Source organism: Allobosea sp. AK1 (assembly GCF_006714945.1).
Lineage (GTDB): Bacteria > Pseudomonadota > Alphaproteobacteria > Rhizobiales > Beijerinckiaceae > Allobosea > Allobosea robiniae.
This window is the reverse complement of the sequence record NZ_VFMG01000001.1, coordinates 4,698,361-4,756,031: the sequence shown is the minus strand read 5'-3', so window position 1 is coordinate 4,756,031 and position 57,671 is coordinate 4,698,361. Positions and strand designations below refer to the sequence as shown.

Sequence of the window (57,671 nt, the reverse complement as noted above, 5' to 3'; positions counted from 1 at the left end):
ACGGTGGTATCCTCCTGCGCGACGACGGCCGGCCCGGCGAAACGGCTGCCGGGTTTCAAGTCGGCCCTGCGATAGAGACCGACCGCCCTTCGCGCACCGCCGGTATGGATCGTCAGCTCGCGCTCCGGCACGGCGACCGCATCGACCGCCTCAGCCTCCGGGAAAGAGAGAACCGGGCCGGCGCCGATGGCCGAAAGGCGCAGGTTCACGATCTCGACGCGCCCATCCGGATCATCGAAATCGTAGATACGCGCATGCGTGCGATGGAACTCGGCGGCAATCGCCGCCGGGTCGCCGGCTTCCAGCCAGGCCGGCAGCAGGGGAACCTCGATCTCGTAGCTCTGGCCGACATAGCGCATATCCGCCGAAAACCTGAGATCGGCGGGGCCGACATGCCCCTGCGCAGCCAGCCAGTTGCGCCCATCCTGGACCATCGCAGCCGCCGCCGCCTTCAGTTGCGGCAAAACCGCAGCCGAGAGTTCGGCGAAAAGCGTGCGGACGAAATCGCCGCGCAGATCGGCGACGAGGCCGCCCAGCGCGGAGACGACGCCCGGCCGGCGCGGCGCCAGCAACCTGTTCATGCCGAGCTCGCGTGCGAGGAAGGCACCGAGCATCGGGCCGCCGCCGCCGAAGGGCATCAGGGTGAAATCCTTCAGGTCGACGCCGGCCCGCGAGGACAGCTTCTCGACCTCGACGAACATCTCGGAAACGGCGATGTCGAGGATCGCCTGCGCCGTGTCCTCCAGCGGCCGCCCGAGCTTTTCGGCCAGCCGCCCGACGGCAGCGCGGGCAAGGCCCGCATCCATCTTCAACTGGCCATAGGCCATCTCGCTATGGCCGAGCCAGCCGCAGACCACCATCGCGTCGGTGACGGTCGCCTGCTCGCCGCCGCGGCCATAGCAGGCCGGCCCCGGCGTCGAACCGGCCGATTCCGGCCCGACGCGCAGCACGCCCTGTCCGTCGACCGAGGCGATCGAGCCGCCACCGATGCCGATCGAGCTCACCGAGACCGAGGGGATATAGAGCGGGAACTCGCCGATCATCTCGCCGGTGCCGTATTGGGGTTCACCGTGGATGATCAGGGCGAAATCGGCCGAGGTCCCGCCGATATCGAGCGTCAGCACGCGCTTCTCGCCGGCCTGTCGCGCGAACCAGGTCGCCCCGATGACGCCCGAGGCGGTGCCGGAAAGAAGCATCGAGACGCAGGCGCGCTTGCCCTCGGCAGCGTTCATGACGCCGCCGTTCGACTTGGTCAGGAGCGCGCGGGCCGGCACGCCGCGATCCGCGAGCCGCTGTTCCAGCGCCGTCAGGTAGCCGGCGATGCGGGGATGCACATAGGCGTTGAGGATCGCCGTCGTCGTCCGCTCGTATTCACGGATGACCGGCCAGACCTCGGCCGACGTGAAGACGAAGAGCTCCGGAGCCAGCCGGGCGATCGCGGCCTTGACCGCCTCCTCCTGCGCGCCGTCGCGCCAGGCGTGCAGGAAGGCGATGACGATGCCGACGGCGCCCCGCGCCTTCGCCGAAGCGACAGCGGCTGCGACCTCGTCGAGATCGGGCCTGACCGTCTCGCGCCCGTCAGAGCGCATCCGGGCCGGGATGCCGAACACCCTGTCGCGGGTGATGAGCTGCTCCGGGCGGCAGCAGAACAGCGAATAGGTCTCGGGCATGCGCAGCCGGGCCAGCTCGATCACATCCTCGAAGCCGGCATTGGTGAAGAGCGCAAGCGGCGCCCCCTTGCGCTGGATGATGGTGTTGACGCCCACCGTCGTGCCGTGGACGAAGCGGGTGACGGCGCGGGGATCGAGACCCTCGCGCTCGGCCAGCAGCGAGAGGCCGGTCATCAGCTCGGCGCCGGGATCGTCCGGCGTCGTCAGCACCTTCAGCGACGCAACCTGGCCCGAATGCGTTTCGAGCGCGCAGAAATCGATGAAGGTGCCGCCGATATCGACACCGACCTTCCAGTCCGCACTCGGCACAGTTCCGCCGTCCATGTCCGCTCCTCTTGCTGGCGGCCGGAAGCTGGCACGGAAGCCGCGGCGTGGTCCAAGAGACATGCGGGGCAGGACCATAGGCTGGACTTATGGCCTGCCGGCCATCGCGTCTTTGACGGTTCCGTGCGCCCGCGTCAGGTTCGGTGGCGTGGACATTGCCGCCTTTGCGGCAAGAGGCTGGACATGGATGTGATCGTGCTCGGCGGCGGCCTGATGGGGACTGCCGCAACCTTCTTCCTGAGACGGCGCGGCCTGAAGGTCACGCTGATCGAACGCAACCGTGTCGGAACGGGCGCCACCGTCGCCTCCTTCGGCAATATCCGCCGGACCGGCCGGCATCTCACGCAACTGCCGCTGGCGCATCGCTCCCGCACACTCTGGGGCGAGGCGGAGCGCCTGCTCGGCCGCGACGTCGAATTCCGCTCCACCGGCCATCTCCGGCTAGTCTTCGAGGAGGACGCGCTGGTGGACATGCGCGCCTATGCCGATGCCGCACGGCCCTGGGGGCTCGAGCTGGAGGAACTCGGCGCCAACGAGATCCGCGCGCGCTTTCCCGGTCTCGGCCCCGGAGCGATCGCGGCTTCCTTTTCCCCGCATGACGGCTCCGGCAATCCGCGCCTGATCGCGCCGGCCTTCGCCGATGCGGCGCGGCGGCTCGGTGCGGAGATCGTCGAGGACTGCGAGGTCGGCCGCATCGAGAAGACGGAAACCGGTTTCCGCGTTTCCACGTCGAAGGGCGTGTTCGAGGCCGGCAAGCTGCTCAACACCGCCGGCGCCTGGGGCATGCAGATCGCCGCGCAATTCGGCGAGCCGGTTCCCCTCACCCCGCGCGGGCCGCAGATGGGCGTCACCGAGCCCCTGCCCCATCGCATCCTGCCGGTCGTCGGCATCTGGACCCGTCGCCACGGAACCGACGCCTATTTCCGGCAGGTCGAGCGCGGCAACATCATCTTCGGCGGTGCAGCCGAGCGGGTCGCTGTCAATCTCGATCCCGGCCACGCCAGGGCCGATCCGGCGCGGCTGCCGGCGCAGCTTCGCGCCCTGCGGCAATTGCTGCCGGCCCTGGACAAGGTCTCGGTGATCCGCACCTGGTCGGGTTGCGAAGGCTATCTCGCCGACATGCTGCCGGTCATGGGCCCGTCCAGCACCACGCCGGGGCTATTCCATGCCTTCGGATTCAGCGGGCACGGCTTCCAGCTCGGTCCGGGCGTCGGCGACACGATGGCCGAATTGATCGCGACGGGCACCACGGAGATCCCGCTCCAGGACTTCCGGATCGAGCGCTTCGCCAAGGCGGAAACCGGCCGCAGCCCTGCCGCGGCTTGATCCTGACGACCGCTCAGAGCTTCGAGCAGAGCCGGTAGGCTTCGTAGATCGCGGAATAGAGGTCCCGGCTCGAGACCGCGTCGCCGATGCGATGCAGGAGGAAGCCTCCCGGCGCAGGAGCGGCCGCCTCCGCGCTGCCAAGCATGAAGGCGATATCGGTCACTCCGTCATTGGCCGAGAGATGCCGCAGGTCGTGGTAGATCTCGGCGGCCGGCAGCGTACCGTATTCGACGACGACCTGGCTGGCCTCGACCTGGGTTTCCGCGCCGGTCAACTCGTTGCGGAACGTGGCCTGCAGCGCGTTGCCGCGGCGCTCGACCTTCTCCAGCCTGACATCGACGAGCGAGCGGATGCCGAGCTCGGCGAAGCGCTTCCGGAAGCTCGATTTGTCGATATAGGACATCTCGACGGCAAGCGCGTCGTCGGGCGTCGCGATGCAGACGGCCTTGCCCTGCCGGGCGAGCTGCAGCGCACAGGACGCCGCGGCCTGCCGGCCGGTCCCGTCATAGACGAGCACGTCGGCCTTGCCCGGCACCGTGCCGGTCAGCACGTCCCAGGCGCTGTCGCAGAGGTCCGAACCTTCGAACCAGTCGGTATCGGGAATGCCGCCGGTGGCGACGACCACGAGGTCCGGCATCTCGGCACGGACGGTGTCAGCCTCGGCATAGCAATTCGTCCGGACATCGACGCCAAGCCGTTCGAGTTCGGCGATGCGCCAATCGACGATGCTGATCAGGTCGCGGCGTTCCTCGGCAGCCGTGGCGACGAGCAACTGGCCACCGAGCTTCGCCGCAGCCTCGAACAGCACGACCGAATGCCCCCGCTCGGCGCAGACGCGGGCGGCTTCGAGCCCGGCCGGTCCGCCGCCGACCACCACGGCCTTCAGCCGGCGCGAGGCCGGCGCGACCTCATGGCCGAGCACGGTTTCGCGCCCGCTGGCGGCGTTATGGATACAGTTGACCTTCTTGTAGAGGCAGTAGGAGGCGCCAACGCAGGGCCTGATGCGCTCCTCCTCTCCGCGCCTGATCTTCTCGACCAGATGCGGGTCGGCGATATGAGCGCGCGTCATGCCGACGAGGTCGACGACCCCCTCGCGGATCGTATGGCGCGCGGTCGCCACGTCGCGGATGCCGCCGGCATGGATCAAGGGCAGCTTCGTCTCGCGGCGGAACTGCTCCACCGAAGCGAGATAGGGCGCGTTGCGCTGGAACATCCCGGGCATGTTGTCCTCGGCCAGCGCGAGGTCGGTATCCATGCGGCCATAGATGCAGTTGAAATAGTCGATATGGCCTTCGCGTTCGAATATCCGGGCAAGCTCGAGGCAATCGTCGAAATCCGAACCATCTGCGACACCTTCGTCGATCACGAAGCGGATGCCGACGATCGCCTCGTCGCCGACGCGCTTGCGGATCGCCTCGTGGACCATGAGCCCGAAGCGCGCCCGGTTTTCCGCCGAGCCGCCGAAACCATCCGTGCGCTTGTTGGTGCGCGGCGAGAGGAACTGGCCGATGAGATGGCCGCCGGTCACGGTCTCGACGCCGTCGAGCCCGCCCTGCAGGCAGCGCAGCGCCGCATCGGCATAGTCCCGGATGATCCGCGCGATATCCGCATCGTCCATCTCCTTGGGGAAATTGCGGTTGCGCGTTTCCCTGACGCGCGACGGCGCCAGCACCGGAAGCCAGTTCCAGCCATAGGAGGTGGCGCGGCGACCGAGATGCGACACCTGGCACATCACGGCGGCGCCATGGCCGTGAATGCGCTCGGACAGCGCTTGCAGATGCGGAATGATGCGGTCGCTGGAGAGATCGAGCTGGCCGCCACCCCAGCTGGAATCCGGCGAGGTCATGGCGGAGCCGCCGATCATCGTCATGGCGAGGCCGCCGCGGGCCTTTTCCTCGTGATAGCGCTGATAGCGTTCGAGCGGCAGGCCGCCTTCATCCAGCATCGAGGCATGGCTGGTGCTGACGATGCGGTTGCGCAGCCGGAGGTTCTTGATCGCGAAGGGTTGAAGCAGGGGGTCGCCGGCGGCAGCCGAACGACGATCTGCTGTGACGATGGCCTCGCTCACCGAATGCCCCCCTTGTGACCGGACCAGGATTGAAGCCACGCCACCCCGCGGCCGCGACGATGCAGGAGGCGCCGGCCCGATCCCGGGCCCGTCGACGCCGATGATGACGATGTTCTTGGAACAGGAACAGATTGAAAAAGCCTGGGAGAAGCATACGCTCAGCGTATGGCTCAACTGTCCCGTCTCGTCCCGTCCGCTCGCGGGCTTCTGGTCTTCGAAGCCGCGGCCCGGACCGGCAGCTTCACCGCCGCGGCAGCGGAATTCAACGTCAGCCAGCCTTCCGCCAGCCGCAGCGTCGCGGAACTGGAAGCCGCCATCGGAGCGAGGCTATTCGAGCGGCGCGCCCGTGGTCTCGCATTGACCGTGGACGGCAGCGACCTCTACGCCGTCGTCGGCGATGCCGTCGGACGCATCGCGGAAACCATCGAGGCGATCCAGCGACGACAGCACGGGACAAAGCCCATCGTCACACTGTCTATGTCGAGCTCTTTCGTGGCCCATTGGCTGCTGCCACGCCTCGGCGAATTCCATGCCGCCTTTCCGCAGATCGATATCCGGTTCGATCTGATCCCGGGCGTCCTGCGCGGCGTGCCCGACAATGTCGACCTCGCGACACGCATCATCGCGGACGATGACCCGAACTACCATCGCTGGTCCTTTGCACCCGAGATCGTCTTCCCGGTCTGCAGCCCCGCCTATCTCGACGCGCGCGGCAAACTGGATCACCGGGGCGACGGCGCCGGGCATGTGTTTCTCTGGCTGAGCGACCACGCCACGCATGAATGGGCCAGGGAATGGGGCAATGTCGCCCATCGCAACGCCTCCAAAGGGGTCTGGCACGAGTTCACGGACTATTCCGTCATCCTCCAGGCAGCGCTGAACGGGGACGGCATCGCCCTGGGCTGGCTGAGCGTCGTGTCGAGCAGCCTAGTGAAGGGCACATTGGTGCCGGCTTCGGACCTCGTCATCCGGACCGGCCGACACCACAGCCTGATCGCACCCCGGTCGAGGCCCCTGAACCCGATCGTCGCCGAGGTCGCGCTCTGGCTTCGCAGCAATCTCGCCCGGGAACTCGAGGCGTTGGACGAGACCTTTCGCCCGCGCTGAGTTTGCCGGAATGCCGGGAGAACAACCTGCCTGTCGCCAGGGCGTGCGGCATCACGCCGATGGCCCAGCGCGGATGCAGGGCAACCTTGAGCCCGGCACGCCACGATGCCTTCAGGGGATGCCGAAACCGTTGCGGGCGTTGTATTCGCGGCTGATCGAGGCGTAGCTAGAGGGCCTGCCATACGAGCTGATGGACAACGCCCCGATCTTCCGCACGAAGGGCTAGGCGCCGGCGCAGGAGGGCGGCAGGCCTCGCGCTCCTGCGGCATGCACGAAGAGTCAGCTGGGCAAGAATTTCCGCGAGTTCCGTCCCATGGCGTTCGGCGAGGACGAAAGCTGCTCCTGACCGACCGAACGATGTGCGATCGCCGTCTTCCATCCCGGAAAGCGCAATGGAATCAGCAACAAGAGCACCGTCTGCAGTCATGCATGTCGGAAATCGTCGTCCTAAGAATCCAAACCAACCTGAAAGTGATGGTTGTTGCCGTTCATCCGACGTGGTTCTGCGGAGATGATTTGGTCCACCTCCTGCTTGAACTCTCCCCAGCGACCGTAATCGCGACCGCAGCCGCTGCACCGTACAAGAGCCGAGTCGATGAGCTCCGTAGGAAGAATGACGGAGATGCTGCCACAATCATCGCACGCGAACTTCGATAGGGTTGTCACACCTAGCATGTGCGTCTCCCAGTATGTCCCGAGGAAATTTCAGCGCCCCTTGCGACCACGTCCGTAGTCGAGCCGATCTCAAGAAAAAATTCTTGATCGTTGGCAAGAACACGGATGACCCGTGCGATCGCGAACCGGCCTGCCTTCGGCGCCGGGTCGATGGCTGATGTGGGGTCGAGGACCCGGTAGGGGACGTTGGGCGGAGTCTGCGAAGCAACTGCCCGCCGATCAGAACTGCGCGTTCGCCTCTGAGGGCTCGGCGCCTATCTCTCCCGGAATGCTCGCGCGATCTGGTCCGCAAGCGGCTTGGCGAAATACGAGAAAACCGTCCTCTGCTGCGTGCGCACAAAAACCTCGACGGGCATGCCCGGCCCGACCTTGGCCCCCTGGAGCCGTGCGAGTTCGCCGTCCAGGATGGCGACGCGAAGGGTGTAGAAGTCTTGCCCAGTCCGCTGATCGACGGTGAGATCGGGAGATACGCGGGACACTTCGCCCTCGATCTCGGGCGTGGTCCGCTGGTTGAGGGCCGAGAAACGCAACCCGGCGCGCTGCCCGGAGTATACCTGCTCGATATCCTGAGGTCGCACCCTCGCCTGCACCGTCAGGCGATCAGAGGCGGGCACGATCAGCATCAAGGTTTCGCCCGGAGAGGCGACGCCGCCAATTGTGTGAACCGCCATCTGGTGCACAGTGCCGGATTGGGGAGCCCGGATATCCACGCGCTTGAGCTGGTCCTCCGCTGTGACTTTCCGTTCAACCAGCTCGGAAATCTTGCCACGAAGATCGGCGAGCGTCTTGCCGACTTCGGTACGAAGATCCTCATCGATCTGAAGGATCTGTAGCTCGGTCTCAGTGATCCTGCCTTTGGCCTGAGCCACTGATGAGACCAGGGTGCCTTTCTCGCCGGTGATACGTGCAGCATCCCGCTCCAGGGCGTTCAATCGGGTGATCGAAACGAGCTTCTTGCTATGAAGGTCGCGCACACCTTCGAGCTCCTGCGCGATGAGGCTGGCTTCGCGGTCCTTCGCGACGATCTGCTCCGAAAAGGCCCGGATCTGATCCCGCATCTGGCCGATGCGTTCGAGGTGCTGGGCCTTCAAGCCCGATCGCGCTGTCCCTCGCAGCTCGAAGAGCCTGCGCTCTCCGCTTAAGAGCGCTGCGACATCCGGCGATCTTTCTGCTGCTGTCGACAGCTCGCGGGGAAAGGCGACTTCGGTAGCTCCGTCGCGCTCGGCTTCCAGTCGCGCTTGTTGCGCGAGGGCCTCGTTGAGAGCCTTGCTCACGACGGCGAGGTTGGCCTGCGTCACGGTTTCGTCGAGGCGGATAATGACGTCGCCTGCTTTGACGCGGTCACCGTCCCGGACGCGCAACTCGCTGATGACCCCGCCAGTGGGGTGCTGCACCTTCTTCACTTCCGACTCGACAACGAGCGAACCATGCGCAACCACCGCGCCTGAAAACTCGGTTGTCGCAGCCCATCCGCCCACGCCGATCAGCAGGGTTCCAAGGCTGATTCCGACCGCCAGAACATGGCGCTGGATCGAAAGCCGCGTGGGGTGAGAGACGTCGTCCAATATTCTAAGCTCCATCAGGTTCTGCTCGCTGCGCGATCGAAAATGCCAGCGGATGTCGGCACCGCCTTCAAGCTGGTGGAAAGCACCTCGTCCTTGGGACCGAAGGCCTGGACTCGTCCTTCCGCCATCACGAGGACCTGATCCAACGCTGTCAGGGCGCTCGGCCGGTGGGCGATGACCACCACGACGCCGCCCCTTCGGCGAACTTGGAAGATGGCGTCGGTCAGGGCCTGCTCGCCTTCGGCATCAAGGTTCGAGTTCGGCTCGTCGAGCACAACCAGAAAGGGATTCCCGTAGAGAGCTCGCGCAAGGGCGATGCGTTGCCGCTGCCCCGCCGAAAGAGCCGTTCCGCGCTCGCCGATCTGGGTCTGATAGCCTTCCGGCAGGCGCTGGATAAGCTCATGGACGCCCGACGCCTTGGCGGCTTCAATGATGCGCTCGGCCGTCGCGTCGCTGCGGAAACGTGCGATGTTGGCGGCAACGGTACCTGAAAAGAGCTCGACCTCTTGAGGGAGATAACCGACATGATGCCCAAGCTCCTCCGGCCGCCAATGACGCAGAGAAGAGCCATCCATGCGGACGGTGCCGGTCAGGGGCTGCCAAACGCCAACAAGCATGCGGGCAAGCGAGGACTTCCCGGACGCGCTCTGCCCGATGACGCCGAGCCCCTGCCCCGCCCGAAGCGCGAAGCTGACATTGGACGCCGTCAGGCGCTGCCCGCCGGGCGGAGAGACGGACGCCGCCTCGACGGTGATCAGTTCCGTCGGAGCAGGCAACGCGAGCGCAGGCGCCTGAGACGGCTGGGCTTCGAACATCTCCTTCAGCCGGCCCCACCCTTGGCGCGCCCTGACAAATCCCTTCCAGTTGCCGATGGCAAGATCGACGGGAGCGAGCGCGCGCGAGGTCAGGATCGAGCTCGCGACGATGATGCCTGCCGTCGCTTCCTGCTGAATGACGAGGTAGGCGCCCACGCCCAGCACGATCGATTGCAACAGCATGCGCAGCACTCGGGACGTTGAGGCAAAGCCCCCTGCAACTTCGGCGGCGCGCTGATGTTGAAGCCGATGCTCGTCGCTGACCACCTTCCAGAGCGCGCCCATCTCGCCGCCCATGCCCATCGCATGGACGGCCTCGGCGTTGCGCCGCCCGACTTCTGCGATGGAAATCCGGTGGGCGGCAGCCCCGCTCGCCGCCGTCGACGGCTTTTGTGTGAGCCGCTCCGTAAGGACCGTTAGGGCGACCAGAACGATGGTGCCGATGAGCGCCGTAGCGCCAATCCAGAAGTGGAATAGAAAGCACAGGCCCAGGTACAGAGGAATCCAGGGAAGATCGAACAGCGCTCCCGGCCCGCTGCCTGACAGGAAGCCGCGAACCTGGTCAAGGTCGCGCATCGGCTGCAGGCCCTCGCCAGCATTCTTGGCCTGGAGCGGCCCCGAGAGGATCGCCTGGAAGACCTTCCCATTCAGCCCTTCGTCAAGAGCGCAGCCGATCCGCAACAGAAGGCGACCGCGCAGGATGTCGAAGAGCGCGTAGAACACGTACAGCATGACGATCAGCAGCGTGAGGCCCACGAGCGTCGGAATGCTGCGGCTCGGCAGGACCCGGTCGTAAATCTCCAGCATGTAAAGCGAGCTGGCGAGCGTCAGCAGGTTCAGGGCCCCACTCAGGACCGCGATCGCCACAAATGCTCCGCGCCATTGGGAGATAGCCGCGGTAAGCGGAGACCGCGCGAGCGTCTCTCCTAGACGGATGCCGAAAGCAACCATCTTCTCTCGTCCTGCGTGCGCACGCGTCACGCCCTGGGCGGAATGCGAAAGGCTGGCAAGGCGCCTGAAAAGCGCACGTCCGTGTGCCCTCAGCGTGACGGCGCCCTGAACGAGAAAAGTTGAAGCGGTCTGCTGGAGATTGCGGGCCGGGAGGAGATGAAGCAATGGAGCCTCGTCGGTTCAAAGGAAAAGGTGCGCCGCTCAAGACCCGCGACTCCACCGAGAAAGATTCTTGGCGGTGGCACTCCGCACCAGCCATTCAGGCGCTTGGACGCTCCGGCTCGAGGCGGCGCGTCATCCTGGTCGTTTTCGCTATCCCGAGCCTGGAAGCCACGGGAGGCCGTTTTTGACCGGCTCGCGCGGGCGCGAGCCGGAATAATGGTGATGGTCAATCCCGTCAGAGAATGAAGTGATCTCGGCTGAGGTTGATTGCCTGGTTGAGTTCGATCTGGAAGTCGGCGTGGCCGTCCCCATTCACATCGCCCTGGATGATGGTGTGGTGGCCGCTATGGAAGTAGGACACCGAGTTTGCCTCAACCACGCTCGTCTTGCCGGCAAAGTGGAAGACTTGATCTCCCCTGACAGCAGTGTTGGCGTCGATCAGGCTGAGGTCGAGCTTGTCCGCGCCGCGCTGGAACCACTCGATCACGTCCCGGTTGCCGGCTCCCGGAAGGCTCTCTGACGGCGACCGGAAAATGAACGTGTCGGGCCCGGCGCCTCCCGACATCGTATCGGCTCCCAGGCCGCCGATCAGCTTGTCGGCTCCGCTGCCGCCGAGAAGTGTATCGTTTCCTGCACCGCCGTCGATGACGTCCGCACCGGCATTCCCGTGGATCCAGTCATTCCCGCTCGTGCCGACCATCTTGTCGGCCTTGTCGGTTCCGAAAACCTTGGCTGTCTCGACAGGATTGTCCGGCTTGGTTGCAGGATTGTCCGGCTGGGTTACGGGGGTGTCAGGCTTGGTCACCGGATTGTCCGGCTGGGTCGCCGGATTGTCCGGCTGGGTTCCCGTACCAGGATTATCGGGTAGGGGCTTGGAACCCGTCGCCATGCCGCTCTCGAAGCTCCCGAGATCCGGAGCCTTCCCGGCATAGGAGAGCCCGACATCCTTGCCCTTGTCGACCAGCGCGCTGCCGGATGAGAGGTGAAGGAAGTCCGTCGTGGGAAGCGAGCCGTCGGCAGCACGCGCGCCACGCGCACCCGCATCGTTGAGGGAGACGAAGTCGTTGCTCGTCGGGGCGGTAAAGTTCCAGGAGTTGTTCGACGCGCTTCCGGCACCTGAGACCGCGGCCTTGCCGCTGCCCGCCGAGAGGTTGTTGACGAAGCTGTTGTGGCCAGACCAGTAGGCGTAGTTATACGCCCCGTTATTGTAGGCCGAATTATTCTGGAGAACGCTGTCGATGGTGGCATCGTTCTGGTCGAAGCCGTTCGACAGATTGCCCCAGGAGACGTTGTTGATCACGGTGTGGCCGCCGGATTCGGCGCCGCCCCCCGGCCGCTGGCCACCGAGCTTGAAGCCGTTGCCATCGCCCTCGGCCTTGCCCGACGCGTCGTAGCCGTTGTTGAAAGCCCAGTTGCCCTCGATGAGCACTCCCGCGCCCTTCGTGCCATCCTGGATATTGAAGAAATCGAAGCCGTCGTCGGAATTGTTCCAGGCGCGGTTGCCGCGCAAGACGTTGCCGGCGCCGCTCGTGCTGATCTGGAAACCGTCAGCGTTGTCGCCACTCAGGTCGTGATTGTCGTGGGAATCGATATTCTGGAAGAGATTGTTCGAGCCCGGCCCGAAGAGCGAGACGCCCTTGCCTTCCCACTGGGACAGCCGGCCGTTGTCGTGCACGTCGAGCCGCTCGATGATGTTGTTGTGGGACTCGTCACGGATCACGATGCCGCCCATCGGCCCGCCGCGAACCTCCAGCCCGGAAATGTTGTTCCAGGAAATGCTCGACCCATCGAGCACCCAGCCGCCGGCGCCGGAGCGCCCGTAGTACTCGCTCGACGTCATGTGCGAGCCGTCCAGGATCGGCTTCTCGCCGGGGTAGTTCGTGACCGTGATCGGCCGGCCGCTTTCCCCGTCATTCGTGAGCTGGATGCCTTCTTTCAGGCTATAGACGCCACCCCGCAGATAGATGGTGTCCCCCGGCTTTGCCAGATCGTGGGCATATTGCAGGGAGGCAAAAGGCCGGTCGAGAGTGCCGGCCTGGCTATCGGAGCCAGTGGGTGAAACGTAGAAGATAGTCATAGCGCCCTTTCTCAACAGGGGAACATCCGGCGCCACGTCGCTTCGACGTGCCTCCGGCCCCTGATCAGTAAAAAGCTCGCCGTCCCCGCAGATGCAGGGCCAGTGAGCCGCGTTATGGGATTGACTCCCGCTTAAGCGGACGAGGAGGCATCGGGTGATCAACGCTGCCCGACACCGAACATCAGCAAACTCACAAGCCATGCTTGCTGATTGTTGAATGCTGACGAGTCAGGCATGCGCCACGACGTCAAGCATCCCTCGCATGGCGAAATAGCAGCCGCATCGTCGCGACTACGATTCCATTTATTGGGTAGCCATCGGCATGGGTTGCCCTGGATGTTTTCCAGGGAGCGGAGTTATGGCTGCCTCGATCTCCGGCAGCCGAATCAAACATAGGATATGAATGCGCGGCCGTCTTGGCCTGACCCGCCATATCCGTTGAGTTTCAAGCCAAGCGCGATTTGGGACAATGCGCCGCATCGCCATTCATCGGCCGGCGCCGCGCTTCAACTCCCGTCGAAACGCCGTCGGCGTCTTGCCTGTCCATCGTTTGAAGGCCCGCACGGAAGCACTCGGCTCGCGGTATCCGAGCAGCCAGGTCACCTGCGAAACCGTCGACGTTCCGTCCCGGAGATATTGCACCGCGAGCTGGTAGCGCAGTTCGTCGAGGACCTCACTGAAGCTGATGCCCAAATCAGCCAGTCGACGCGTCAGGGTGCGGGCGCTCGTACCGAGGTCTCGCGCGATGGCCTCGACCTTTGGCGTCCCATGTCGTAGCCGCGGCATGATCGCATTCTCGACCCGGGTGCGCAGGGAGCCGGCTTCCCCAGCAGAATACGGAAACGCCTTCCGATGCAGCCCTGCCAGGAGCTCCTTCAGAAAGTGATCACCGGTCGTCAGAGGCAGTTCTTTGGTGTCCCGAGCGAAGGCCAGAAGGTCCAGCTCCGCGCCGAAGTCGATCTGAAGGCCAAAGTAGCGTTCCATCTCGGCGACCCGGCCCGGGCGTGAATGAACCATCGACGCTGAGGTCGGCACGAGTTCGCGGCCACTGAACAAGCGGCATTGTCGCAACGTGGTTGTCAGCCAGAATTCGGCCTGGTGGCGATCGAGGTGCCGCTCAACCCCGACATAGCTAAGCTCAAGGGACACCCCTTCCCCGCTGCCTTCGCGGATCTTCAAGGCCTCGTTCGCGAACACCCCATACAGTTCCTGATAAGCCAGAGCCTCCGCGAGGGTTTCGGCCGAGGCCATGATGTAGTGAACGAAGCCGAGCGCCCGCAGATCAAAGCTCTGCGCGAGGTGAAAGCCGAGGAGATCATCGCCCAGCTCGTCGGCCGCGATATTGAGGAACGCGATTTGCCGACGCACGGGGACGCGCTCGTCGGGATTGTCCAAGAGCGAAGGAGATAGCCCGGCCTCGATCATCCGCGGCTCGGGATCGATGCCCTGAGCGGAAAGCTGAGCCGCCGCCAGTCTGGTGAGCACCGCGACGGCGGTCGGCGCCTGCTCACGCCCGCGCTCTGTCGAAGATCCGGGCGACGGAAACATGACTTTCTCGGTACAGGCGAATGACCGACATCTGGTTCTGCGGGTCTCGGTCCCGAGGTCGAGTTAACTAGAACGCCCCAGTGGAGCACTTGACCGGTATCAAGTCGCGTGAGGCTCGGGGATGAAACGTTCGTCAAACAAAATGACGAAACGGGATTCTTGCCGCGTCCGGTTCACGCGGCGCAATTCTCCCTTCGGTCGCGATTTTGCGCCAAATGGGAGGCAGGATCTGGTTCTCGTCCGGATGTTCTCGCGCCGAGCAATGGCTGGCTGTTGATGAGACACGCCTCATCAATTCGCTATCGCGAGTTTCGCTTCGCTGGGCTTCGGTTCGGTCCCAGGACCCGGGAACAAGGCGCCGGTTCGACCACTCAGACGATATCCGATCAGACCTAACCATTCCCTCGCGGCGAGATCCAGACGCTCAAGGCCCTGACTGACGACGGTGAACGGCTGCTCAAGATCCCGAGTTCCATTTGTCTGAAAGTCGACGGGATAAGGGATCACGCGGAAACCTACCTGCTCGAAGCTGCCCATCGCTCGCGGCATATGCCAGGCGGACGTCACGAGCAGCCAACGTTCGCCTGGGCTGGGCCGCACGAGATTCCGTGTTTCGCGAGCATTCTCCCAAGTGTTATGGGACCGGGTCTCGATGGTGAGACGGTCCCCCGGCAGTCCGAGAGTCTTCAGGTATTCGGTTGCCGTCCATGCTTCCGGCGGCAACCTCGATCCGATCTTGGAGTTGCCACCGGAGTAGACCAGCCGCGCACCTGGATAACGCCGCGCGAGATCCATGAAGGCAAAAATGCGCTCCGCAGCTCCGTTGAGCGCGAACTCGCGTCGCGCCGCGGATCTCGTCACTTCCAGCGCGCCCGACAGCACGATAATGCCGGTGATGGGGCGACCGTCGTCGACGAAAGCAGGAAAACGTTGCTCCAGTGGAAAGATCGCCCAGTTGCCGACAGGCAGGAGGCCGGCTGCCAGAATCCCGCAAATACCGCCCCCCGCAAGCGCCAACCCCACCCGTCGCCAAGGGGTCGCCACCATGACGATCAGGCCCAGAAGCCCCATCATCGCAATTCCGTTTGAGGGTGCCAGCAGCCCGCCAATCTGGGACATGACATGAAACATGCGTTCACCGAGGCCGGCACATCACGAAGACCTCACTTATGAGACGTGCAGGCCGGAGCCGCCGGAGCGCTGCGGGCGTTTCCCGAGGAACTCTCCTGTGTCGCCCCGACGGTAGCCGGCATGAGCCTTCAGGTTCACACGCGTGAGTACAGCGAAGATTTTAGGTCGTGGCCCACCGCTCAGCAGTGCGGGCTTCATCAGCAGTTCGATTGCGTTTGCAGCAACATCGCGGCGGGTGCTACCCCAACGTACGGCAAAGAGCACGCCGTCCACCCTTGCCGCGAGAATGCGGATACCAGCGGATTCAAAAACGCCCGGCGCGGCGATGATCATGTAGTCGTAGCGGTCACGCAGTTTGTCGAGGCTGTTTGCGAGCTGACTGCCGACAAGGGAAGCCGTGTTGGCATCTCCGATCTCATCGAGGGCGAGGCAGTCGAACCCGAGAGCGGAGTCGCGACGGATTTCCAACGAAGCGCGTTGGGCCGAGACGTCGCTATCCAGGTTCGTTTCGCTGCTCAGGCCGGTCAGTTTCACGTCCTGGCGCGGAGCGTCGGCACATATCAACAGCACCCGTCGTTGAAAGCGGGCAGCGTACGCCGCAATGCCGACCGCCAACGCCGTTTTTCCCTCGCCCGGTCCGCTGGATGTGACTGCCAGGATCTTTCCATCGCCCCGATGCTGAATGACCTCGAGCGCCACCGCGGCGACAGCCTCGATCGCCTGGTCATAGGGCGGAGACGGACATTCGGGCAGCCGCCAGCGGCCATTGTACCGCCCCTCTTCGGCCTCCGGGACCAGGCCGATGCACCCGATTCCCAGGGTGGTCGCGAGCTCACGCTCGCTTCGTAGGCTGCGATCCATGCGCTCCAGAACGGAAGCAGCCCCCCCTCCGAGCGCCGCGAACGCGATCATCGCGGCCGAGATGTAGAGGTAAGGACTGAGCGAACTCGGGCGCTGCGGTACCGAAGCTTGAGCCAGGATCTGAACTCCCGTCGAGCTCGGATCTTTCAGCTGCTGTTGCTGACGTAGGAGATCCCGGACGACATCGGCAGCCGTCGTAGCACGCCTTTCGAGAGTCTGCCGCTCGCGACGCTGAGCGAGGTCGGCGCCGGATGCGGCCTGCAGCGAAGCAATGCGCTCAGCGAGGGAGTGCTCCTGCAAGCGGAAGACGTCGACATCGTGCTCCAGACGTTGCAGGCGCTGCTCGGAGTCCGCGCCAGACACTGTGGGCTTGGCTGCTATCGTTCCGGAGTTCACATCGGCTTGGCTTTCGGGCGCCGTGATCGGCGCGACGGCGCGCGCGAATTGAGTGCCAACCAGCGGTTCACGCAGAAGCGCATCGATCTTTTCCGGCGGTGCCCCCGAAAGCTGCAGCTTTCGAACCTGCTCGAGTCGCTCCTGCCGGCGCAACAGCTCGGATCGCACCAGCTCCAGCTGACGGGACGTCTCAGCGGTCAGCTCACCCGCCGCTGCGTCCGCGCTTGGCGTTCCGTGCGCCGAGACGTGCGCCCGGAGCGCCTCGTCCGCGGCTTCGAGCTCGGCCTGCGATTGGATCAGGCGATTGTCCAGCCCTGTTCGAAGCGCGTCCGCCTGCTGCTGCATCCTATCCGTCAAGCGATCGACATGCGTCTGTACGACCTGATTGACGATGATCGCTGCTCTTTCGGGGTCGACGTCCCTGTAGCTGATCGAGATCACGTTGGAGCGCCGTTCCTGCCGGACAAGAAGGGAGTTCTTCATGGCGTCCAGGCTTGGCAGCCCGTTGGCAGCCTGCAAGGCCTCCGGAGGATTTGGACTCGGAAGAACGACGTTCTTGAGGCCTTTCCCGATTGCGACCAGCGAGCCCCGCAGCCGATCCCCCAGCGTCGGGTTCGCCATCTGGGACACGGCACGCGCCGACACCGCCTTGTACTGCGGCAGGTCCGGCAATGCCTTCAGCACGTCGCGCAGGCGGGCGTCCGACGTGAGCGTCGCGATGTGCGTATCCACGACGGTCTCAAGCAGGCCGGCCGCCATCTGAGCTTGGGTGGGCTCAAACATGAACTGCGCGGTGGCCGTATAAGCGGGGGGAACAACGAAGGCAGCGACGCCGGTCAGAAGCGTGCCGGCCAAAACAACCTTCGCGATGAAAATCCTGCGTCGACGAACGAGATTGATGATCTCGTGGAACATCTGCTCTGGCGGCAGGGAAGGCTGCGTGTCGGCCCCGAGGGCTGCGCGACTGGACAACCTCCCGATCGGGATGAACTCGCCTGGGTTCTGACTCATGCTGATCGACTCTGCTTTCGTTCATCGAACTGGCGTCGCAAAGCGGGCTAGCTGTCGAGCGAATGCTATTGCGGCGCAGTCAGCTGCAAGTTGACCGAAATCAAGACGAGTTGTGGCAGCGCGCCTAGCTTTCATGCTCCATTGAAGGAGGCTGGCATGAAGGCAGTCATTCAAGCAGGCGGCAAGGGCACGCGCTTGATGCCCTACACATCCGTTCTTCCGAAGCCGCTCATGCCGATAGGGGCGCGGCCAGTTCTCGAGCTCCTGCTTCGATGGCTTCGCCGCAACAACATCGAGGACGTCTACATCACGACGGGCTACCTCGGTCACCTGATCCGCAGCTTCTGTGGCGACGGTCAGCAGTGGGGCCTCAAGATCACCTACTCACAAGAGGTCGAGCCGCTGGGCACCGTTGGGTCGCTGACGCTGCTGCGGGAGCATCTGGACGGCACCTTTCTGATGTTGAACGGTGACGTGCTGACCGACCTCAACCTTCCAGCCTTCGGGTTGGCGCACCGCAAGCATGGCGGCCCGCTGACGATCGCCACGACGGTCCGATCCACTCGTATGGATTTCGGTATCATCGAAGATCTGGAAAACCGCATCACGAGTTTCACGGAGAAGCCGACGCTGTCCAACAGCGTGAGCATGGGCGTCTATTGCATGGAGCCCGATGTCATCAAGTACATCCCCGCGGGCATCCCCTTCGGCCTCGATGACCTGGCGCTTTGCTTGCTCGAGAAAGACGTTCCCATCCACGTCTTCAAGCACCAAGGGCTTTGGCTCGACATCGGGCGCGTCGAGGACTTCCACAACGCGCAGGACATCAAGTGGGAAGAGCGGGCGCCTTCGCTGCTCGCAGTGGCCAGCTAACGCCACAACTCCGCACGACGTCCGAAACACTCGTCAGGAAAGCAGCGTACATGAAAGCAGAGCCCATGCTTCTCGTCTCGGAGCCCATCCTCGGATCGCAAGAAAAGGCCGCTCTCGCCGATGTCATCGACAGCGGCTGGATCACAATGGGCGAGCGGGTGAGCAGTTTCGAGCGCGCTTTCGCCGAGGCGCATGCAGCCGACGACGCTGTTTCGGTGAGTTCCTGCACAGCCGGGCTGCATCTCATCCTGCATGCTCTTGGGATCGGCCCGGGCGACGAGGTTCTCGTGCCGGCCCTCACCTTCGTGGCGACGGCGAATTGCGTGCTCTATGTCGGCGGCACGCCGATTTTCGTGGACATCGAGTCTTCGGCGCAGCCGCTGATGTCCATCCAGGACGCTGCCGCCAAATGCACGCCCCGGACGAAAGCCGTGATCCTCGTTCATTTCGCAGGATACATGGTCGATCCCGAGCCATGGCAGGCCTTCGCGCGTGAGCGGGGCCTGATGCTGATCGAGGACGCCGCTCATGCCTCCGGGCTTCCGGGCGCAGGCGCAATCGGCGACGCCGCGGCGTTCAGCTTCTACGGAAACAAGAACATGACGACGGCGGAAGGCGGGGTGGTCCTCGCCCGCGATGCCTCCCTGCTCGACACCATCCGGCGTGCGCGAGGGCATGGGCTGACGAGCGGCACCTTCCAGCGGCGCTCCAGCCGGACGCCGATCTACGATGTGACGATGCTCGGCTTCAACTATCGGCTCGACGAGTTGAGGGCCGCCATCGGCCTCGTCCAGCTCGGCCACCTTAAAGAGTGGAATGCGAAACGGAAGATCCTGGCGGAGTCCTATCGGCGGCGCATTGGTGAGAATTGCCCCAGCGTCGCCATCCCTTTCGAAGCGCGGCGACCTTCCGTCCATCACATCATGCCGGTGGTGCTGCCGGCTTCTTCCGACCGTCAGGACGTGATCGATCACTTACGTGCGAAGGGCATCCAGACCACGATCCACTATCCGGCAATCCATCGTCTTTCCTTCTATCGCGGCCTCTATCCAGACGTAAATCTTCCCCGGACCGAGGCCTTCACCGATCATGAGCTTACGCTGCCGTTGCACCCGCGCATGGGGCTCGATGATGTCGAAAGAGTTACATCGGCACTTGCGGACGCGCTTGGCGAGCGCGTTCCGCCGGCTGCGTTCGTAATGCGAGACAAAAGCAAGCACGCCAACCTCGCAAGTGGCTGAGGAGTTCTTTCACATGAACGGACAAGGCTTCTTGGGACTGCCGGTCGCCGAAACGGCGCAAACATGGCTCAGGCGAGCCGCCGATATTCTACTAGCCGGCGCTGCGTTGTTTTTGCTGGCGCCGCTCATGCTGCTCATAACGATCGCCATATGGCTGGAATCCGGGCAGCCAACGCTGTTCTGTCAAACTCGACTTGGACAGGGCGGCCGGCGTTTTCGTATGTACAAGTTCAGGAAGTTCCATGCAGACGCCGGCCAGGCAGGCTGCCCGTTGACGCTCGAGCAGGACCCCCGGATGACCCAGGTCGGGCGCCTGCTTATGAAGACGAAGCTCGACGAGTTGCCGCAGTTCTGGAACGTGATCAAGGGCGACATGGCGATCGTCGGACCACGGCCGGAGAGCCTTGCTTTCGCGGATTGCTTCCATAACGGCTGGGAAGAGTTGCTCAGATACAAGCCCGGCCTCGTCGGCCCGTGCCAGATCATATTCCGGAACGAGGCCGCCGCCTTCCCGAAAGGTGCCGACGTCAACGAGTTCTATCGCACCGTCGTGTTTCCGCTGAAGGCGCGCATCGACCTCGACTACTTCCGCAGCAGAAGCCTGGCATCGGATGTCGTGATCATGATCAGGAGCTTCCTGGCGATCTGCGGCTGGGCCTCGGTCGCGAGCGCAGGCCTCAGGCAAGTCGAACGCCGCGCCTGAGCCGGTGCGAACCTAGAATGTCCAGTCCAGGAGGTCATGCCATGTCCTATGATGGTGCAAAGGTGCTTGTGACGGGCGCCGACGGCTTCATCGGCTCGCATCTCACCGAGGCGCTCGTGAATTGCGGCGCCAGGGTCACGGCTTTAACCCTCTACAACTCCTTCGACAGCCATGGCTGGCTGGACGAAATCCCGGAGGCGACCAAAGGCCGGCTCGATCTCGTCCGCGGCGATGTCCGCGACGCGGCCTTCATCTCGCGCGTCGTGCCGGGTCAAGACATCATCTTCCACCTCGCAGCGCTGATCGCCATCCCGCACTCCTACGCCGCCGCGCAGACTTATGTCGAAACGAACATCCTCGGAACCCTGAACATCCTCGAAGCTGCCCGCCAGAGTGGGACGGAGCGGATCGTCCATACCTCGACAAGCGAGGTGTATGGAACGGCGTTGAAGATGCCGATCTCGGAAGAGCACCCGTTGCAGGGCCAATCTCCCTATTCGGCATCCAAGATCGGTGCCGACATGATGTCGGAAGCTTTTGCCCGGTCATTCGGTTTGCCTGTCGTGACGCTGCGTCCTTTCAATACATTTGGTCCACGGCAGAGCGAGCGGGCGATCATTCCGACGCTCATCCGACAGGCTCTGGATCCGAACTGCGCCGCCATACGGGTCGGCGACACGACGCCGGTGCGCGACCTCACCTTCGTGGAAGACACCGTAGCTGCCTTTTTGATGGCGGGATCATCCCCGGATCTGGAGTTCGGCCGAGCCTACAATGCTGGAAGCCAGCACGGCGTGACAGTGGCCAACCTGATCGACCTGGTGCTCGAACTCTCCGGCACTTCCAAACCGGTGGTCCAAGAGGGCGTCCGGATGCGACCTGCCAACTCGGAAGTGCGTGCGCTTCTGGCCGACTGCAGCCGCTTCGCGGCGGTTACGGGCTGGCAGCCACGGACCGGCCTGCGCGAGGGCATCGGGCGTACCACCGAATGGTGGCGGACCCGTCTCGCGATGGGCCGGGTGCGCTCGCAGAGCAATTTCATGACCTGATCTCACCGCCCTGCCTGGACCGCCGCGCGGCGCCGGCTCCAGAACCGATACGAGGCTCTCGATGGGACATCCATCTGCGCGCAAGGGCTGGGCAGCGACACTGCTCATGGCCGGCATAGCTTTGCTCTGGACGCATGGAGCTTGCCGCGCTGAATATCTGCTCTCTCCCGGCGACGTGGTGGAAATCGCCGTCGCGCCAATGCCGGAGCTGCGGCAGCGTATGCCGGTGCAGCCCGACGGAACCATCATCATCCCAATGCTAGGGGCAGTGATGGCGGCAGGATCGGCCCCGCAGGTGCTGCAGGACCGGGTCGAGACAGCCTTCGCAGCGAAAATCCTCCGCCAGCGAATGCCCGACGGGCGCGAGCGGATCGTGTTGCTTCAGCCTGGCGATGTCACCACGGCAGTCGTCGAGTACCGGCCCATCTATGTGAGCGGCGACGTGCTCAACCCGGGGCAGTACGCCTACCGGCCACAGATGACGGCGCGCCATGCCATTGCTCTCTCAGGCGGCCCGAGCACAGTACGGGGCCGTCCCGGGCAGTCAGGCGTCGAGATCGCGGAGGCGGAGCGCGAATACCGAACTGCGACAAGCGCGCTTGCCAAGGAGCATGTTGTCTCCTGGCGGCTTGCCGCGGAACTCGATGGATCCGAAACGATCAAGGAACAGCCCCTCGGGTACCTGTCCATATCGGCCGCTTCGCTTGCCGACTTTCTGCGCGTCGAGACCCGTTACCTGCAGGTTCGCCTCAAGGAAACCAAGAGCGAGCGGGCCTATCTGGAGAGTATGGTGCGACAGGCCGGCGAGCAGATCGAGACTCTCACCACGCAAGTGCAGGGGGAGCAGAGCGGCCTCCAAGCCGACATGGCAGAGCTTGATCGCGTGAACAAACTCTTCGGCACCGGCAGCTTGCCGAGCCCGCGCGTCACGGATAGTCGCCGGGCCGTCCTGCTGTCGTCGACCCGGCGCCTTCAGACGATTGCGAACCTGACCCAGGTCAAGCAACAGCGGGATGAACTGCTTTGGCGCCTGGACAAGGTCGACACCCAAAGGCGCATCGACGTGCTACGCGAAAGCAGGGAATCGCAGCTGCGTATGACCGAGCTGAGAGCGCGGCTCGATGGCGCGACAGAGAAGCTGCGTGTGCTTGGGCAGATGGTCGTCCTCGAAACGGGCGCCAACGTCGCGCGGCCGGGCGTCACGATCATCCGTAAAGCTCGAACGAACTGGGATCGCATTCCCGCGTCCGAGGACACCGAGCTGATGCCGGGCGACACCGTCGAAGTCGTGTTCCGGCGTGAGGATGCTTCGACGGCAGCGGTGCAGTGAACCCGCTCCGGAGACCTTTTCTTCACGCGAACCGGTGTCCGCTGCGCTCGAAAATGCTCTCGCGATGACATGGCTTCGGTCGCACTGATCCACCGGTGCGACAAAGCAAAGCCGGCGTCAGTCGCTGTGAACCGCCTCCGGGAAACCCGGCGCGGTTCAGATCTCCTCTCAGAGCATGCTTGGCTGCCGGCCGCACGCACATGGGCGCCTGCCTTTACTGGATCGGGCGCTCCCTGGTGCGAGCCTCGTTCGCTATGTCAAGCATTGCCTCAAGCTGGGCGAGCGTCGCTGGCGAGAAGATCAAATTCATGATCTGGCCGCCGGACATCTCAAGGCTGATCATCGTTTCGCCTCGAGGGGTGGCCGTTATCGCGACCGCCTGGACATCGACGACATCAAGGTCGATCTCCGGCAACAAGATCTGCTTCTGCCCCATTAGTCCCCTACCGTCGTGGGGGCCCCACTGCGTCAGAGATGCGCTTTCCGATCTCGTGCTTTTCGGCCGTGCCGTCGGCTTCGAGTTGTGCTTCCCGACTTCCGGACACTATTGGCAGAACCTTTCAGCGAATTGATCCTCATCAAGACTGCGAAGCCCGGCCGACGTAGGGTTTCGATCGCAGCGAGAGGAGGCCGGCGATGAAAGCTGTCATCCAAGCAGGTGCCCGGCGCAAGCGGCTGATGCCCATCAGCGCCAAGCCTGTGCTGGAGTTCCTGCTGCGCTGGCTACGACGATACAACGTCGACGCCATGAACCGGGAAGCGGGCAAGAGCGCGCGCGTCTTTGTGGCCCGCCACCATGACTTGGCGGCTCACCTCGGCTACCTGCCCGTCGCCGTGGACATGCCCCGCCGCCGTGCATCGCGCGGAACCAGCGGGCCGCCTCGGGAGGTTACGCGGTGACGGCCCGAACGGCGCGGCAATCGCTCGTGCATGTCGCGTCCTGGGTCGGCGGTGCCGGTCTCCTGTCGCTCGTTGCCCTCGCGCTCCTGATCTTGAGGAACCCATCCGTCCCCGTAATGCTCATCGGCTTGGCCGTCGTGGCGACGATCGGCCTGCTGCTGCTGCGAAACCCGCTTGCCGCGCTCCTGCTCGCCGCGTTCGTGCTCCTGCTGCCGCCAGGGGACCTTCGGGTGGAGGGGATCTACATGCTCGCCAGCAACGGCACGGTCGTCGCAGCTCTTGGGATCTGGCTCGTCCGGGCGCTGAGCGGGAACGAGACGGTCAAATGGAACCCCACTTGCCTTCTCCTCGCGCTGTACATCGCATGGGGGCTCGTGACGCTGCTCTGGGCGCCGGATCTCGTCGAAGGTCGCCGCAAGCTGATCGCCTGGACGTTCAGCTTTATCCTGCTGTTTTTGATCTGCAACGAGGTGAGATCGCTGCCGGCAGTAGACCGCTTCATGCGGATGTTGAGCTTGATGGGCTGGCTCATGATCCTTTGCGGGATTTATACGGCCCTGTTCACCGATTTCGTGTTTGGAACCAGACTGAAAAGTTTCAACATGAATGAGAATACCTTGGGCGTCATGCTGATCATGGCACTTCCCGGGGTCATCTGGCCGGTGATGCGAAGTGACGGGCCTCGCCGGAGGTCCATGCTCATCCTGGCAATAACCTACATGCTTTGCGCCGTGGCGTTGATCGCACTCAGCGGATCGCGAGGAGGCGCGATTTCGGTCGGCCTCCTGTTGCTGATGCTGCTGTTCTTCAGACCCGCGCGGAAATGGGCCGTCGGCGGCGTCGCGCTCATTCTTTGCCTGTTCCTCTTCGCCCCGTTCCTCTTCGACACCCTCATTCAAAGGGCTGTCGAAGGAGATGGCGGCGAGCTCGGCGGACGGTCTGTCTTGTGGGAAGCAAGCCTTCTGTTCATGCGCGACCATCTGCTGACCGGAGCCGGCATCGGCAACGGCCCCTTCAGGCTGCACCCCTACATCGCGTCGCTGACCAGCGAGGTCAATCACCGCACGGATCTGCCCAGCCACCAGCCGTTTCTCGAGGTCGGTGTGGACACGGGTCTGGTCGGGCTGATCATCTACGTCTGCATGATCGGATCCGCGATACGGAGTTTCGTGCGCTCCCGCTCCCGCTGGTTGCTCTCTCCTTCCTGTCCGGACGGATACTACTTGACCGTGATCGGAGCCACGGCGGCGTACGGGTCCACATGGCTCAAGGCGGGAGGGTTGGAAAACCACGCCAGCCTCATCGTCATACTCGCCCTGCTCCTGATCCCGTCCTTAGTGCAGGAGGCCGACGATCGAAGCGCACAGGAGGGCGGCCCCTGGCTGTCGAAGCGTCGTCATGACCGCGGCTAGCGAGGGGGCGATGAACGCGCGCGCAGCCGCCCCGCCGCGTGACGAGGCCAGCGGGCGGTTCGTCGTCAACGTCGGCAGCAGCCTCGTTTACGTCGTGCTGAACACCGGCATCATGTTCTGGTACATCCCTTTCCTGCTGAAGCATCTCGGGGTTGCCGCCTACGGGATGGTTCCCCTGTCGTCCTCCTTGGTCATGTTCGCGATGATCGTATGCGAGGGGGTGAACGGTGCGATCTACCGCAACCTGGCGATCGATCTGAACCGTGGAAACCTGCCCGCCGCGCAAAGAACGTTCAACAGTGCCGTGATGCTGACCATCGCAGTCAGTTGCTTCCTGCTGGTTCCGATGGCCCCGGCGGTTTGGCTCTTTCCCCAACTCTTCGAGGTGCCGCCGGGCCTCGAGGGCGCGGCGCGGTTCCTGCTTGCGGGCTCCTTCTTCACCGCCCTGACATTCCTCGTCGGAAGCCCTTTCGACGCATCGAGCCTGATCACTCACCGGTTCGACGTCCGCAACGCCATTCGGTCCGCGGTTGCCTTGAGCAGGGTCGGGATCGTGGCCCTGTGCTTCCTTGTCTGGCCGGCGAGCCTCCTGCATGTCGGCCTCGGCCTGATCGCCTCCGCCCTCCTCGGCCTGGGCAGTTGCGTGATCGCGTGGCGACGGCTGACCCCGCAGTTGCGCCTGCATCGCGCAGATGTGGATCCCCACCACTTCCGGCCGCTGTTGAATTTCGGCGCCTGGTCGGCGGTGAACACGGCCGGAATGCTGCTGCTCATGCAGGTCGACCTCCTCATCGTGAACGCATTGTTCGGTTCAACCATGACCGGTCGTTACGGCGCATTGCTTGCTTTCGCGGTGCTCATGCACACGCTGGCCGAGGTGGTCATACCGATTTTCAGCCCGATGATCATGGCCCGCTACGCCATCGGCGATGTCACGGGTGTGCGCAGACTGCTGGAATCCGCCGTCGGCTTTCTCGCCTTCGGGCTGGCCCTGCCGGTCGGGCTTCTCTGCGGACTCGGCCGCCCACTCCTGTCGCTGTGGCTCGGGCCGGATTTCGCCGAGTTCGACATGCTCCTGGCAGTCCTCGTGGCTCATCTGGCGGTGAATCTGGCGGGCCGGCCGATCGGGTACCTCCTCACCGCGCACAACAAGGTGAAGCAGCAGGGTTTGGTGACGCTGGTGCTCGGCGTCGTGAACATTGGGCTGGCGGTCGCGCTCGCCCTCTGGGCCAATTGGGGCGTGCTCGGCATCGCGGCGGCGGCCGCGATCGTTTGGACCTTGAAGAACACGCTCATCCTTCCGGTATACGCCGCACGCGTGCTCGGCTTGGACTGGTGGGCGTTCCTGCCCCGGCTCGCGGGTGGAGCTGCGGCGGTGCTCGGGATAGCGCTGGCTTGCAGGGCACTTGCCGCCGAATGGCCACCGCTCGATTGGATCAGTCTCGCGGCGATGGCTGGCGCGATATCGGCACTATACTTGATCATACTCATAGGTTTCATCATCCGCCCCGACGATCGCAAGCTGATCTCGCGGCTCATACTTCGGAGGGCACATGATTAACTGGCGCCGCCCCATGCTGAAGTTCTACGACGAGCGCGTCATGAACCGCCCGATCCCGCGATGCCGCACCTTGATCTCGGACTTTTATGCCCTGCCCCGCGAAGCGCGGCGAAACCTGCGGGATCAGCGTCTGACGCAGTTGCTCAGGCACGCAGCGCGACACGTGCCGCACTACCGAAAGCTGCTGGTCGATCGGGAGATCGCGCGTGGTGACGTCATTGATCTCGCCAGCTTCGGGAAGGTGCCACCGCTAACGAGGAGCTTCCTGCAGAACTCCCCTGAGAGTTTGAAGAGCGACGACTTGAGCTCGAGACATTCGTACAAGAACAGTTCCGGGGGAAGTTCGGGAGAGCCCGTCGCCGTGATCCAGGACCAGGATTACAACGCGATGGGTATCGCCATGACCGAGACGTATCACGGCTGGGTCGGAAGGGACGCCGGCGAGTCCCTGGTCAAGCTTTGGGGGTCCGATCGGGACGTGGTGTCCGGTACTCTGGGGTGGCGCAACAAGCTCAGCGGCTTCGTTCGCAACCAGAAATGGGCGAACTCGTTCAAGATGAGCGAGACGGCGATGTTGCGCTATCTGGATTGGATTCGGCAATATCGTCCCGTTCTCATCGAGGCCTACGCGGACAGCGCCTTCGAACTTGCTCGCTTCGCAAATGCCCGCGAGACCAGGGTCTCCGGCGTGAGACACGTCATTACCAGCGCGGGCACGCTGCACCCGTTCATGAGGGAGGAGATTTCGCGCGCGTTCGGCTGTCCGACGCTGAACAGATACGGGTGTCGCGAAGTTGGCGACATTGCCGGTGAGCGGACAGAGAACAGTGGCCTGGAGGTGTTTGACTACTGCAACCTCGTCGAGGTCGTGAAGCCTGACGGTCAGCCCTGCCAGGAAGGGGAAGAGGGCGAGGTCCTCGTCACCAATCTCACGAATTTCGCGATGCCGCTCATCAGGTACAGACTCGGGGATCGCGCCGTGGTCGGCAAATTCTCCGACGGTCCCTTGCCGTTCGTCGAACAATTGCAGACGGTGTCGGGACGCCAGACGGACGCGTTTATCTTGAGGGATGGAACGGCCGTATCGGGAATCTTCTTCGTTTATTTTCTCACAGTCTTTCACGAGGCCGGTTGGCTTCTCAAGACGCAGATCGTCCAGCGCGACTACGACGACGTCGTCGTCAAGATGGTCGTGAAGACGGCTCCGGCGCAATCCGCTTTGGACGAGATCGCCACCTCGCTTCGGATTTTGCTGGGCCAGTCGTGCAACATCAGTTTCGAGACGCTGCAGGAAATTCCCCCTCTGAAATCCGGAAAGCACAGCTACGTCGTTTCACTCGTAAAGCGACCATAGAAGGTGATCGCCCGGACAACCCAGGTCATGCAGATCTGTATCTGGAGCCATTGAAAAAGGCTGTCTTCGTGCGGTTCTCTTGATCCTGGTCGCGATTGGGGATCGGCTAGCTGGACACCGGTAAGAACCGACCGCTGTTTCACTCGCCCCGCAGCGCACCGGGCAGGCGGGCTCATGGAACAGCGGTCGGTGTTTGGGATGCCACAGCACAGGTGACGCCCTGACGCACTTACGCGACAGCGCCCTGTAAACGGGACTGCGCTCGCCGATGCTGAGCTGGTCCTGCCGCATAATGGCGGCACCAGGCTTCCAGCATCAGCAGGCGCCACAGCAGCAGGCCGAAATCCCGGCTCCGCCCCGAGCTGTGCAGACCAAGGATCCGCTCCACCCCATTCAGGCTCCAGAACCCCCGCTCTCTGCCGCCGCGGTCGAGAAGCCTTTCCCTGACCATGGCGCGGCCGGCCGGTTCGCGAAACCAGTCGCCCAGGGGAACGCCGAAGCCCCGCTTCGGGCTTCGGCCGGTAACCTCCGGGAGAAATCGGGCGGCGAGAGCCCTTAGAGGCAGCTTCCCCTGGGAGTGATCCAGCAGGCATGCACGGGGCAGGCGCGCGGCCCATTCGACGATGCGGACATCGAGCAGCGGCGACCGAACCTCGATCGAATGGGCCATCGATGCCCGATCGACCTTCACCAACACATCGTCGGGGAGATAGAGGCTATAGTCGAGCTTCTGCTGGCGCGCCGTCAGCGGCGCGCCGCGGCTCATCCGCCATCTCTCCCATACCGGGCTGCTGGCGTTCCGCAGAAACGGCCGCAGATCCGGGTGAATGCAATCGTCCATCACCGGATCATCAGGCAGCTCGTCGAAAACCGCCGCCGCTCCCCAATCCGGCAAGCTGAGCTTGGAAAGCTGGTAGCGGGCGAGCGACGCCTGCGGCAAAAGCCGGCTCGCCGCACCCAGCGCGAGGCCGAAACGGCCGGCTGCCCGGATCAAACCTTCCCGGCGGGCGCTTTCGACATATCGACGATAGCCGCCGAACGCCTCGTCGCCGCCGTCTCCGGAGAGAAACACCGTCGCATGGCTCGCCGCCGCCTCGCAGAGCGTGAAGCTCGGCAAGGCGGACGGGTCGCCGAAGGGTTCGTCGAAGAGCCAGGCCAGCCGGTCGATATCGCTGAGCTCGCCGGCGCGTTGCGGGATCACGCGGTGCTCAAGCCCGGCATGGGCCGCGGTTGTGCGAGCGAGCGCGCTTTCGTCCCATTGCTCTTCCGCGAAGCCGACGGTCAGCGCGAGCGGGGCTTTTCCCGTCTTCGCCGCCATGGCTGCGACCAGGCCGCTATCGATTCCGCCCGACAGGAAAACACCAACAGGAACGTCGCTCCGGAGCCGGATGCGGACCGCGTCGAAGAGCAAACTCTCGAGTTCATCCAGTTCGGCGGGGCTGGCGCTTCGCCGAGCAGGATCGTCGTTGAGGGTCAGGTCCCAATAGGGTGCCAGCGATGCCGCATGGGGCCGGTCGAGCGAGCCTGCGAGGACATGGCCCGGCGGCAGCTTCCGGTATCCCTCGAAAATGCAGGTTTCGCCCGGCAGGTAGCCGAGCGCCAGGTACTGCGCCACCGCGGAACGGTCGATCTCCCGGGGGGCGTCAGGACAAGCCAGCAAGCCCTTCAGTTCCGAGGCGAACCGCAGGTGGCCTTTCTGATCCCAGTAATAGAGGGGCTTTACGCCCAGCCGGTCACGGGCAAGCATGAAGCTCCGCTGCTTCGTGTCCACAAAGGCCAGTGCGAACATGCCGTTCAGAAGCGGCAACGCGCCCGCCCCGAGGCGCATGAGCAGCCGCAGCAGCACCTCGGTGTCGGATCCGCTCTGGAACGCCTCGCCTGCACGTTCGAGCTCGCGGCGCAGCTCGAGATAGTTGTAGATCTCGCCGTTGAACGCCAGCCAGCAGCTCCCGTCAGGGCTTCGCATCGGCTGATGCCCAAGGGGGCTGAGATCCAGGATGCTGAGGCGGCGGAAGCCGAGGCTCCAGCCGTCTCCCCCCTCGATTCCAAGATCGTCAGGACCGCGATGTTGCAGGGGCACAGTCATTGCGGCGGTCAGCTCGGGGCCTGCCGCTTGTGCCGGTCCGAACCAGCCGCAAATGCCGCACATCGTTTCTGTTTCGCCTTGCTCGCCTGCACGCCGCCGGGATGGAAGCGTATCGACGCCAGCCATGGACCTGAGCCGGTCAAGCCTGTCTGGCGTCAACCGAGTAGGCGCTATCGGCAGCAAACTGAATATGACGCGCGTCAACTCGGCTCGGAGGTCATTCGTTTATCAACTGACCCGCGCAGATAGCCGCCTCGCAATCACGGAGCCGAGTGTTCCGATGCAGAGGACAGCAGGAGCGCATGAAGACGCAGGCTTAGGCCAGAGGGCGACTTCCCGCATGGCGCCGGGGGAAGCGGGCCCGGGTCCGGGACGTGGTCGGGAGACGTGCTCGATGCAACCTTCGTTAAAGGGGCAGAGCCTGCGGTGGTGCTTCTTCTCGCCTGGCCGCCGTTCGATCGACGTGCTCGGTGGCGATTCACGGACCTCTGGCGGGGCCGAGGCCCAGGTGGCCCATCTCGCGGCTGCGATGGCAGAGCTCGGCCATAAGGTGAGCCTGATCTACGGTGACGAAAGCCAACGTTGTCCACCAACGGAACTCGCCTCCGTCACCTGCATCGACGCCGCGCCGCGATGGCTGAACCCTTCGAGCATCGCAGCGTTCTGGCGCGCGTTGAGGGGCGCTTCGCCAGATGTGATCTATGCGCGGCTGCCGAGCGACTTTCTGGCGCTGCAAGGGCTGCTTGGCCGTTTCGACGGGCGAGCGCGCTTCATTTACGCGCTGGCTCACGACGACCATTGCCGACCTTGGCACGCCTATTCCTACAGACGTTGGCTGCACGCGCCGCTTTACGCCTTGGGCCTTCACAGTGCTGAGGCGATCCTGGCGCAGCATGAGGGGCAGCGAGCTCGACTTGCCCACCGTTTGCAGGGCCGGACGATTTGCGTGCCGAATCTGGTGCGGTCCTTCGCCTCTGTCCCGAGAGATTTCGAGGGCACGTCGATCGACGCCATCTGGGTCGCTCAGATCCGCCCGGAGAAACGTCTCGAGAGATTCCTCGACCTCGCGGCATCGGCGCCGGATCTCTCATGCAGCGTCGTCGGCGGGTTCGATCCGACGTTGCCCGCAGCCTCCCGTGTCGAGCTCGAGCAACGGATTCAGTCGTTGAGCAACGTCACCTATTGGGGGCCGCAGCCGGCGGATGTCGTGATGTCGCTGCTCGCTCGCAGCAAGGTCCTCGTGAACACCTCGAGCGGAGAAGGCTTTCCGAATTCGATGCTGGAGGCGTGGAGTCTGGGAGTGCCGGTCGTTTCGCTTGCAGTGGATCCTGGCGGCATCATTGAGCAGCAAGATATCGGCCTTCTCAGCGGAGGCGATGTCGAACTGCGCAACGACGTGCGGTTGCTGACACGGCGCGGGTCGCTGAATGATCGGATCGGCGTCCGCGCATTGGCCTATGTAAGGGGCCGGCACAGCCTCGAAGCTGTCTGCGCCGCTCTCTCGCCGGCGATCTTCGGGTCTCCCGTCACAGCCGGCGCCCATCGCGCTGAACATTCCAGAGAAGCCCTGTCATGATGCTGGGAAGCCTTCTCAGTGCGGCAGGCCGTCCCGGCACCGCTGCCGCCGCACGCCCCGGTGCCCCGAGGGCGGTCGCAGTCCTTATCGGGCAGCTTTCGCAAGGCGGCAGCGAAAGGCAGCTCTACATGTTCCTGGCCCACTGCGACCGCACGCGCTGGACGCCTACCGTCTACGTCTCCGGAGAACTGGGTTTCTGGGAAGCTCCCATCCGGGCCCTGGGCATTCCCGTCGTACTGCTGGCCGGGGGTCGAATAGCCAAAATGGCGCAATTGCGCACCGCCTGCGTGGCGCAGGGCGCGACATGCTTTTTCTCCTGGTCTTCGTACACCAACGCCTTCGGTCTGGCCCTCACTGGGACGGGCATTCAGCGCGTCGGATCCTTCCGCAATGCGCTATTCGCCGATCTGCCCACGCGTCTCCGATCGGTCTGGGCTTGGGCCAGCCTCGCTGGCGTCTCCACGGCCATATGCAATTCCCGCGACACCTTCGAGCAGCTTTCGAGCCACAGAACCGTGTGTCCCAAAGCAGCTTACGTGCCGAACGGGGTCGAGACCCCAAGCCCGAGCGAGGTTGCTGCGTTACGCGCGCAGTGGCGGGGCCGGCTTGGCCTTCAAGAGGACACTGTCCTCATCGTTGGGGTCGGTCGGCTCGTGAGCCAGAAGCGCTTCGACCGCTTTCTCGACATCATCGACAAAGTTAAAACGGATGGTCCGGTGCAGGCAGTCATCGCCGGCGAGAACCTCGGCTGCCGTGGCGATCTCGAACGCCAGATCGAAGATCTGGGCCTTCAGAACATCGTACGCCTCGTCGGCGCGGTGCCGGATGCCCGCGAACTGATCTGCGCCGCCGACATCTTTCTTCTCACGTCCGATTACGAGGGCACGCCGAATGTCGTCCTGGAGGCGATGGCAGCCGGAAAGCCCTGCGTGGCGACCCGCGTCAATGGAGTCGGCGAGTTGATCGAGGACGGCGCAACCGGGTTCACAGCGACACAGGATACGACGGAGCTGGCGCAGCACGTTTCCCGTCTTATCGCAGATCCGGAGCTGCGCCGACGCGTGGGTCAGGCAGCCTGCGCAGCCGTCGAGAAGGCGCGAAGTCCAGTCGAAATCGCACGCGAGCTTTGGTCATTCTGTGAGCAACCCACCTGAGACCTTGAAGCCAATGCATGTCGCCTTCTTTGTCGACCAAGTATTCTGGCGCGAGGGGCCTGTCCTCTCGACCGAGGAGTCGTTCATCCTCTTCCCGGCGAGCTTCGCCGGCTTCGTCGACCAGATCACTTTCATTGGACGCGAGGCGCCGACCCCCGGGCGGGCTCCTTACGTCCTGGACGGCTCCACCTTCTCTCTATGCGCGCTGCCGTTCTATCCCAGCCTGTACCGGCTCTGGCGGGCCGACCCCCGCATGTATCGTCGGATTCGCGAATCCGTGCATGAGCAGTCCAAGAACTGGGATGTGCTCGTCATCTGCGGGCCCCACCCTATTGGCCAGCTCGTCGCCCGAATGTGCAGCGCTCAAGGCATCCCGGTTGTCCTGATGGTGCGCCAGAACCTCATCGAGCAAATGAGCGCCCACCGCGGATTGGAGCGTCACGCCGCGATGCTCGCCGCCCGCCTTCTCGAATGGGATTTCAAGCGGTTGGCCCGCGACCGGACGGTCTTTGCGGTCGGCGAGGAGATGACGAAGGTCTACAGCCGCTTCTGCGGCCGCGCGCACAATCACTTTCCCTGCCTTGTCGACCGTGCACAGTTCGAGATGTTCTCGCAGATGTCCGCGGGATCCGATCCCAGGCGCCTCATCAAGGTCTGCCGGTTGGCTCCGGAGAAGGGACATCGTTTCCTGTTCGAGGCCATGGCGCAGCTCAACCAGCGCGGCCTGCACTGTCATGTCGATCTCGTCGGCACAGGTGCGATGGATCAGGAACTCCGGGAATTGGCTTCAAAGCTCGGCGTTGCGTCGCAGGTGACGTTTCATGGCTATGTTCCCTACGGTCGGCCGCTCTTCGACCTCTACGAGAAGGCGGGAGCCATGGTCCTGTCCTCCACAACCGAGGGTTTTCCGCAGGTCATCAACGAGGCCTTGTCCATCGGCCTTCCAACGGTCGCGACGACAGTGGGGGGAATTCCCTCGTTTCTCACGGACGAAGAAACCGCTCTGCTGGTGCCTCCGCGGGACGTCCCTGCGTTGGCCGGGGCGATCGAGAAGATGGTGCGCGCGCCAGAGCTTCGTGAGCGCCTGCGACGAAACGGGCGTGCGCTGATGCAAGATAACATCCTTGAAGTGAATCGGGCCCGTGTTCTCGGGGGTGTTCATGACGAGATCGCTCGCCGCCGAGCATAACTATCGCTGCGCCATCGGTGACCACCCGAGCACAGCTCCACCGTGTCGCCCGACGGTCAGCGTCATCGTGCCCGTCTACAACGAGATCGATTGCCTTGACCGGCTCGTGACGGATTTGCTCGCCCAGGATTACGAGCGGATTGTCGAATTCTGGTTCGCGGATGGTTGCTCGCAGGACGGGACTTACGAGGCTCTGCTGCGGCTCAGCGACGTGGATGACAGGGTCCGTGTGATCCGGAACCCGAAACGCGGACCGGCGGCCGGCATAAACCTGGCGCTGGAGCGGGCGACGGGGGACATCGTAAACCGGCTGGACGCGCATGCGCGCTATGACCCCGATGTCGTGACAAACAGCGTCGAGGCGCTGCTGGCAACGGGCGCCGGAGGCGTGGGCGCCATCGCACGCCCCTCTGCCGGCAGGACACTGATCGGCCGTGCCATCGTCGCCGCGCATAAGAGCCCTTTCGGAGTAGGCGTCGCGAAATTCCGCCGGGACGGCGCGGAAGGCTGGGCCGACGCGATCTGGAACGGCTGCTATTGGAAGCACATCGTGGATCGCGTGGGGCTGCTGCGGGAAGATCTGCATCGCGCCGAGGATAACGACTTCAACGCGCGCATTCAGGGTTTGGGGTATGGCCTCTACCTGTCGCCCGCAATACGGGCCTGGTACCTGCCGCGGCAAACTCTGAGGTCGCTCTGGAGGCAGTATTTCGCCAACGGCATCGGGGTGGTCAGAGCTGCCCGGGAGAGGCCAGATGCCGTTAGCTGGCGGCATTTCGCTCCGCTTGCGCTGGTCCTCACATTGAGCTGTGCCGCCCTGATCACAATTGCGTGGTCGGGGGGGCTTCCTGGTCTGATTGCTTTGCTGGCTTACCTGGGCGTTCTGGCTTTCGCCACCCTTCTCGCGGCGGCACGAGAACGCGGCGCGCATCTGCTGCTCCTCCCTGTGGCGCTGGCTACGCTTCACTTCAGCTATGGGTTTGGATCCCTCTGGGCCCTTGTGGCGAGCCCCTTGGCCGCGCTCTTTAAGCGATCTCGCCTCGTTTAACACTGTGTTAAGATCTCACATGCATGATTCGCGGTAGCGATCGGGCAGAGACCCCTTCATCGTCGCGCACTGACGAACTACGACGTTCGCCTTAGTCCGAGGGCTTACGCCTCGAGCGTAAGGTCTAATCCTTCTGCGTGATTGGCAGGGTTGAGAGAACGAATACCTTGGTTGCGATCAAGGGATCGCAACATGCTTCAGATCGCTACAGCTTCTCATTCGCTGCTGGAGGAACGCTCGCCAAGCGCGAGGGATATCCGCCACAGAGTGCTTGCTCGCAACGCCGTCCTCTTCTGGCAGGACGAACGACAGCCGCAAGCCATCGAGATTGTCGAGGGCACCGTTCGGGCCGCGCGTCTCTGGAGCGATGGTTCGCGCCAAATCCTGGCATTCTTTTGGCCCGGCGACATTATCCAGGCCGCGGCTCTGCAACGCTATACTGCGGAGGCCGTCACGCGCTGCGTGCTGAGGCCGCGCAGTCATGAGGACGTCGGCACGTTCGAGTCGTCCGGCACGGACCAGGCGCTTCAGGCGTCCATCTGCCTCCTGGCAGCCACGGGCAAGAAGAGCGCCACGAGCCGAATGGCGTGGTTCCTGCTTCAGATCTACGAACACCTTCCGCAGGATCCGAGGCGCGCGCAGGCGCTCCGTTTCACAATTCCCCGCAATGACGTCGCTGATTACTTGGGGATGTCGATGGAAACCGCGTGCCGTACATTGGCGGCATTCCGGGCGCGCGGTTTGATCGACCTCCCGACCCGGAAAACCATTTGCTACCGAGACATGGCGCAGCTCGCTCGGGTCGCTCAGTCACCCAAATGGGAAGATGCCGAAGCCTGAAGGCAATGGCCGTCCGCTTGCGACAGTTCCCAGAATTTGTGGTATATGGGCGTCATAATAAGTCGAGGGGCATGTGCTGATCCGACGGCGCGGCAGACGCCAGGGAGCCAGGCACGACAATGTGGCGCATCCTGTTAGCCGACGACCATGGGATTTATCGCAAGGGCCTTCACCTGGTCCTTCAGCGCGCATTCCCCGATGCCGATCTCCTGACAGCGGACTCGCTTCCCACAATCCTGTCAACGGTCGAGAAAAATCCAGATCTCGATCTTCTTATCATTGACCTGCATATGCCGCGCCGCATTCCGATCGAGGGTCTCAGCGACCTGAGCGCAAACTGCCGGAACATCCATCTGGTCGCGCTGTCCGCGTCCGAAGCAGCTACTGACATTCTGGAATGCCTTGCTTGCGGATTTCACGGCTATATTTCGAAACTTCAGACTGACGAAGAAATTGTTGCCGGCATAGAGGACGTTCTTGCCGGGAAAATCTATGTCACGCCGCGCCTGGCCCTCACGAAGGGACTCGCTTCCTGGCGCGAGATGGTAAAAGTAACCGAGTCCAGCCGCTCGCAACTCATCCGCCTGACGAACCGCCAACGGGACGTCCTTGCCCTACTGGCGCAGGGCAAGTCCAACAAGGAGATTGCACGCGAGCTCGCCATTGCGGAGGCGACTGTCAAGATTCATGCGGCGGCGGTCATCCGTGTGCTTGGAGCCACGAACAGGGCCTCCGCGGCGCTGTTTGCTCAACAATGGCTTGAAAGGAAGGAGTGAGGACCGTGATCGGGAGCCTCCGATTCCGGCGGAGTGCCGAGCCTACAAGTCCAGAGCTGTGGTGAGGACATATTCCAGGCCCTCCGGCGAGAGTCCCAGCGTCGAGGTTCCGCCGGTGATCGCTTTGCCGTCATCACACAAAATTGAAGTCCCGAACCCGCGTTTGCAGCTCCCCGTCGCTTGAGGCCCGTCCCGTTCAAGCCACTGCAGGCACAGGCTCGCGCGGGTGCTGTCGATGGGTTGAATGCTCCAACGGACCAGCACCTTCCCTGTCGGGCAGCTCAATGCCCCATGTTTGACTGCATTTGTCGTGAGTTCGTGAATGATGATCGAGAACGACTGCGCAAGCCCACTACGGAGCCCAACCGTCGGCCCGATCACGTCGAACTGATTGGAGCGGCAATACGGAGAAAGCTCGAGGCGGACGAGCTCCTCCAGCGAGCAATGATCCACGCCCTTTCGCGTGGATACATCAGCGTTTGCGATAGCGCGAAGGCGCCCTTCCAACGCATCACATAATTCCGTCACCGTAGTACTACTCTCGGCCGTCAACTTAATGACGGACAAAACTAGCGGTACGAAATTGTCGAGCCTATGCCGAAGCTCTTTGTTATCGAGACTAAGAAAATAGAATTTATCAAATAAATCTTCTGCAGAACCAGGCATGCTAGGATTAATTAATTCTCCATTACAATTAGAGATTAGCTGATATAGAACAGAAAAATAATTATATAGCCCCTTTGACCGCATTAAACTTGTATTCAAGCTCGATAATTTCAAAGCATTTCTAGCAGGTATCTGCCTTTTTCTTATTATAAACTTCGACTTATCTCTATATGGACTGGAGCCCATGCGAGATCCTCGATTGATCGATACCCCCAACATCAATAATAGCTGATTTCTGTCAATAAAACAATTCTAGGGTGCAGTTAGGTTAACTCGCCGCTGCGCCGTTGGTTTCACTCATGACCTGACGCGCCGACGCCGGTGGATCCCGGCCTTGGACCCTGGAGGATTTCCAATGGAGTCTCGCCGCAGTTTTCTCCTCAACGCTGGCAGCCTCGCGGCCGCAGGGCTTCATGGATTAGAGGCATTCGGCCAAGCTTCGGCAGTGAGCCATGAGGCTGCAAGTGCGTCGCCCCCGAGCCGGGCGAACGGAACCGGCCGGACGTTCTACGTCGCGCCCATGGGCGAGGACGGCGACTATCCGGAGCGGGGCACGGTCGAGCGCCCGTTCGCCACGCTTCCTCATGCCTTCGCCCACGCCTATGGCGGCGATACGATCCTGCTGCGAGGGGGAGAATACGGCTTCGACGGTGCCGCCGAAGGATGGCTTCTCGCTGGCCACGACGGAGCGCCGGGCCGTCCGATCGTCATCGAGAACTATCCCGGCGAGTCTCCCGTGATCGACGGAGCCGCAATGAGGCCCCCGACGCAACGGTATCAGGCGTGGCCTTCGCGCACATCAGCCGGCGGGTTTGCGCTCGTTATCATGGATGCTTCCCACCTGACACTGCGCGGACTCACCGTTCGCCATGGCCCGATGGGCGGGTGCTTCGTCAACGGCACCCATCACGATTTATTGATTGAGCGCTGCGTCTTCCGCGACAATGGCTGGCTCAACGACGAATATGGCACCGGCCTGGGAATCCTGGGGCAGGGCAATCACAACATCGTGCGCAATTGCGACTCCTTTGGCAATCACGGCGGAGGACCGGGCGCAACTGGCGGAAATGCCGATGGGATCTCGGTTTCGCTCGCCGACAGCACCGGAACCGTCATTACCGGTAACCGCGTTTGGCGCAACACGGACGACGGCTTCGACTTCTTCAACCCCTCGAGGGCCAAGGACAGCCTCAACGGTTCGCCATGCCTTATCGATCAGAACTGGGCCTTCGAGAACGGATACAACTCCGACGGCTCGATCAACCGTAACGAGAGTGGCGACGGCTGCGGTTTCAAGCTGGGAGGGCGGCGTCCAGGCGCCACCGGCATCTATGGCGGCCACACAGTGACCCGGTGCCTTGCCTGGAGCAACAAGACAAACGGTTTTGATGACAACGGCTATAATGGCGGGCTGCAGCCGCTGGCCGTCTTCAACAATGTCTCTTTCAACAATGCGCGCGGTGGGGTGGGTTACGCCTTCATCATTCAGCATAATGCGAGCACGGTGCTTCAGAACAATATAGCCCTCACGCAAAGCGGAAGGCACGACTTCGACATCTCGCTTCTGTCTCAGTCGCACAATGCAAGCAACGGCGCGGCCCTAAGGTCCCTCTCGCCAACGAATTTCGACGTGTCTTTGAACGACTTTCAGTCCATCGACGATACGATTGCGCGCGGTCCCCGCCAGGCGGACGGCTCCCTGCCAATCTCGGGCTTTTTGAGACTGGCGAAGGGGAGCAGGCTGATTGGCGCAGGAAGCCCACTCGGGCTGCCCCCCAACATGCCTTCGAACGGGGACGTTGTCAGTCTCGGGGCCTTCGAGGCGCCATAGCAACGGCCCAGCGCTTCCTGCTCTGCGCGGCTCGCGCCGCGAAGGGCGAGAAGCACAGTAGGGATCAGGAAAGCCACGACGACTGGCTGCGCGCCTGGAAGGGGCTCGGCCTCGCGTTCGGCGACGTCAACCCGAGGACAAAGAACAGCCTCGCCGAGGGCTTCCGCGACATTCGAAATCTCGTTTATCCGGGGGGCAACGAGCGAATCCCCTGCCCTGTTGACCTTCGATCACTCGCACGCGACGGCCGATGACACCCCTGTCATCGCATGTCCTGTCCAGGTTGGTGGGCCGGGCCGGATCAATTTGCGAGCGCCTATGCGATTGAAATACTGACCTAATTCTCAATTACTCATCCTTGGCTATCTGATCCTTAAGCGGCTTGATGATGGACTGGAGCGCCGCCTGCACCTTGCTGACCAATGAGGACGTGCTGGCAGTCAAGGTTTTCCTCTTCTCGCCAGACCCGTTAGGCCGCAAAACAAGCCGAACGCCTTCGCCCTCCCGTATGCCGAGCGCGTGTTGCAGGTGAAAGCCGCCCGTCAACGGCCAAGCGCGACCGCTTCCCATGACGGTCATCGCCCACGCACTGTGACTGTATTTCCGCTTCTCCTTTCATAAATCGCCCCGAAACGCCGGTATCTCAAAGTCGTTCGTACCGAGATAATGAGCAGGACACCGCTATGGGGTTGCCCTGCATCGTTGCCTGTCGCTCCTATGCATGTACTCTTGGCACACTGAGGATCGTAACGATGACGATTGAACGAGCCGAAAGCCTCGACCGTCGCGATTTTATGATCGCGGCAACGGTCGGTGCGGCCGTAGCGCTGAAGGCGGAGCAGGCACAGGCGCAATCCGCCGCGGTAGCGCCGACGGCTTCTCCCAGCGCAGGATCGGGCACCGTCTATACGGGCGATATCATCGACGGCAAGCGCGTGATCAGCGCCCTCGATGTCGCGGACCTCGCGCCCGGCAAGCACAGCTTCTACTTCCAGGGCGTGCAGATGCCGACGGGCCAGCATTGGTACGTGTCGGTGATGGTGGCCAAGGGCGCCGCCCCCGGCAAGCGGCTCGGACTGATCAGCGGCATTCACGGCGATGAGATGAGCCCGATGCACACCGTCCAGTCCGTGATGAGGCAGCTCGAACCGGCCGGGATGTCCGGAACGGTGCTGGCCGTGTTCGACGTCTCGCGCCCGGCGATCGAAGGGATGGAGCGGCGCTGGCCGAGTTCCGGGCGCGGGATCGACCTCATCGATATCAACCGGCTGTTTCCCGGCAATGAAAACGCCCCCGACGCACCGAGCCGCCATGCGGGCCTGGTGTTCAATCGGTTGCTGCGCGCGAATCTCGATTACGGCATCGACTTCCATACCGCCGCCACGGGAATGGACATGACCGCGTTCCATCTCGCGCGCATGGATCTGCCCGAAGTCAAGGCGATGGCCGAGCTCTACCCGATCGAGCAGATTTTCGACAATCCCGCCTACCCCGGTCTCCTGGCAAATGCGCTGATCGCGGCGGGTATTCCGGCCTTCACGCCCGAGATCGGCCGGCCGCGCGTGTTCGATCACGAGATGATCGCGCTCTTCGTCGAAGGGACGATGAACGTCCTCAAGCATCACGGCATCGTCGCCGGGGCCATCGGCAGGACGGGCCAGGATTCGAACGTCTTCGTCGCCGACGGCATGCTGCCGATCGTCACGAACAGAGGCGGTTTCGTCGAGCTTCTGGTCAAGCTCAACGAGACGGTCGAAGCCGGGCAGAAGGTCGCGGTCCAGCGCAACACCTTCGGGGAGGTGGTCGCGGAATATACGGCACCGCGCAGCGGCAAGGTCGGCGCCCGCAGGACCGACGCCACGGCCGAGGCCGGTACGCCGATCGTATTCATGCTGTTCGATAGTGCTCAAGCGGTCGGCGGCGACGTGGTCGTCGAATGAATCGCCACATGCCAGGTCGACGAGCAGGAGGAAGCCAATGCTGAGACTGGGCGAGAAATACGGCCATCTGGCGCGTCGTGCCGGCTGCGGCTGCTGCAATCCCGACCTTCACAAGGCCTCCCGCCGCCTCGCGGCGTTCTCGCGGCGTGGCCTGCTCGGCGGCGCGGCCGCCGCCACGGTCGCCGGCTTGCTGCCCCGCTCCGCCGGGGCGCAGACCTCCGCGCCGCCCAGCCGGATTCTGTTCCGCGAAGCCCGGCTCTTCGACAGCGTCTCGGGCCAGGTGAAAGAGCGCGCGCAGCTCCTGGTCGAGAACAACCGGATCGCGTCCGTCGATTTCAGCAATGCTCCGCCCCCCGGCGACGCCACCGTCATCGCCTGCCGCAACGGGGTTCTCCTTCCCGGCCTCATCGACGCACACTGGCATGCGATCTTCGCCGCCGTGCCGCTGAACATCCTGCTCAACGGCGATCCGGGCATCATCTTCGCCGCCTCGACCGCCGAGGCCAACCGCACCTTGCTGCGCGGCTTCACCACGATCCGCGACCTGGGCGGCCCGGTCTTCTCCTTCAAGCAGGCGATCGACAGCGGCGTCATTCCCGGCCCGCGCATCTTCCCCTCCGGGGCGCTGATCACCACCTCCGGCGGCCATGGCGACCTGCGCTTGCCGAGCGAGATCCCGCGTGACGGCGGCCGGCTGAGCAAGGGCGAGCTGATAGGCGGGGCCGCGATCGTCGACAGCCTCGGCGATCTCAAGATGCGGGTGCGCGAGCAGCTTCTCCAAGGCGCCTCGCAGATCAAGCTCATGGGCGGCGGCGGCGTCTCCTCGCCGCGCAGCCCGCTGGACATCCTGACCTTCAGCGAGGACGAGCTTCGCACGGCCGTCGCCGTGGCGCAGGACTGGAACACCTATGTGACTGTGCATGCCTACACCTCCCGCGCCATCCAGCGCTCGCTGGCGGCCGGCGTGACCTCGATCGAGCATGCGCATCTCATGGACGAGGGCACGGCGAGGATGATCGCGGAGAAGGGCGCGTGGCTGAGCACGCAGCCCTTCCTCAGCATGGAAGACGCGGACTCGCAGAGCGGGCCGGGCGTCGAGCGCGCCCAGCAGATCTTTGTGGGAACGCCCAAGATCTACAAATTCGCTCGTAGCCTCGGCATCAAGACCGCCTGGGGCTCCGATGTCCTGTTCTCGCCGGCCCTGACCCAGCGCCAGAACATCATGCTCACCCATCTGAGCAACTGGTACACCAACGCAGAAGCCCTGCAGATGGCGACCTCGGGAAACGCTGCGCTGCTGCAGCTCTCCGGCCCCCGCAATCCTTACCCGGCGCCGATCGGCGTCCTCGCGGAGGGCGCCCTCGCCGACATCCTCGTCGTCAACGGCAACCCGCTCGACGACTTCAAGCTGCTCGAAGACCCGCACCGGAATTTCACCGTGATCATGAAGGACGGCCGGCTCCACAAGAACCTGTTGTGACGCAATCGAGTCGGCTCCGGAGCATGCGCTGTCGTGGTTTTCTCACAGGGTAGAGCCAAGACGCGCGAGCGCCATGGCGGGTTCAAACCACGCCGCTTCGAAAGGCAATGGAGGATGGGGCCGCGTGAATGAGCATGGAGCATGTTCAAGGCCCGGTTCGCACCGCCATCTTCGGCAAGCGCTCCACCAGAGCCATGGCGGCCTGATGTTCAACCCGCCGGCCCCGGGCACGGTGAAACGGAGAGCCGGGAGCGAGCCCGAGTGTCCGACACGGTACGAAACGCGAAGCAAATGACGAGCGAATCCGAAACAGTCATCCTGCTTCATGGTCTCGCACGAAGCAGATCGTCACTTCTGCTCATCGAAAAGCTGCTTTCGGCTGCTGGCTACAACGTCATCAACGAAACCTACGATTCAACGAACCATGCGATAGAAGGCCTGCTAAGCCACGTCGAGAACGCCGCCCGAAGCTGCAACGGGAAGCGGATGCATTTCGTAACCCATTCGATGGGAGGCATCCTCCTGCGTGCCTGGCTACGGCAGAACCGTCCGCGCGAGCTCGGGCGCGTCGTGATGCTGGCCCCGCCCAATCACGGCTCGGAACTGGTGGATGGGCTCGGTCGCCTGCCGGCTTTCGAGCTGATCAACGGACCCGCCGGCCGACAACTCGGAACGGACCCGGACAGCCTGCCCAACTCCCTGCCCAAGGCAGATTACGAGCTGGGCATCATCGCCGGAACACTCTCGCTCAACCCGCTCCTGTCGCATTTCTTCGCCGGCCCGAACGACGGCAAGGTCTCCGTGGAGAGCACGAAGCTCGATGGCATGACCGATCACATCGTGCTGCCGGTGACCCACACCTTCATGATGAACAACCCGCTGGTCGTCGCCCAGGCCGTGACCTTCATCAGAACCGGGCGCTTCAACCACGATCTGACGATGTCGGAGCTCGCCCGAAACGTCGCAGCCTATCTTCAGGGCGAGAAAAGCGGCTTCTGAAGCCTTCGTTCGGCGCGCTCGGGCGCGACACTCTTGCCGCCCCGGTGGTCAGCCCCCGCGATTGTCGTAGGGGCCCTCCTCTCCGTCCCGATCGTCGGTCCTGCGCTGAGCTTTTTCCAAGAGATGCCGCTTCAACGAAGCCAGACTCACCTGCGACCAGTTCCGGATATCGGCAACCGCGACCCAGGCATCGACATAGTGCTGGGGGGCATAGACGTGCCCGTAGCCCATCGGCGTCCGCGTCGCGAAAGCCATGTCGAGCGCGAGCTGCAGACCCGTCACGATCGGATACCAGCGGAACTCCGGGGAAACATCCGGGCCGCGCACCGGCTCGAGCCAGGCAGGCCGCCGGAAGAAGGAGTTCCGGTCGAAGAAGGTGACCGCGTCGCTGGCATATTGGAGATAGACGATCCGCAGGACGCCCCAAGGCGTCTCGGGGGTCACGCGCGGACCCTCCTGGTTCATGAAGCGGACGAAGCGACCGTCACGATATTCAGGAAGCCAGGCGGGGGAGCCGGGATTGCGCCGATCCGTGATGCTGCGCCAGAAGCGGCTGCCGAAGGGAGGGCCGCTCCACAAGGCGCCGTCGACCGGGTCGCCGATCATGTCGAGCAGCTCGACCGAGCGCTCCGAATTCATCGAGCCAAGGCTCAGCCCGTGCAGATAGAGCCGTGGCCTGCGGTCCTTGGGCAAGCCCGTCCAATAGCCGTACACCTCGGCGAACAGCGCCTGCGCCGCCTCCGAGCCATATTCGGGCTGGGCCAGCAGCGACAGCGGGCTCGACAAATAGGAATACTGCAGTGCCACGCTGGCGACGTTGCCGTCGCCGAGATATTCGATCGGAGCGATGGCGGAGGGGTCGACCCAGCCGGTGCCGGTCGGCGTGATCACGACGAGGATCGCGCGCTCGAAGGCGCCGGCGCGCTTTAGCTCCTCCAACGCCAACCGTGCCCGCGCCTGCGCAGATCCGGCGGCCCGCAGCCCGACATAGAGCCTGATGGGCTGCGAGGCGGGCCTCCCTGTCATCGCCGCAATCTCGGCCGTGCTCGGCCGCGAGGCTACGAATTCCCGGCCCGCACGCCCCAATTCCTGCCATTTCACAAGCGAGGCGGCACTTCCCGACTGGAGCGGGTCGATCGGTTGCGGGCTGGTCGGCTCGATCAGGGCGTCGCGCTCGCGGAAGGAGGAATCGAGCATGCGAAAGCTGATGCGGACCAGGAAACCATTCGCCAGCGTCCACAGCAGCAGCGTCGTGATCGTGAGGCCAGCGGCGAAGGCGACGCGCCGCGGCATGAAGCGCAGCGGTCGCCGCGCCAGAAACAGGGCGACAAGCCTGAACAGCCGCCCAAGAGCCAGCAGCACGGCGAAGGTCGCGAGCGCGATCAGGCTGACCTGAAGCGGATGGGCGCTGTCGATCGGCTCCATCGCCATCACCTTGCGGATGGAATTCTGCCACCCCACAGCGTTGGCCAGAAAGATCACGGCCACCGGCAGGCAGACGCAGGCGATGACGATATTGCCGATGCGCCGCATGCGCTCGTTCGGCTCCGGCATCTCCAGATACGCCCAAAACCAGCGCCAGGCCGTGCCGAGACCGTAGCCGATGGCAAAGCAGACTCCTCCAAGAACCCCTTGGGTCAGAGCAGTGCGCGGAACGAGCGTCGGGGTCAGCGAAGCCGCAAACAGGAACGTGCCCAGCGCCAGTCCGATGCCGGACAGGTTACGGCTCCAGCGCAGCGGAAGGAGAAGCATTCTCGTGCGATAGCCTGTCATCTTACCTGCCGAAAATGGGATTTGCTGCGTTCAACCAGCCGGTTGGGGTCCATAGCCGGCCTCGGAGAGCAAGTAGGTGAAGGCGGCGACATTCAGAAGCGCCAGACCAGCGGCACGTAGAATACGGCCATGACGAAGAACCAGAGCATCAGCGGCGCTCCAAGCTTCCAGTAGCTGGTGAAGCTGTAGCCGCCCGGCCCCATCACCATCATGTTGGTCGCGGTCGCGATCGGCGTCAGGAACGAGGCCGAGCCGGCAATGCACAGGCTCATCAGCACCGGGCGCGGTGAGACGCCCAGGCCCGCGGCGGCCGCCATGGCGATCGGAATGACCAGCATCGTCGTCGCCGTGTTGCTCATGACCTGGCCGAGGCTCGCGGTCAGCACGAAGAGGCCGCCGAGGAAGACGAAGGGGCCTGCTCCACCCGTCAGCGTCACCAGCTGGTCGGCCACCACCTTGGCCGCCCCCGACTGCACCATTGCCGTGGAGAGCGGCATCATCGCCGCGATCAGGATCACCGTCGTCCAGTTGATCGCGCGATAGGCCTGCTCCACGGTCATGATGCCGGCGAGGATCAGGGCACCGGCGCAGATGAGTCCGGCCACCGCAGGCGGCAGGATGCCCGTCGCGAGCATCGCGACGAGGCTGGCCAGCACGGCGAGCGTCACCCCGGCGCCGGCCCCCATCGGCACCGCCTGGCGCCGGACCAGATCGGGCGAGTTGACGACGAGCACGTCGGGGTCGTCGAGGCGCAAATCCAGCGCCTCCCAGGTCCCTTCGAGAAGCATGGTGTCGCCGGCAAGCAAGGTCTCGCCCGGCTCGACGTCGACGCCGGCTCGCTGCACGGCCAGCACGACGAGATCACCGCTATCGGTCACCATGCCCGGGAACAGCGCGCGGCCGATCAAGGCCGAGCGCGGCGGGATCACCACCTCGGCGAGGCCGGAACGGCGACTGAACAACCCCGGCTGCGCACCCTCCTCGCGCAAGGCCAGATGCTTGTCGGCAGCCAGCGTCGCGATCGCCTCTGCATCGCCGCGTACGAGCAGGTAATCGCCCTCGGAGACCGCCGGGGCCCGCAGCGGCGTCCGCGTTTCCCCCGCCTGTACGGCCATGAGGTTGAGCCGCCCGGCCGACCCGACATCGATCTCGTCGGGTGGGATGCCGACATAGGTGGAGGTCGAACGCACGCGCAGCCGGAAGACGCCGTCGCTCAGCCCGTAATGCTCGACGAGGGTCTGGGCGTGCCGGCTGAAATCGGCCGGCAGCCGCGCGCTGCTCTGCTGCGGCAACAGGCGCTTGCCCAGCAGCAGGATGATCGCGATGGTCCCGACCAGAAGCGGCAACCCGACCAACGCGAACTCCGCGAAGGCGAAGCCGGCGAGCCCCGCATCCTCCAGCGCCTCCGACACCAGGATGTTCTTCGGCGCCCCGGTCAGCAACAGGTTCGCGCCGGCATGGGAGGCGAAGGCGAGCGGCATCAGGAGCTGCGCCGGCGATTGGCGCAGGCGGACCGCCGCCATGACCGCGACCGGCATCAGCGCCGCGACCGCGCCGCTGCCGCTGATGAGGGCACTCAGACAACCGGCCGCGACCATGATGATGACCAGCAGCCGTGTCAGCCCTTCAGTTCCCGCCTTCGCGATCAGGTATTGTCCGGCCCAGGCGGTGATGCCCGTTCTTTCGAGCGCCGCGCTGATAATGAAGAGACTGGCAACGAAGAGGGCGGCGCGGTCGCCGAAGCCGGCGAAGGCCTGGTCGAGCGTGACGACGCCCGTCGCCCACAGCGCCAGCGCCGCGCCGATCGCAACCACGACGACCGGCAGCCTGTTCCAGGTGAACAGCACGATCGCGGCCATGGTGACGAGGGCGGTGCTCTGGATCGGTGTCACGTCGAGGCCTCCTGCCGCCCTTTCAGGCCTGCAACATCAAAACGCCGCCAAGCAGGATGGCAAGAGCGATCAGGACGAACCCGGCAACGGGCCAGCGGCGAAAATGGGCGTCGATATCCCCGATCCGATCCGAAAAGCGGCGGGCAACCGGTTGTGCGGCTTGTGCGAGGACGATGATGTCGCCTTCCGGAATCGCACCGAGCCGTTGCGGCAATCGATGGACGAACAGCATCGCGACCGCGCCGAGCAGCATCGGCCAGGTCACCTTCCAGAGCGCCTCCGGCTGGAGCAGGCCGGAAACCGTTTCGCCGGAAACCGCCGGATAGAGCGACCACGGGATGAGGAAGGCGGCAGCCACCACGACCAGCCAGGGCAAGAGCTGCCCGAGCGCTGGCGATCCCGCCGCATTGCCCGCCGTGTCGCGGCGCAGGATCAGCAGGAAATGCAGCATCAGCGCGGTGCTGCCGGCGCCGGCCAGCGTCATCGCGCCAGCGAGCCAGCCATAGCCGAACAATGGCTTGGTCGCGAGCTTGGCCAGCGCACCGCTGGTCAGCGGCATGCCGCCGAGGCTCAGCGCGAGCACCGCGGTGAGCAGCAGCGCGAGCCTGAGGCGGCGCCCTCCTGTCGTGGCGAGGATGCCGACGCCCAGGAACAGCGCGCCCTTCACCAGTGTGTGGTGAACGGCGTAATAGGCCGTCAGGTTTGTGACGCCAGGATCGGCGGTGTCGAGGCCGACACCGAGCAGCACGGCCAGCAGCCCCATCTGGCTCACGGTGGAATAGGCCAGCACCGTCTTCGCCCGCGGCTGGATGATGCCGACGATGACGCCGCAATAGGCCGTGACGAGGCCGACCCCGATCAGCACGGAGCCCCAGAGCGGCGCCCCGGCCTCGAAGGGCAGGAAGCGGATCAGCCCGATCACGCCCGCCTTGACCACCACGCCGCTCAGCACCGCCGAAGCCGGCGTCGGCGCCGCGGGATGCGCCAAGGGCAGCCAGACATGCAGTGGTACCAGCCCCATCTTCAGCGCGAAGCCGATGATGAACAGCGCGAGGGTGCCGTCACGCATCGGCGAGGCCGGCAATTCGGCGACGACGCTGCGGATCTGTGGATTGGCGTCGGGATGCATCGCCGACAGCATCACCAGCGCGATCAGCAGGAAGGCCTCTCCCAGCAGCGCGAGCCCGACATAGATGACACCGGCCCGGTGCGCGGAGGCGCTCTGCTCGTGGATGATCAGCCCATAAGCGGCGAGGCTCGCCAGGGTGAACAGCAGGTAGAAATTCACGACGTCGCCGACGATGAAGAGGCCGAGGCTCCCGGTGAGGGTCAGCAGCCACCAGATTGCAAAGCGCGGCGCAGCCGGGTCGCGCGCCATGAGCGAGGCCGCGTAGGCGCCGGCAGCGCTCCACAACAGCGCGGCGCCCCCGAGCAGGATCGCGCCCGGCTGGTCGAGCACCAGCGTCAGCCGGAACGGCGCCGGGAAGAAGGCGAAGCGACCTTCCGGTACGAGGACCGCCGCCGCGAGGGCCGGCAGCGGCGCGATGACGACCACGGCCAGGGCCCTCGCCCGGAACCGCGCGGACAGGCAGCAGATCGCGAGCACGAGCGGGAAGAACAGCGCTGCGGCGAGAAGCAGGCCGGCGCTGCTCATGGCGCCCATGCCATGTTCAGGCCATCGCGGCCGATCTGCAGGAAGCCGAAGGGCCGCAGCGGCACGAAACCGATCAGCACGGCTGCAATGGCCAAGGCGAGCGCCGCGCATTCGAGCCGGCGCGGCACGGCACGGCGCGCCACGATCGGAACGGTGGGGACGGCCAGCGCCTTGTCGATCACGCGGAAGACGTAGGCACCGGCCAGAACCCCGCCGGCCAGGATGGTTGCTGCCAGCCAGGGATTTCCCTGGATCACTGCGGCCGTCAGCAGCAGGCATTTGGCGACGAAGCCGCCGCTCGGCGGAATACCCATCAGCGACAGACCCGCGAGGCCAAAGGCGGCCGCGCTGATCGGCAGCACCCGGCCGAAGCCGCCGAGATCGGCGATGCGATCATGACCGAAGGCCTCGGCAATGACGCCCGCCGCCAGGAACATCGCCGCCTTCGCCAGCGCATGGGAGACCAGCTGGAGAGCGCCGCCTGTCCAGGCGATCGTGCCCCATGGCGGCAGGTCGGCGCTGCCGGCAGCCAACGGGAAGACGATGAAGAGATAGCCGATCTGCGCCACGGTCGAATAGGCGATCATCAGCTTCAGCCGCGCCTGCCGGAGCGCCATGACGCTGCAGAACAGGATCGAGGCAGCGCCGAGGACGGCGAGCATCTGGCCTGCGATCGCGGCCGCCTGCGGGGGCGCGACGTCGAGCACCAACCGCAGGATCAGGAAAACCGGCGCCTTGATCACCAGCGCCGACAGGACAGCGCTCGCCGGAGCCGGCGCCCCGGCATGGGCCGGCGGCAGCCAGAGATGCAACGGAAACAGCGCCGCCTTGGCCAGAAGCCCGACGATCATCAGCGCCAGCGCAACCGCGAGCGCCGGGTCCTGCCGGCCAAGCTGCGCCAGCGCGAGCAGGTCGAGCGTGCCGTACTGGCCGTAGATCAGGCCGGCCCCAAGCAGATAGAGCAGCGAGCCGATCAGCGCGAACAGCAGATAGCGCAACGCCGCCGTGACGGTCTCCGCCCGGCCGTCGAGGCAGACCAGCGGCACCGCCGCGAAGGTCAGCAGCTCCAGCGCGACATAGAGGTTGAACAGATCCTCGCCGACGAAGACGGCATTCAGCGCGCTCCAAAGCGCCAGCAGCATCACCCAGAAGGTCGTCTGCGCCCGTCCGCCGCCAGCGTCCGCCTGGAGCCCGTGCTGGATATGCGCGAACAGGCCGACCGCGACCACGACCAGCGCCGTCATGACCAGCATCGCCCCCGATAGCCCGTCGGCCCGCAGAGCGATGCCAAGCGGCGGCTGCCAGGCGCCGACGACATAGGAAAGCGCTTTCCCGCTCGATATCAACTCGGTGGCGATGGCGATGGCGACGACGAGCCCTGCCGCAAACGTCGCCAGCGCGATCCGGGCCGCGCTGCGCGGCCCGCAGGCGAGGATGGCGAGCACCGCGCAGACCGGCAGGATCACGGCCAGGACCAGCAGGAAGCCGCCCGGCGTGGTGGCATGGATGAGCGGCGTCACAAGCCACTCCGCGATTCATCGGGGGCCGCTCGATCGCCGACAGTCAGCTCGGCGAGCCGCTTCAGCAAGGCGACGGCCAGTGCGCTGGCCGAGAAGGCGACGACGATGCCGGTGATCACCAGGGCCTGCGGCACCGGGTCGGCGTCGAAGCCCGGCCCGGCGCCGCGCCGCGCGACGGCGCCGAAAACGAGGAAGATGCCCGCGCCGAGGATGTTGCAGCCGACGATCCGTCGCAGCAGCCCGGGATGGGTGATGACGGCGAACAGGCCGATGCCGACGAGCGCTGCCCCGCACAGGCCGAACAGGACGCCGGGCTGAAGCACCGCCATCATCGCGCCGGTGCCTTGCGGGCCGGCCCCGCGACCAGCATGGCGAGCGCCGCAGCGACGGAGAGTGTCAACGCCGCCTCGATCGCCAGGATCAGGGGTTTGGCCAGTGCCTTCGGATAGGCGAGGAAGCCGTCGGCGAAGGCGAAGCCGAGGAAGGCGATCGCCAGGAACAGGATCGGCCCGCCGGCCAGCACCAGCCGTAGCAACCACCGGGCCGTGTCGGGGGGCGGATGAAGCCCCGCCATCATCACCAGCAGCCACATCGCCGCGAGCACTGTCCCGGCCTGGAAGGTGCCGCCCGGCGCATCCGCCCCGACCCAGAACATGTAGACGCCGATGACGACGCCGAAAGGCGGCAGGACACGCCCGAGATAGGCGAGCGGCCCCGGAACGGCGGCGGGCTTCACATCGGGAGCGCCGCCCCAGACCGCGTCGGGCGCCAGCGACCAGACCCCGATCAGGGCGAGCAGCACCACGACCTTCTCCAGCAGCGTATCGAGCGCGCGAAAGGCCAGCAGGACGGCGGTGACGGGATTGCCCAGGCCCGTCGCGGGAAGCGCCTGCGCGGCGGCCGGCGCGAGCGTCGGTGCCGGTGTGGAGAAGGTCAGCACGGCAAAGCCGAGCCCGGCGGAGATTGCGGCGCAGCCCGCAGCGACGGCGAGCTTGCCCGTGCGCGTCACCGGCTTCGCCTGCTTGCCGCGGCCGCGCAGGGCAGCTTCCGCCCGCAACAGCAGGATCCCGGTCGCGCCGCCACCGATCGCGATCTCCGTCAAGGCGACGTCGGGCGCCGCCAGCCGGACCCAGGCGAGCCCGAGCAGCAGGCCGAAGGCGAGGAAGGTGATGATCGCGCTGCGCTCGTCCGGCTCGACGACGACGCGAAGCGCGAGCATCAGCAGCAAGGCGACGAGCGCAAGGTCGAACAGCGCCATCATCGCTCGGTTCGGTCGCGATGGACGGCACGGGCGAGCAACTGGCTCGCCGTCGCGGCCGAAAGCTGCGCGAGCAGCCAGATGCAGACGAGCTTCAAGCCGCCCGCGATACTCGCCGATTGCGGCAGGAGACCGAGCACGATCAGCCCGAGCCCGAGATTGTCGGCCTTGCTGATCGCATGCAACCGGCTCAGCGTGTCGGGAAAGCGCAGCAGGCCGAGCGCGCCGGCCAGGAAGAGCAATGCCCCCACGCTCACCAGGACGACGGTGACGGTGTCGAGAAGGGCGCTCATGGCTGCTCTCCCGACGAAGTGCGGTCCGCGTCCTGCCCAGCGGAGCCCAGGACGAAAGCCACGCAGGAGAACGCCGCGAACAAAGTGAGCAGCAGCGCGACATCGCTCGCAGCCGCAGAGCCGGATGCCACCCCCAGCAGCAGAAGAACCGCCGCTCCGCCGGTCCCGAGCAATTGCACCGCCATCATGCGTTCGGCCGTGATCCGGGAGCGCAGCACGCGCAACAGTGCGATGGCCGTGACCGCCAGGATGAACAACGCCGCAGTGGTCAGAAAATCAGCCATCACGCCGATCCCGTTCGAGGATTCGGCGGAAAGCGACCTCGTCGGCCGCAACCTGCTCGGCCACGGCCTCACGCAGATCGAGGCAATGGATATGCAGGGTCCCGTCGCTCTCAATGGCAACCGGCAACTTGCCCGGCTGCAGGCTCATCACCGCGCAGGCGGAATCGCGCGCCATGCCGTCGGGAATGCTGGAACGGCAGGTCGCGAAGCCCGGCCGCAAGTCGGGTTCGCGTGCAAAGGCGCGCCGCGCCACGTCGAGCCCGGCGGCCACCGATTGCGGCAGGAAGCGGATCAGGAACCGCGCGAGGCCCGCTGGCGAAAGCTTACCGCCGGGTGGCCACAGCGCCGTACTGGCCCAGACTCCGGCGGCGCTGGCGACGAGCCCGACCGGCAGGTCCATCGGTGCGGGGCCGATCAGGGTCACCCACAGCAGCAGCAGGCAAAGCCCCCGGATCAGGAGAGCCGGGAGCCGCACGTCGTCGGCCGCGGCCGCTCCACCCATCGTCTCGCCCGCCTCCGGTCGATACCCTGCCCCGTTCAGCATGAGGGTAGCGCCCACCTCCCCGGGCAACATCAGCCCGATGTCTCATGACTGTGCGCCACGTCCCATTTCTCAGTGCAGTGGCTGGCAGGAAGGCGCCCGATCTGCGCAGGATGGCGGCTCGCTCTGTCCGGGGACCGCATGCCGCAGCTCGATCTTCCCTCGACGCCTGCCGCCCGGCCGGCCGCATCATCATGCCGATGATCATCGAACCGCGGCACGGCGACGCGGAAGACGACGCGAGCAGCACCAAGAAGCACTCGCTGATCGCCATCGCGGGCAGCCTGCTTGGCGAGATCAGCCTGCCCAAGCTGGCGCTCGCCTGGGTTCTGGGTGCCCTGCTGCCGAGCCTCCTGCTGGGCGCGGCCCCCCTCGTCATGTCGGCCTGGGTCGCGTCCGTGTCAGGCCGCGTGACGGCACTCGCCGGGGTCGGCTCGCTGGTGCTGCTCGCTTTGGTCGGCGCCGTCGGCTGGTACGGTTTCCGGCCGCTATTCCGCCTGGCGGAGAAGAGCTTCTGGTCGCTGAACGCGCTTGTGGTGCAGCCGGGCTACGCCATCTGCCGCGAGGGGCTGCAGCATCTCGCCGAGCGCTTCATCCCCGCCGCCGCCGCTCCGGGCAGGCGGGCGACCTGGCGCGCGGGCAGCGCGATCGGCGCGGGGCTGGTCGGTTGCCTCGTTGCCGGCGCGGTTGCCGCCATCGTCTGGCCGGCCACGCGCTGGTCCGGCGGCTTCGCCGACTTCGTCGATCCGGTCCGGCTCGTCCTTCCCGCCCTCGCCAATGCCGTCGTGCTGATGTCGCTCTATCTGGCAGCGGCCTCGCTGCTCTGGGGTATCGCCGACGGGTTCATGGACCAGCCGCAGGATCTCGACGGCTTCGACACCGTGCCGGCCTCGGCCCGCCGGTGGCGCGTCGCGCATCTCTCCGACGTCCATGTCGTCGGCGAGCGCTACGGCTTCAGGATCGAGAGCGGGCGCGCCGGCCCGCGCGGCAACGAACGCTTTCGCCAGGCGCTCGAGCGGCTGGCTGAAATCCATGAGGCCGAGCCGCTCGACCTGCTGCTCATCACCGGCGACATGACAGACGCCGGGCGCTCGGCCGAATGGGCCGAGTTCCTCGACGCCATGTTGCGCCACCCCGCTCTCGCCGAGCGCAGCCTGATCCTGCCCGGCAACCACGACGTCAACATCGTCGACCGCGCCAATCCTGCCCGGCTCGAATTGCCGGGCAGCCCGGGCAAGCGCCTGCGCCAGATGCGCACGCTCTCGGCCATGGCGGCTCTCCAGGGCGAGCGCGTGCAGCTTTTCGACGACAGCCGAAGCCACCTCGCCGGCAGTCTCGCCGCCACGCTGGAACCGCATCGCGGCAGGATCGCCGCTTTCGCCGATTCGGGGGGCTTGCGCCTCTCAATCGGCCTCGCCGCGATCTGGGAGGATGCCTTCCCGATGGTGCTGCCACCGGCCGAGCCCGACGGACTCGGCGTCATCCTGCTGAACTCCAACGTGGAAGCGCATTTCTCCTTCACCAACGCACTCGGCCTCGTCGCCGAGGAGGATATGCAGGCGTTGCTCGCCGCGACCCGCGCCTTTCCGCAGGCGCGCTGGATCCTGGCGCTCCATCACCATCCGGTCGAATATCCGCGGCCGGCAAAAGCGTTTTCGGAGCGCATCGGCACGGCCCTGATCAATGGCAGCCGGCTCCTGCGGCTGCTGCGACCGGTCGCCTCCCGAATGGTCGCGATGCATGGGCACCGCCATATCGACTGGATCGGCCGTTGCGGCGCGCTGAAGATCGTCTCCGCGCCGTCGCCGGTGATGGAGGCGACGGATGACGAACCGACCTGCTTCTACATCCACACGCTGGCGGCGGCGCCCGGCGGGATAGCGCTGCTGGAACCGCAGCGCATCGTGATCGAACCCGCGCCGCCCGCCGTCATGGCGTGACGGACGAGCCTTCCGCGATCTTCTCGTCCTTCTGTGGCGAGCCGAAGATTTCGGCCAGCCACAGCGTCGACGGATGCAGGGCACAGAAGGTGAGCAGAGCGATGGTGATCGGCACGCCGATGAAGGCGCCGAAGACCCCCCAGAGATAACTCCAGAAGAACACCGAGAACAGGACGGTCGCCGGCGAGATCGAAAGGGCGCTGCCGGCGACCCGCGGCTCGACATAGCTCCCGACCACGAACTGGATCAGGTTGAGGCAGGCGAAGACCGCGATCACCGCTTGCCAGGAGCCGAACTGCGTCATGGCGAACAGGGTCGGGAAGACCGTCGCGACCAGCGGGCCCAGGAACGGGATGTAGTTGAGCAAAAAGGCGATGAAGCCCCATTCCTCGGCCAGTTGCAGGCCGACAGACTTAGCGAAGGCCCAGACCAGCACGCCGGTGATCACGCTCATTGCCGTCCGGACCAGCATGTAGCGGCGGATCTTGACCGCCGTCGCGATGCTGCCGCGCAGCAGCAGGTCGCCGGTGGCGCGATTGCGCATGCTCCTGAGCTTGCGGCCGAACTCATCGACTTCGAGCAGGCCGAGGAAAACATAGACCAGCACCACCAGCCAGAAGCTCATCGTGCTGTTGAGGCGCCCCGTGACGGTCTGGGCGGTGCGCAGCATCCAGCTGACGCTGAACGCCTCGGACCAGGCCCCGGCGACCGCGATCCCGTGCCCTTCGAGCCAAACCGTGACCTGGTCGTAGAAGGTCTGGAAACGGGCGGCATCGCTGACGATCCAGCGGCCGACACGGCCGAAGGCCCAAGCGATCAGGGAGCCGAAGCCGACGAAGGCGACGACCATGACCACGACGCAGACCGCCAGCGCCAGAAGGCGCGGCAGGACGCCCTGCAGGGCCTTCTGCAACGGCCAGACCAGCGCGATGATGAACAGCGCGAAGGCGACCGGCGCAAAGACCGAGCTCGCGATCGACAACGCCGCCACCACGATGATGGTGGCGACCACGACCAGACCGGCCTGATGGATATTGCCGCTCGTCATGATCCTGTCCGTCCTCGCATCGGCGGCAATATCGAGGTTGTGCGGCCGTTCAGCATGAGCACCGGTCAGACCCCCTTGGTGAGTTCGGCGAGATCGAGCGTCGAGCGCTTGCCGATCTCGTTGCGATTTGCCTGGTAGAAGGCCTCTGCCGAACGTCTGCCCTCGTCGTGCAGCATCGTCAGGAACTCCCATTCGGCATTGAGCTTCGAAGAGTAACCGAGCTCGGTCATGGCGTCGCTGGTGATGCGGTGGACCCGCATCCGCGCCCAACGCGCACCCTCGCCGCCCCCGGAAAGCGCCTCGCGTTGCAGGAGCGCCATCATGCGGAGCTCCTTCAACAGAACCGCGTTGAAGGAGACCTCGTTGAGACGGTTCAGAATGTCACGCGCCGTCCGCGGCGTTCCCGGCCGCTCCACCGGATTGATCTGGACGAGGATCGTATCGCTGGCATTGCTCTCCTCGATCAGCGGCGTCATGGTCGGGTTGCCGGAATAGCCGCCGTCCCAATAGCTCTCGCCGTCGATCTCGACCGCCTGGAACAGGGTCGGCAGGCAAGCCGAGGCGAGCAGCACTTCAGGCGTGATCTCGGCGTTGCGGAAGACGCGATTGCGGCCGGTGCGGACATTCGTCGCGGAGATGAACAGCTTGATCGGGCTTTTCGCGATGGCGTCGAAATCGATCACCTCGGCAAGGATCTCTGTCAGCGGGTTCGTGCCCGCCGGATTGAGGCTGTAGGGCGAGACGACCCGGGACATCATGTCCATCGCGACGAAAAGCGGCGAGGTGTCGAGCGTCCAGCGCCCGAGCAGCACGTCCAGCGGCGAACGCTGGAACGGGCTGAACTTCGCCGCCTCGGAGACCTTCCGCCAGAACTGGTTCAGCGCCTCGCGCGCGCCACCCCGTCCGCCGGTGACATAGCCGGAGGCCAGGACCGCCGCATTCATCGCCCCGGCCGAGGTGCCCGAGATCGCCTCGATCGTCAGCCAGTCCTCCTCGAGGATCCGGTTCAGCACGCCCCAGGTGAAGGCACCATGCGCGCCCCCACCCTGCAAAGCGAGATCGATATCGAGCGGCTTGCGCGGCGGGGCGCTCGCGCCGCCGGCTTGGCTGGAGGAAGCAGGCGTCTTGCTCACGACATCACCGTTGTTGGCGGAACCGGCCGCGTCATGACGACTTCACCAGCCCCGAGAAACCCGCGACCGCGAGCAGGCTCAAGGCCCAGCCGACGATCGATTGGAAGTAGAAATAGCTGATGGCGACGCGCCCTCCGGGCTTCGCCGGATTCGGTCGCCAGAAACTGCGCTGTCCCATGTCCAGCACCGGCAGCAACGTGTCGAGCGAATACATCCACGGGCTGAAGGCGGGGTAGCTCGAGGCTTCCCAGCGCTGCCGGAAGCAGTCGAGCTGGGTCTGGCCCGGCACAGCCAGCCCTTGTGACGGACCGCTGGCGACCAGCGGCCTCTGCTCCCCATGCGCGATGCCGCACAAGGTCCATTCCGGCGCGCGCAGCACGACGGCGCTGTTGGGCATCACCGCGCCCTGGCCCTCCGCATAGGCGAAGATCCCGACGCCTGCGAGCCAGAAGAACACAAGCCAGACGAGCGCGAAGAGCGGCCTGCGGCCATAGCCGAGCGTGATCCCGAGGATACCGTCGGCGACGAAGAGAAGCGCCCGCCAGACCGGACTTTCCGTCCGCGCCCGGCGGGCCCGGCGCTGCAGCCTTTCCTTGATGACGAGCACCGAGCTGGCATCCTCGCCATGCCCCATCTCGCG

At 64.7% G+C, this 57,671-nt stretch carries 45 protein-coding genes (2 of these 45 only partly in view); 22 read left to right on the top strand and 23 right to left on the bottom strand.

All coding sequences use genetic code 11. The features are described from left to right. Positions 1-1,994 carry the 5' portion of a hydantoinase/oxoprolinase family protein gene (locus tag FHT98_RS22715; RefSeq protein WP_142115381.1) on the bottom strand. It extends 70 nt beyond the left edge of the window, so the window shows 1,994 of its 2,064 coding nt (coding positions 1-1,994); it begins with the start codon at positions 1,992-1,994; the stop codon falls past the left edge of the window. A gap of 183 nt (positions 1,995-2,177) precedes the next feature. Between FHT98_RS22715 and FHT98_RS22710 the strand changes: the two genes are divergently transcribed. Then, a complete protein-coding gene (locus FHT98_RS22710; RefSeq protein WP_142115380.1) occupies positions 2,178-3,320 on the top strand; it encodes an NAD(P)/FAD-dependent oxidoreductase in 1,143 nt (380 codons plus the stop codon). Positions 3,321-3,333: 13 nt separating this feature from the next. Here FHT98_RS22710 and FHT98_RS22705 read toward each other — a convergent pair whose 3' ends face one another. Continuing rightward, positions 3,334-5,388: an NADH:flavin oxidoreductase gene (locus tag FHT98_RS22705; RefSeq protein ID WP_142115379.1), complete on the bottom strand. Its 2,055-nt coding sequence runs from the start codon at positions 5,386-5,388 to the stop codon at positions 3,334-3,336. 165 nt (positions 5,389-5,553) lie between these two features. On the opposite strand from FHT98_RS22705, the gene FHT98_RS22700 reads away from it, so the two are divergent. Next, positions 5,554-6,495 carry a LysR substrate-binding domain-containing protein gene (locus FHT98_RS22700; RefSeq protein WP_142115378.1) on the top strand — a complete coding sequence of 314 codons (942 nt, stop codon included), beginning with the start codon at positions 5,554-5,556 and terminating at the stop codon, positions 6,493-6,495. A 929-nt stretch (positions 6,496-7,424) separates the two neighbouring features. Here the strand turns inward: FHT98_RS22700 and FHT98_RS22695 are convergent. The 6 genes from FHT98_RS22695 to FHT98_RS22670 form a co-directional block, all read right to left on the bottom strand. Then, positions 7,425-8,735, bottom strand: coding sequence for an HlyD family type I secretion periplasmic adaptor subunit (locus tag FHT98_RS22695; RefSeq protein WP_244492676.1), 1,311 nt, complete (start codon positions 8,733-8,735; stop codon positions 7,425-7,427). Between the two features lie 14 nt (positions 8,736-8,749). Beyond that, complete coding sequence (locus FHT98_RS22690) at positions 8,750-10,501, bottom strand: type I secretion system permease/ATPase (RefSeq protein ID WP_142115377.1); 1,752 nt, start codon at positions 10,499-10,501, stop codon at positions 8,750-8,752. Positions 10,502-10,898: 397 nt separating this feature from the next. Next, a complete protein-coding gene (locus tag FHT98_RS22685) occupies positions 10,899-12,740 on the bottom strand; it encodes a right-handed parallel beta-helix repeat-containing protein (RefSeq protein ID WP_185745252.1) in 1,842 nt (613 codons plus the stop codon). Between the two features lie 486 nt (positions 12,741-13,226). Continuing rightward, positions 13,227-14,288, bottom strand: coding sequence for an AraC family transcriptional regulator (locus FHT98_RS22680; protein WP_142115375.1), 1,062 nt, complete (start codon positions 14,286-14,288; stop codon positions 13,227-13,229). A gap of 291 nt (positions 14,289-14,579) precedes the next feature. Next, entirely contained in the window at positions 14,580-15,419 is an 840-nt protein-coding gene (locus FHT98_RS22675; RefSeq protein WP_142115374.1) for a YdcF family protein, read from the bottom strand. A 36-nt stretch (positions 15,420-15,455) separates the two neighbouring features. Continuing rightward, entirely contained in the window at positions 15,456-17,687 is a 2,232-nt protein-coding gene (locus tag FHT98_RS22670) for a GumC family protein (protein ID WP_142115373.1), read from the bottom strand. Between the two features lie 156 nt (positions 17,688-17,843). Here FHT98_RS22670 and FHT98_RS22665 point away from each other — a divergent pair, with 156 nt between their 5' ends. The 5 genes from FHT98_RS22665 (at position 17,844) to FHT98_RS22645 (ending at position 22,883) form a co-directional block, all read left to right on the top strand. Continuing rightward, positions 17,844-18,560 carry a nucleotidyltransferase family protein gene (locus FHT98_RS22665; RefSeq protein ID WP_061963551.1) on the top strand — a complete coding sequence of 239 codons (717 nt, stop codon included), beginning with the start codon at positions 17,844-17,846 and terminating at the stop codon, positions 18,558-18,560. Between the two features lie 65 nt (positions 18,561-18,625). Then, positions 18,626-19,801, top strand: a complete 1,176-nt coding sequence (locus tag FHT98_RS22660) for a DegT/DnrJ/EryC1/StrS family aminotransferase (RefSeq protein ID WP_142115372.1) — start codon at positions 18,626-18,628, stop codon at positions 19,799-19,801. Next, positions 19,794-20,504: a sugar transferase gene (locus tag FHT98_RS22655; protein ID WP_244511850.1), complete on the top strand. Its 711-nt coding sequence runs from the start codon at positions 19,794-19,796 to the stop codon at positions 20,502-20,504. The genes FHT98_RS22660 and FHT98_RS22655 overlap by 8 nt, the downstream gene beginning before the upstream one ends. A 41-nt stretch (positions 20,505-20,545) precedes the next feature. Further along, positions 20,546-21,553: an SDR family NAD(P)-dependent oxidoreductase gene (locus FHT98_RS22650; RefSeq protein ID WP_091855369.1), complete on the top strand. Its 1,008-nt coding sequence runs from the start codon at positions 20,546-20,548 to the stop codon at positions 21,551-21,553. Positions 21,554-21,614: 61 nt separating this feature from the next. Beyond that, positions 21,615-22,883 carry a polysaccharide biosynthesis/export family protein gene (locus FHT98_RS22645; RefSeq protein WP_142115371.1) on the top strand — a complete coding sequence of 423 codons (1,269 nt, stop codon included), beginning with the start codon at positions 21,615-21,617 and terminating at the stop codon, positions 22,881-22,883. Between the two features lie 214 nt (positions 22,884-23,097). Here the strand turns inward: FHT98_RS22645 and FHT98_RS22640 are convergent, their stop codons facing one another. Beyond that, positions 23,098-23,298 (bottom strand): hypothetical protein, encoded by a 201-nt coding sequence (locus FHT98_RS22640; RefSeq protein ID WP_170843255.1) that lies wholly within the window; start codon positions 23,296-23,298, stop codon positions 23,098-23,100. 221 nt (positions 23,299-23,519) lie between these two features. On the opposite strand from FHT98_RS22640, the gene FHT98_RS22635 reads away from it, so the two are divergent. Genes FHT98_RS22635 through FHT98_RS22620 form a run of 4 tightly spaced genes read left to right on the top strand, consistent with a single transcriptional unit; the run spans position 23,520 to position 28,110 of the window. Beyond that, positions 23,520-23,783: a hypothetical protein gene (locus FHT98_RS22635; protein WP_061963559.1), complete on the top strand. Its 264-nt coding sequence runs from the start codon at positions 23,520-23,522 to the stop codon at positions 23,781-23,783. Continuing rightward, on the top strand, positions 23,780-25,195 hold the full coding sequence (locus FHT98_RS22630; protein ID WP_142115370.1) for an O-antigen ligase family protein: 1,416 nt from the start codon (positions 23,780-23,782) through the stop codon (positions 25,193-25,195). The genes FHT98_RS22635 and FHT98_RS22630 overlap by 4 nt, the downstream gene beginning before the upstream one ends. Before the next feature lie 10 nt (positions 25,196-25,205). Beyond that, positions 25,206-26,756 carry a lipopolysaccharide biosynthesis protein gene (locus tag FHT98_RS22625; protein WP_142115369.1) on the top strand — a complete coding sequence of 517 codons (1,551 nt, stop codon included), beginning with the start codon at positions 25,206-25,208 and terminating at the stop codon, positions 26,754-26,756. Positions 26,757-26,769: 13 nt separating this feature from the next. Beyond that, entirely contained in the window at positions 26,770-28,110 is a 1,341-nt protein-coding gene (locus FHT98_RS22620) for a phenylacetate--CoA ligase family protein (protein WP_142115368.1), read from the top strand. Between the two features lie 229 nt (positions 28,111-28,339). Here the strand turns inward: FHT98_RS22620 and asnB are convergent, their stop codons facing one another. After that, complete coding sequence (gene asnB, locus FHT98_RS22615) at positions 28,340-30,322, bottom strand: asparagine synthase (glutamine-hydrolyzing) (protein ID WP_142115367.1); 1,983 nt, start codon at positions 30,320-30,322, stop codon at positions 28,340-28,342. 268 nt (positions 30,323-30,590) lie between these two features. Here asnB and FHT98_RS22610 point away from each other — a divergent pair, with 268 nt between their 5' ends. From FHT98_RS22610 to FHT98_RS22585, 6 genes are all read left to right on the top strand, one after another. After that, the gene (locus FHT98_RS22610; protein ID WP_185745250.1) at positions 30,591-31,772 is read left to right on the top strand and encodes a glycosyltransferase family 4 protein; all 1,182 of its coding nucleotides are present in this window, start codon (positions 30,591-30,593) and stop codon (positions 31,770-31,772) included. Then, entirely contained in the window at positions 31,769-32,926 is a 1,158-nt protein-coding gene (locus FHT98_RS22605) for a glycosyltransferase (RefSeq protein WP_142115365.1), read from the top strand. The genes FHT98_RS22610 and FHT98_RS22605 overlap by 4 nt, the downstream gene beginning before the upstream one ends. A gap of 13 nt (positions 32,927-32,939) precedes the next feature. Continuing rightward, a complete protein-coding gene (locus tag FHT98_RS22600; RefSeq protein WP_142115364.1) occupies positions 32,940-34,115 on the top strand; it encodes a glycosyltransferase family 4 protein in 1,176 nt (391 codons plus the stop codon). After that, positions 34,087-35,163, top strand: coding sequence for a glycosyltransferase family 2 protein (locus FHT98_RS22595; RefSeq protein ID WP_142115363.1), 1,077 nt, complete (start codon positions 34,087-34,089; stop codon positions 35,161-35,163). Before FHT98_RS22600 ends, FHT98_RS22595 begins: the two co-directional genes overlap by 29 nt. Positions 35,164-35,355: 192 nt before the next feature. After that, entirely contained in the window at positions 35,356-36,003 is a 648-nt protein-coding gene (locus tag FHT98_RS22590) for a helix-turn-helix domain-containing protein (protein WP_142115362.1), read from the top strand. A 119-nt stretch (positions 36,004-36,122) separates the two neighbouring features. Then, positions 36,123-36,779 (top strand): LuxR C-terminal-related transcriptional regulator, encoded by a 657-nt coding sequence (locus FHT98_RS22585; RefSeq protein ID WP_091855379.1) that lies wholly within the window; start codon positions 36,123-36,125, stop codon positions 36,777-36,779. Positions 36,780-36,821: 42 nt separating this feature from the next. On the opposite strand, the gene FHT98_RS22580 is transcribed toward FHT98_RS22585, so the two are convergent. Further along, positions 36,822-37,445: a sensor histidine kinase gene (locus tag FHT98_RS22580; RefSeq protein ID WP_170843257.1), complete on the bottom strand. Its 624-nt coding sequence runs from the start codon at positions 37,443-37,445 to the stop codon at positions 36,822-36,824. Between the two features lie 355 nt (positions 37,446-37,800). Here FHT98_RS22580 and FHT98_RS22575 point away from each other — a divergent pair, with 355 nt between their 5' ends. From FHT98_RS22575 to FHT98_RS22560, 4 genes are all read left to right on the top strand, one after another. Beyond that, on the top strand, positions 37,801-39,276 hold the full coding sequence (locus tag FHT98_RS22575; protein WP_142115361.1) for a right-handed parallel beta-helix repeat-containing protein: 1,476 nt from the start codon (positions 37,801-37,803) through the stop codon (positions 39,274-39,276). 752 nt (positions 39,277-40,028) lie between these two features. Continuing rightward, positions 40,029-41,216 carry a M14 family metallopeptidase gene (locus FHT98_RS22570; RefSeq protein WP_142115360.1) on the top strand — a complete coding sequence of 396 codons (1,188 nt, stop codon included), beginning with the start codon at positions 40,029-40,031 and terminating at the stop codon, positions 41,214-41,216. Between the two features lie 37 nt (positions 41,217-41,253). After that, positions 41,254-42,696, top strand: coding sequence for a metal-dependent hydrolase family protein (locus tag FHT98_RS22565; protein WP_091855384.1), 1,443 nt, complete (start codon positions 41,254-41,256; stop codon positions 42,694-42,696). Positions 42,697-42,837: 141 nt separating this feature from the next. Next, positions 42,838-43,695, top strand: coding sequence for an alpha/beta hydrolase (locus FHT98_RS22560; RefSeq protein WP_248309282.1), 858 nt, complete (start codon positions 42,838-42,840; stop codon positions 43,693-43,695). A 48-nt stretch (positions 43,696-43,743) separates the two neighbouring features. Here FHT98_RS22560 and FHT98_RS22555 read toward each other — a convergent pair whose 3' ends face one another. The 9 genes from FHT98_RS22555 to FHT98_RS22515 all read right to left on the bottom strand — a co-directional run bounded on the left by FHT98_RS22555 (position 43,744) and on the right by FHT98_RS22515 (position 52,913). Continuing rightward, positions 43,744-45,447 (bottom strand): alpha/beta hydrolase, encoded by a 1,704-nt coding sequence (locus tag FHT98_RS22555; RefSeq protein WP_210244398.1) that lies wholly within the window; start codon positions 45,445-45,447, stop codon positions 43,744-43,746. A 113-nt stretch (positions 45,448-45,560) separates the two neighbouring features. Next, entirely contained in the window at positions 45,561-47,360 is a 1,800-nt protein-coding gene (locus FHT98_RS22550; RefSeq protein ID WP_465246924.1) for an SLC13 family permease, read from the bottom strand. 22 nt (positions 47,361-47,382) lie between these two features. Then, positions 47,383-49,014: a complex I subunit 5 family protein gene (locus FHT98_RS22545; protein WP_185745249.1), complete on the bottom strand. Its 1,632-nt coding sequence runs from the start codon at positions 49,012-49,014 to the stop codon at positions 47,383-47,385. Continuing rightward, positions 49,011-50,534: a complex I subunit 5 family protein gene (locus FHT98_RS22540; RefSeq protein ID WP_142115357.1), complete on the bottom strand. Its 1,524-nt coding sequence runs from the start codon at positions 50,532-50,534 to the stop codon at positions 49,011-49,013. The genes FHT98_RS22545 and FHT98_RS22540 overlap by 4 nt, the downstream gene beginning before the upstream one ends. Next, complete coding sequence (locus FHT98_RS22535) at positions 50,531-50,866, bottom strand: NADH-quinone oxidoreductase subunit K (protein WP_244492678.1); 336 nt, start codon at positions 50,864-50,866, stop codon at positions 50,531-50,533. Before FHT98_RS22535 ends, FHT98_RS22540 begins: the two co-directional genes overlap by 4 nt. Continuing rightward, positions 50,863-51,795, bottom strand: a complete 933-nt coding sequence (locus FHT98_RS22530; protein ID WP_142115356.1) for a hydrogenase subunit MbhD domain-containing protein — start codon at positions 51,793-51,795, stop codon at positions 50,863-50,865. The genes FHT98_RS22535 and FHT98_RS22530 overlap by 4 nt, the downstream gene beginning before the upstream one ends. Next, positions 51,792-52,085 (bottom strand): monovalent cation/H(+) antiporter subunit G, encoded by a 294-nt coding sequence (locus FHT98_RS22525; protein WP_061963605.1) that lies wholly within the window; start codon positions 52,083-52,085, stop codon positions 51,792-51,794. The genes FHT98_RS22530 and FHT98_RS22525 overlap by 4 nt, the downstream gene beginning before the upstream one ends. Beyond that, positions 52,082-52,369 carry an MrpF/PhaF family protein gene (locus tag FHT98_RS22520; RefSeq protein WP_061963607.1) on the bottom strand — a complete coding sequence of 96 codons (288 nt, stop codon included), beginning with the start codon at positions 52,367-52,369 and terminating at the stop codon, positions 52,082-52,084. Before FHT98_RS22520 ends, FHT98_RS22525 begins: the two co-directional genes overlap by 4 nt. After that, positions 52,362-52,913: a Na+/H+ antiporter subunit E gene (locus tag FHT98_RS22515; RefSeq protein WP_162260043.1), complete on the bottom strand. Its 552-nt coding sequence runs from the start codon at positions 52,911-52,913 to the stop codon at positions 52,362-52,364. Before FHT98_RS22515 ends, FHT98_RS22520 begins: the two co-directional genes overlap by 8 nt. 191 nt (positions 52,914-53,104) lie before the next feature. Here FHT98_RS22515 and FHT98_RS22510 point away from each other — a divergent pair, with 191 nt between their 5' ends. Next, on the top strand, positions 53,105-54,850 hold the full coding sequence (locus tag FHT98_RS22510; protein WP_061965437.1) for a metallophosphoesterase family protein: 1,746 nt from the start codon (positions 53,105-53,107) through the stop codon (positions 54,848-54,850). Here FHT98_RS22510 and FHT98_RS22505 read toward each other — a convergent pair. The 3 genes from FHT98_RS22505 to FHT98_RS22495 all read right to left on the bottom strand — a co-directional run. Further along, positions 54,840-55,898 (bottom strand): AI-2E family transporter, encoded by a 1,059-nt coding sequence (locus FHT98_RS22505; protein ID WP_061963611.1) that lies wholly within the window; start codon positions 55,896-55,898, stop codon positions 54,840-54,842. The genes FHT98_RS22510 and FHT98_RS22505 overlap by 11 nt on opposite strands. Positions 55,899-55,963: 65 nt before the next feature. After that, a complete protein-coding gene (locus FHT98_RS22500) occupies positions 55,964-57,031 on the bottom strand; it encodes a patatin-like phospholipase family protein (protein ID WP_244511855.1) in 1,068 nt (355 codons plus the stop codon). Positions 57,032-57,062: 31 nt separating this feature from the next. After that, positions 57,063-57,671, bottom strand: partial view of a hypothetical protein gene (locus tag FHT98_RS22495; protein ID WP_142115355.1) — the 3' portion only. It continues 1,122 nt past the right edge of the window; the window shows 609 of its 1,731 coding nt (coding positions 1,123-1,731); its start codon lies off the right edge, out of view; it ends in the stop codon at positions 57,063-57,065.

Bases quoted from the DNA above. Each gene is read 5' to 3' on its own strand.
- FHT98_RS22710 (WP_142115380.1), top strand. From the start codon at position 2,178: ATGGATGTGATCGTGCTCGGCGGCGGCCTGATGGGGACTGCCGCAACC.
- FHT98_RS22700 (WP_142115378.1), top strand. From the start codon at position 5,554: ATGGCTCAACTGTCCCGTCTCGTCCCGTCCGCTCGCGGGCTTCTGGTC.
- FHT98_RS22690 (WP_142115377.1), bottom strand. From the start codon at position 10,501: ATGGTTGCTTTCGGCATCCGTCTAGGAGAGACGCTCGCGCGGTCTCCG.
- FHT98_RS22685 (WP_185745252.1), bottom strand. From the start codon at position 12,740: ATGACTATCTTCTACGTTTCACCCACTGGCTCCGATAGCCAGGCCGGC.
- FHT98_RS22680 (WP_142115375.1), bottom strand. From the start codon at position 14,288: ATGTTTCCGTCGCCCGGATCTTCGACAGAGCGCGGGCGTGAGCAGGCG.
- FHT98_RS22675 (WP_142115374.1), bottom strand. From the start codon at position 15,419: ATGTTTCATGTCATGTCCCAGATTGGCGGGCTGCTGGCACCCTCAAAC.
- FHT98_RS22670 (WP_142115373.1), bottom strand. From the start codon at position 17,687: ATGAGTCAGAACCCAGGCGAGTTCATCCCGATCGGGAGGTTGTCCAGT.
- FHT98_RS22665 (WP_061963551.1), top strand. From the start codon at position 17,844: ATGAAGGCAGTCATTCAAGCAGGCGGCAAGGGCACGCGCTTGATGCCC.
- FHT98_RS22660 (WP_142115372.1), top strand. From the start codon at position 18,626: ATGCTTCTCGTCTCGGAGCCCATCCTCGGATCGCAAGAAAAGGCCGCT.
- FHT98_RS22650 (WP_091855369.1), top strand. From the start codon at position 20,546: ATGTCCTATGATGGTGCAAAGGTGCTTGTGACGGGCGCCGACGGCTTC.
- FHT98_RS22645 (WP_142115371.1), top strand. From the start codon at position 21,615: ATGGGACATCCATCTGCGCGCAAGGGCTGGGCAGCGACACTGCTCATG.
- FHT98_RS22635 (WP_061963559.1), top strand. From the start codon at position 23,520: ATGAAAGCTGTCATCCAAGCAGGTGCCCGGCGCAAGCGGCTGATGCCC.
- FHT98_RS22625 (WP_142115369.1), top strand. From the start codon at position 25,206: ATGAACGCGCGCGCAGCCGCCCCGCCGCGTGACGAGGCCAGCGGGCGG.
- FHT98_RS22620 (WP_142115368.1), top strand. From the start codon at position 26,770: ATGCTGAAGTTCTACGACGAGCGCGTCATGAACCGCCCGATCCCGCGA.
- asnB (WP_142115367.1), bottom strand. From the start codon at position 30,322: ATGGCTGGCGTCGATACGCTTCCATCCCGGCGGCGTGCAGGCGAGCAA.
- FHT98_RS22610 (WP_185745250.1), top strand. From the start codon at position 30,591: ATGCAACCTTCGTTAAAGGGGCAGAGCCTGCGGTGGTGCTTCTTCTCG.
- FHT98_RS22605 (WP_142115365.1), top strand. From the start codon at position 31,769: ATGATGCTGGGAAGCCTTCTCAGTGCGGCAGGCCGTCCCGGCACCGCT.
- FHT98_RS22600 (WP_142115364.1), top strand. From the start codon at position 32,940: ATGCATGTCGCCTTCTTTGTCGACCAAGTATTCTGGCGCGAGGGGCCT.
- FHT98_RS22595 (WP_142115363.1), top strand. From the start codon at position 34,087: ATGACGAGATCGCTCGCCGCCGAGCATAACTATCGCTGCGCCATCGGT.
- FHT98_RS22590 (WP_142115362.1), top strand. From the start codon at position 35,356: ATGCTTCAGATCGCTACAGCTTCTCATTCGCTGCTGGAGGAACGCTCG.
- FHT98_RS22585 (WP_091855379.1), top strand. From the start codon at position 36,123: ATGTGGCGCATCCTGTTAGCCGACGACCATGGGATTTATCGCAAGGGC.
- FHT98_RS22580 (WP_170843257.1), bottom strand. From the start codon at position 37,445: ATGCCTGGTTCTGCAGAAGATTTATTTGATAAATTCTATTTTCTTAGT.
- FHT98_RS22575 (WP_142115361.1), top strand. From the start codon at position 37,801: ATGGAGTCTCGCCGCAGTTTTCTCCTCAACGCTGGCAGCCTCGCGGCC.
- FHT98_RS22570 (WP_142115360.1), top strand. From the start codon at position 40,029: ATGACGATTGAACGAGCCGAAAGCCTCGACCGTCGCGATTTTATGATC.
- FHT98_RS22565 (WP_091855384.1), top strand. From the start codon at position 41,254: ATGCTGAGACTGGGCGAGAAATACGGCCATCTGGCGCGTCGTGCCGGC.
- FHT98_RS22560 (WP_248309282.1), top strand. From the start codon at position 42,838: ATGTTCAAGGCCCGGTTCGCACCGCCATCTTCGGCAAGCGCTCCACCA.
- FHT98_RS22555 (WP_210244398.1), bottom strand. From the start codon at position 45,447: ATGCTTCTCCTTCCGCTGCGCTGGAGCCGTAACCTGTCCGGCATCGGA.
- FHT98_RS22545 (WP_185745249.1), bottom strand. From the start codon at position 49,014: ATGAGCAGCGCCGGCCTGCTTCTCGCCGCAGCGCTGTTCTTCCCGCTC.
- FHT98_RS22535 (WP_244492678.1), bottom strand. From the start codon at position 50,866: ATGATGGCGGTGCTTCAGCCCGGCGTCCTGTTCGGCCTGTGCGGGGCA.
- FHT98_RS22530 (WP_142115356.1), bottom strand. From the start codon at position 51,795: ATGATGGCGCTGTTCGACCTTGCGCTCGTCGCCTTGCTGCTGATGCTC.
- FHT98_RS22525 (WP_061963605.1), bottom strand. From the start codon at position 52,085: ATGAGCGCCCTTCTCGACACCGTCACCGTCGTCCTGGTGAGCGTGGGG.
- FHT98_RS22520 (WP_061963607.1), bottom strand. From the start codon at position 52,369: ATGGCTGATTTTCTGACCACTGCGGCGTTGTTCATCCTGGCGGTCACG.
- FHT98_RS22515 (WP_162260043.1), bottom strand. From the start codon at position 52,913: ATGCTGAACGGGGCAGGGTATCGACCGGAGGCGGGCGAGACGATGGGT.
- FHT98_RS22510 (WP_061965437.1), top strand. From the start codon at position 53,105: ATGCCGATGATCATCGAACCGCGGCACGGCGACGCGGAAGACGACGCG.
- FHT98_RS22505 (WP_061963611.1), bottom strand. From the start codon at position 55,898: ATGACGAGCGGCAATATCCATCAGGCCGGTCTGGTCGTGGTCGCCACC.